Raw genomic sequence first — 56,601 nt, 5'->3', positions numbered from 1 at the left:
TACTCGAACTGGTGAATAGTCCCTCGTTCTCGCACACTCTGCCACCCTCCGGGCGGAAGCTGCCGTCATGGTGCAGGCAAAGACCGAACTGAAGGCCCGCGCACGGGAACTGCGACGAGCGGGCAGGACGTACGACGAGATCGTGGCCGAACTGGGAGTCTCGAAGAGCTCGGTGTCGCTGTGGGTGCGGGACCTGCCGACGCCGCGACGCTCCGTCGAGCGCGCGCGGAGAATGGCCGAGGCCAGATGGAGCCCGTTCCGGCAGGAGCGGGACCTGGCCCGCAGGCAGGCCATCGAGAGGGCAAGGCAGGATGTCGGGCCCCTGAGCGAGCGGGACCTGTTCCTGCTGGGCGTGGGCCTGTACTGGGCGGAGGGAACGAAGAGCAAGCCGTACCGGCTCAGCGAAGCCGTCACGTTCGTCAACAGCGACCCGGACATGATCAGGGTCTACCTGGCATGGCTGAAGCTGGTCGGGGTCGCACCCGAACGCCTGCGCTTCTCGGTGATGATCCATGAGTCGGCCGACGTCGAAGGGGCCGAGCGCTACTGGGCCGAACTCGTCGGCAGGGACATCACAGACCTCGGCAAGACCACCCTCAAGCGGCACAACCCGAAGACGGTGCGCAAGAATGTGGGAGCCGACTACCGGGGCTGCCTTGTGGTCCGGGTCCTTCAAGGCGCTGATCTGTATCGTCGCATCGAAGGCTGGTGGTCGGGCATAGTATGTGGAGTCCGAGACCCCCAAAGGGTGAATCGGGCATAAGTCAATCCCGGGTCGACTAAGGGCAAGTCCTTGGATTTTGGATCCAATGATGGGGGTTCGAATCCTCCCCCGGGAGCTCGAAGTTCGATTACCGGGCTCTGGCCGCTGCAAGGCCGGGGCCCGCTCTCGTGTCCGGATCCGGGCACCCTCGCAACCCACCGGTATCCTGCGGGTGTTCCCCCTGACCCCGTAGCCGAAGGGCACACCCGTGAGCGCCAACCGCCCGGCAGCCGTCGTCGTACTCGCAGCAGGTGAGGGCACCCGAATGAAGTCGGCGACGCCCAAGGTCCTGCACGAGATCTGCGGCCGCTCCCTTCTCGGCCATGTCGTCGCCGCCTCACGCAGCCTCTCCCCCGAGAACCTCGTCGTGGTGGTGGGCCACGCCCGTGAGCAGGTGACCGCGCATCTCGCCGAGACCGACTCCGAGGTGCGTACGGCGGTGCAGCACGAGCAGAACGGCACCGGTCACGCGGTGCGCATGGCCCTGGAGGAGCTGTCGCGCAGCGGCGTCGTCCTTGACGGCACGGTGGTCGTGACCTGCGGGGACACCCCGCTGCTGACGGGGGAGACGCTGCAGTCGCTGGCCGACACCCACTCCGCCGACGGCAACGCCGTCACCGTCCTGACGGCCGAGGTGCCGGATTCGACGGGCTACGGCCGCATCGTGCGCGATGCGGACAGCGGCGCCGTGACCGCGATCGTCGAGCACAAGGACGCGACGCCCGGGCAGCTGGCCATCACGGAGATCAACTCGGGTGTGTTCGCCTTCGACGCGCAGCTGCTGTCGGACGCACTCGGGAAGGTGCGTACGGACAACAGCCAGGGCGAGGAGTACCTGACGGATGTGCTCGGCATTCTGCGCAGTGCGGGGCATCGTGTGGGCGCGTCGGTGGCGGGCGACCATCAGGAGATCCTCGGGATCAACAACCGGGTGCAGCTTTCCGAGGCGCGCCGGCTGCTGAACGGCCGTCTGCTGGAGCGGGCGATGCTCGCGGGTGTGACGGTGGTGGATCCGGCGTCGACGTGGGTGGATGTGTCGGTGTCGTACGAGCAGGACGTGATGGTGCTGCCGGGTACGCAGTTGACGGGTTCGACGCACTTGGCGGCGGGTTGCGAGGTGGGGCCGAATTCCCAGTTGGCGGACACGTCGGTGGGTGCGGGTGCGTCGGTGAGCAACACGGTGGCGCAGGGTGCCCGGATCGGCGAGGGCGTGAAGGTGGGGCCGTTCGCGTATTTGCGTCCGGGTTCGAGCCTGGGTGTGAAGGCGAAGGTGGGGAGTTTCGTCGAGCTCAAGAACGCGGAGATCGGCGAGGGTTCGAAGGTGCCGCATCTTTCGTATGTCGGTGATGCTTCGGTGGGTGAGCACAGCAACATCGGGGCGGCGACGGTGTTCGTGAATTACGACGGTGAGAACAAGCACCGCACGGAGATCGGTTCGCACTGCAAGACGGGTGCGGACAACATGTTTGTGGCGCCTGTCACTGTCGGGGACGGTGCTTATACGGCGGCGGGTTCGGTGATCACGAAGGATGTGCCTCCGGGGTCGCTCGCTGTGGCGCGTGGCCAACAGCGCAATATCGCCGGGTGGGTGGCGCGCAAGAGGCCCGGGAGTGCGGCGGCCCGGGCGGCGGAGAGTGCCGCGCGGGGTGAGGCCGAGGGCTCGGCTGGTGCGGCGGGCGCGCAGGGCGGCGAGGGCCCGAAGGGTGGCTGACGAGCGCGGACGGCTCCTGTCGGGTACGCGGGGCCGTGGGCCGGGGCGTACGGTTAGGACGCACGCACGCCCCGCGGAACTCAAGGAGACGGTGCAGTGACCGGGATCAAAACGACCGGCGAGAAGAAGTTGATGCTCTTCTCCGGCCGCGCCCACCCCGAGCTTGCGGAGGAGGTCGCGGATCAGCTGGGTATCGCAGTGGTCCCGACCAAGACTTTCGACTTCGCAAACGGCGAGATCTATGTCCGCTTCCGGGAGTCCGCGCGTGGCGCCGACTGCTTTCTGATGCAGAGCCACACGGCCCCGATCAATAAGTCGATCATGGAGCAGCTGATCATGATCGATGCTTTGAAGCGTGCTTCGGCGCGCAGCATCACGGTCATTGTGCCGTTCTACGGCTATGCCCGTCAGGACAAGAAGCACCGTGGGCGGGAGCCCATTTCGGCGCGGTTGATGGCGGATCTGCTGCAGACCGCGGGGGCGGACCGGATTCTCACGGTGGATCTGCACACGGATCAGATTCAGGGTTTCTTCGACGGTCCGGTGGATCATCTCTTCGCGTTGCCGGTGCTCGCCGACTATGTGGGCGGGCAGGTGGACCGGAGCAAGCTGACGGTCGTATCCCCGGACGCGGGGCGTGTGCGGGTGGCGGACCGGTGGGCGGACCGGTTGGGTGCGCCGCTGGCGATCGTGCACAAGCGCCGTGACCCGGAGGTCGCGAATCAGGTGACGGTGCACGAGGTTGTCGGTGACGTCGAGGGCCGGGTGTGTGTCCTGGTGGACGACATGATCGACACGGGTGGCACGATCTGCGCCGCGGCGGACGCGCTGTTCGCGAACGGTGCGGAGGATGTCATCGTCACGGCGACGCACGGTGTGCTGTCGGGTCCCGCGTCGGACCGGCTGAAGAATTCGAAGGTCAGTGAGTTCGTCTTCACGAATACGCTGCCGACGCCTGGTGAGCAGGATCTGGACAAGATCACGGTGCTTTCGATGGCGCCGACGATCGCCCGTGCGGTGCGTGAGGTCTTCGAGGACGGCTCGGTGACCAGCCTTTTCGACGAGCAGGCGTGAGGGGGCGGGTCCGGGCGTAGTCCGCTCGGGCCCGCCGCTGCGGCCCCGGTCCGCTGCTGCGGGTCGTCCCGGTGGGCCGCTCCGGGCGTGCTCCGGAGGCGTCGCGTCGCTCCGGAGGCGTCCCGTCGTCCGCGGGTGCCCGGACCTGTGATCGTGATCGATTTCCGCACGGCCTTCCTCGCCGCGTAGACTCCCGATGTCGCTCGGCGAGGGAGGCCGTGTTCGTGCGCTGGTCGCACGGTCCGGCTCATCCGTTATCGACGCGCGCTCTTCGCCAGGGTTTCCACGGTGGTCTCTTCCGTGGCCGGCTCTGCGGCGTGGCCGGTCTGTCGTGGACGGACCGAGTGACACCACAGACGCGGTATCCGTTTCGAGTGCGAGGAGCGCAGCATGGCTGACGTCAAACTTTCCGCGAGCATCCGTTCCGAATTCGGCAAGGGCGCTGCTCGTCGTCTGCGCCGCGAGGAGAAGATTCCCGCGGTGATCTACGGCCACGGTGAGGACCCGGTCCACGTGGCGCTGCCCAGCTACGACATGATGATGGCGCTGAAGACGCCGAACGTCCTGATCAACCTGGATGTCGAGGGCAAGAAGCAGCTTGTGATCCCGAAGGCCGTGCAGCGTGAGGCGATCCGCGGCTTCCTGGTCCACGCGGACCTGCTGATCGTGCGCCGCGGCGAGAAGGTCAACGTCGACATCCCGATCCACGTCGAGGGTGAGCTGGCTCCGGGGCAGAACCTGCTGGAGCACGTGCTGAACGCGCTTCCGGTCGAGGCGGAGGCCACGCACATTCCGGAGTCGGTCACGGTGTCCGTCGAGGGTCTGGACGCGGGCGACTCGGTCACTGCCGGTCAGATCAAGCTGCCGAAGGGCACGTCGCTGGCCGTCGAGGAGGACGACGTCGTGATCCAGGTCCTGGCGGCTCAGGCCGAGGAGCCGGCTGCCGAGGAGGAGACCGAGGGCGAGGCGGAGGCCCCGAGCGAGGTCGCCCCTGAGTGATCCGGTCTTCCGGGTCTTTCTCCGACTGCCGCCGCGTTCCCTGGCTGCACGGCCGGGTGGAGCGCGGCGGCGGTCGTTCCGCTGCCGGGCTGCGGCGCCGGTTCGCGGTCCGCCGTTACTCGTTGCGGATTCACACCTCGCCGTTCTTCATCGCCGATTCGCCCTTACCGTTCCTCGTTCCTCGACTCTTGGAGGACCGCTCTCATGACGACTGTTGCCGGTACGGGTGGTGCGGGCGGAGCCGGTGGTTCCGGTGGCGCCGGTGGTTCGGGTGGCCCGTCGGGGCCGTGGCTGGTGGTGGGCCTGGGCAATCCGGGTCCGGGGTATGCCGGCAACCGGCACAACATCGGGTTCGCGGTCACGGATCTGCTGGCGTCCCGTATCGGGGGGAAGTTCAAGGCGCACAAGTCGCGTGCGCGGGTGCTGGAGGGCCGGTTCGGGGCTCCGGGGTCGGCGTCGGGCTGCCGTGTGGTGGTCGCTCAGCCGATGTCGTACATGAATCTCTCGGGGGGTCCGGTCACGGCGCTGCGGGATTTCTACAAGGTGCCGGTGGAGCGGATCGTGGTGGTCCACGACGAGCTGGACATCGGCTTCGGCATGCTCCGGCTGAAGAAGGGCGGCGGCGACAACGGCCACAACGGGCTGAAGTCGCTGACGAAGTCGCTGGGGCCGGGCTATTTCCGTGTGCGGTTCGGTGTCGGCCGGCCGCCCGGGCGGATGCCGGTCGCGGACTACGTGCTGAGGGATTTCTCCGCTGCGGAGCGCAAGGAGCTGGACTACTTCACGGACCGGGCCGCGGACGCGGTGGAGTCGCTGGTGCTGGACGGTCTGGAGCGGGCGCAGAGCACCTACAACTCGTAGGCAGTGCACGTGAGTTGCTCTCCGATCCCCCGGCCGTGGCCGTAATCGGCCCGGGTCCGGGGAGGAGTCGGACGCATCCGCCTTTTACTGCCCAAGCGGGATGCGGAGGTTGACCCTCCGGGCGGTTTGCCCAAGGATCTCGGCCATGTCCTCCTCGACGACCTCAGCGACGGGAACCGTCCGCGTCAAACGCAGCCGCACTCGCCGCGCCGGGGAGAGCATGTTCGGGATGCTGCTGCTGACGCGCAACATCGTCCTGATTCTGGGGTCGTTGCTGCTGCTCGTCGCCGGAGGCTGGACGTCGTGGGAGACGGCGGGGCCTGCGCTGACGGGCGACGTCAAGGGCACGGTGCGGATCGCGAAGTGCACCGAGGAGACGTGTGCCGGAACGTTCGTCCCCACCGCCGGGGGCAGTTCACAGGAGCGGAAGGTGACGGTCGACAAGACCGCGTCGGGCAAGGTCGGCGAGCGGCTCCAGGTGGCGTTGCGCCCAGGTACCGATGAGGCCGTGCGTACGGGGCCTGCGGGTGTTCTCTACGGTGCGGTGCCGTTCGGGGGTTCGCTGGTGCTGGCGGGGGTCGTCTTCGTGCTGGGCATGCGGATGAAGCGGACGGCGCTGGTGCTGGGGGCGCTCGGCGTCGCGCTGATGAGCGCGTCCTGGGCGTTGCTGACGTTCTGACGCACCTCGCGGGGCGCGCCCGTGTCGCCGGGTGCAGCGGATCCCGGGGCAGCGGAATCCAGGTGCAGCTCCGGCTTCGCAGGCCGGTGGTGAGCTCCCGTCCCACCCTCACATCTCACGTTTGTGGTGTGCGGCCTCTCACATCTCACGTCTGTGGTGTGCGGCCGTGCGGCGCCGCCGCGTCGGGTGAACTCCCCGTCGCGGCGGCGCCGTTCGCGTCACGTGTCCGCTGACGGCGCGGCGGTGCCGCGTCAGCCGGTGTTGCGCAGCCCCGCTGCTACGCCGTTGACGGTCAGCAGCAGTGCGCGGCTGAGCATCTGGTCGGGCTCTTCGCCGCGCTCCGCGGCGGCGCGCTGCCGGTGCAGCAGCGTCACCTGAAGGTAGGAGAGCGGGTCGAGGTAGGCGTCGCGGATGGCGAACGTCTGCTTCAGGACGGGGCTCGCGTCGAGCAGTTCGCGTTCCCCGGTGATGCGCAGAACTTCCCGCAGCGTCAGGTCGTGTTCGGCGCGGATGGTCTCGAAGACGTGCTTGAGCTCGTCGGGTACGAGGGTGTCGACGTAGTGCTGCGCGATGCGCAGGTCGGTCTTGGCGAGGGTCATCTCGACGTTGGCGAGGAAGTTCTGGAAGAAGTGCCAGTGCTCCTGTGCCTCTTGGAGCACACCGTCGAGTCCGGCCTCTCGTGCCGCCTTCAGTCCGGTGCCGACTCCGAACCAGCCGGGCACGATCTGCCGCGACTGGGTCCAGCCGAACACCCAGGGGATGGCCCGCAGTCCGTCGAGGCCTGCGCCGCTGTCGGGGCGCCGCGAGGGCCGTGAACCCAGGTGCAGTTCGGCGAGCTGGTCGACGGGGGTGGAGGCGAAGAAGTAGGCGGGCAGGTCCGGGTCGTCGACCAGCTTCCGGTAGGCGCCGTGCGCGGCGTCGGAGACGGTGTCCATGGCGGCGTCCCAGCGGGCGAGGGCCTCGTCGGACTGGCGGGGCGCGGTGTGCAGCGCGGACGCCTGGAGGGTCGCGGCGACGGTCAGTTCGAGGTTCTCCCTCGCCAGGGACGGCACGAGGTACTTGTCGGAGATGACTTCGCCCTGTTCCGTGACCTTGATCTCGCCGTCGAGGGTGCCCCAGGGCTGGGCGAGGATCGCGTCGTGGGTGGGGCCGCCGCCGCGGCCGACGGTTCCGCCGCGGCCGTGGAAGAGCCGCAGCCGCACGCCGTGCCGGTGCGCCACGTCGCGGAGCCTGCGCTGTGCGCGGTGGATCTCCCACTGCGAGGTGGTGATGCCGCCGAACTTGGAGGAGTCGGAGTAGCCGAGCATGACCTCCTGCAGGTCGCCGCGGAGCGAGACGAGCTTGCGGTAGGAGGGGTCGGAGAGCATCGCGTCGAGGAGTTCGTCGGCGATCTTCAGCTCGTCGGTGGTCTCCAGCAGCGGGACGATGCCGATGTGGGCCCAGCCGGCGTGCAGGTCGATCAGTCCGGCCTCGCGTGCGAGCACGGCGGCGGCGAAGACGTCGTCGGCTCCCTGGCACATGGAGATGATGTAGGACTCGATGACTTCGGGCCCGAAGGTCTCCAGCGCCTTGCGGACGGTGGTGAAGACGCCGAGGGTCTTCTCGCCCGCTGCGTCCAGGGGTGCCGGCGAGGGCGAGAGGGGACGGCGGGAGCGCAGCTCCTTGGCCAGGAGCCGCTGCCGGTAGTCGCGGGGCATGTCGATGTAGCGCCAGGATTCCTCGCCGAGCCGGTCGAAGAGCTGGCCGAGGGCGTGGTGGTGGGCGTCGGCGTGCTCCCGTACGTCCATGGTGGCCAGCTGCAGGCCGAACGCGGCGATGGTGCGCAGCACCCGGTCCAGGCGGCCGTCGGCGATGAGTTCGCCGCGGTGTGCGCGCAGGGACGTCTGCAGCAGCACCAGGTCGTCGACGAGTCCGGTGGTGCCGAGGTAGTCGCGCCCCTCTGCGTGGGGTGCGCCGGAGGCGAGCCGGTCGCGGGTGTTGAGGAGCTTCTGCCGGATGCAGGTGGCCTTGAGGCGGTAGGGCTCCTCGGCGTTGAGTCGCTTGTAGCGGGGGCTGATCTCGGGCAGCCGGTCCAGGTCGCGGCTGAGGGAGTCGAGGAGTTCCTTGGTGGCGCCGCTGTTGCGGATGGAGTTGGACAGGGCGCCGCGGAGGTCGTCGATGTGTTCGAGGGCGTCGGTGATGCCGTGTTCGTGCTGGAGGAGCAGCACTTCCCATGTCACGTCGGGGGTGACGTTGGGGTTGCCGTCGCGGTCCCCGCCGATCCAGGTGCCGAACGTCAGCGGGCGGGTACCGGCGGGCAGTGGGGCTCCGGCCCGCTCGAGTTCGTCGGCGAGGTCCTCCAGTACGTCCCCGACGGCGTCGCGGTGCAGTTCGTCCAGGTAGTAGACGGCGTTGCGGGCCTCGTCGGCCGGTTCGGGGCGGGCGACGCGCAGCTCGTCCGTCTGCCAGACGAGGTCGACGTTCTCGGCGAGGCGCCGGTCGGTGCGGCCGCTGCCGTCGTGATCGTGGTGTTCCAGCAGTTCGGCGATCTTGCGGAGCTTGGTGAGGACGGAGCGGCGCGCGGCCTCGGTGGGGTGCGCGGTGAAGACGGGCCGGACGCCGAGGTTGCGCACGGTCTGCGCGAGGTGGGCGGGGTCGGCGTCCTTGAGCATGTCGGCGGTGCGGGAGAGGTTGCCGCCTTCGGCGGCGCGGCGTTCGCGCAGTTCCCGGCCGCGGTGGACCTGCTCGGTGACGTTGGCCAGGTGGAAGTACGTGGAGAAGGCCCGCACGAGCTTGGTGGCGGTCTCCAGGTCGGTCCTGCCGAGCAGGGCGGCGGCGGCCTCTCCGTCGCTGCGCGTCAGGGCGCGTACGCGTTCGACGAGGTCGAGCAGTTCCGCTCCCTCCTGGCGCACGAGGGTCTCGCCCAGAAGGTCTCCCAGGCGGCGGATGTCGGCGCGCAGGGCGCTGTTCGCCTCGGTTTCGGCGGCTGTTCCGGAGACGGGTCCGTTGCCTTCCGCCGGCCCGTTTCCGCCCGGCCGGCGGGGGGTCTCGGCACGGCTCACTTCGGCACTGCTCACGTGTGAGGCTCCTTGCAGCATTTGCTTCGGGCAGGTCACGGACCGCGCTGTCCGACGCTCCCCAGGATATGCGGGGCGGTCTTCCGCCCCTCGTGCCGTCCGATGGGTGAGCAAGCTCTCGTCTCCCCCATGCCGCCACTTGCTACGCCTGTGAGGGCTGCCATACTTACGACGCCGTAGGTTACGGTTCCGTAGGACTTGCGTGGGCACAAGACGCAGAAGTGCACGACGCAGAAGCCCCTTACCGCTCTGACAAGGGACATCTATGACGACAAGCCCCCCGGACGTTCTCGACAGCTCCTCCGACACCCAGAAGAAGCCCGCCTCCGACGCCCCGGACTCCCCCGTCGCCCTCGCGACGCTGGGCGGCGAGAAGCGCCGCTCGGCGGAGCAGGTCGCCCTGCTGGCCTTCATCGTGGTCCCATTCCTGGCGCTGCTCGCAGCGGTGCCGCTGACGTGGGGCTGGGGCGTGAGCTGGCTGGATCTGGGGCTGATGACGGCCATGTACTTCATCGGCTGCCACGGCATCACCATCGGCTTCCACCGTTACTTCACGCACGGCTCGTTCAAGGCGAAGCGGCCGCTGCGCATCGCGCTCGCGGTCCTGGGTTCCCTGGCCGTGGAGGGCCCGGTGGTGCGGTGGGTCGCCGATCACCGCAAGCATCACAAGTTCTCCGACGCCGAGGGCGACCCGCATTCGCCGTGGCGTTACGGCGAGACGGTTCCGGCCCTGATGAAGGGCCTGTGGTGGGCTCACGTCGGCTGGATGTTCGACGAGGAGCAGACGTCGCAGCAGAAGTACGCACCCGATCTGGTCAAGGACCCGGCGATCCGCGCCATCTCGCGGCAGTTCGTGCTGTGGACGACGGTGTCGCTGCTGATCCCTGCCGTGATCGGCGGCCTGGTGACGATGTCCTGGCAGGGTGCGCTGACGGCGTTCTTCTGGGGCTCGCTGGTGCGTGTGGCGCTGCTGCACCACGTCACGTGGTCCATCAACTCCATCTGTCACGCGGTCGGCAAGCGGCCCTTCAAGTCCCGCGACAAGTCCGGCAACGTGTGGTGGCTGGCGATCCTCTCCTGCGGTGAGTCGTGGCACAACCTGCACCACGCGGACCCGACGAGCGCCAGGCACGGCGTGGAGAAGGGCCAGCTCGACTCGAGTGCGCGCATCATCCGCTGGCTGGAGCTGGCGGGTTGGGCGTACGACGTGCGCTGGCCGGCCCGGTCCCGTATCGACTCCCGCCGCAAGGAGCCGTCCCGTCAAGCGGCATGATGGGGCCCGTGCCGACCGATGACAGCTCCGCCAGTCCCGCAAAGGCGAACAGGGCAGCCAAGAAGGAGAAGCGCGCCGCCCGTCGCAGGATGAGCGGCAAGGAGCGCCGCGAGCAGCTCCTCGACATCGGACGTGCCCTCTTCGCCGAACGTGGCTTCGAGGGCACGTCCGTGGAGGAGATCGCCGCGAAGGCGGGTGTCTCCAAGCCCGTGGTGTACGAGCATTTCGGCGGCAAGGAAGGTCTCTACGCCGTCGTCATCGACCGCGAGATGCGGCAGCTCCTGGACATGGTGACGGGTGCCCTCACAGGGGGGCACCCGAGGGAGCTGCTGGAGCAGGCGGCGTTCGCCCTGCTCGACTACATCGACGTCTACACGGACGGTTTCCGCATCCTCGTCCGCGATTCGCCCGTCGCACAGTCGACGGGCAATTTCGCGTCGCTGATCAGCGACATCGCCACTCAGGTCGAGGACATCCTGGGCCGCGAGTTCAAGTCCCGCGGCTTCGATCCGAAGCTCTCGCCGCTGTACGCGCAGGCGCTGGTCGGGATGGTGGCGCTGACGGGGCAGTGGTGGCTGAACGTCCGCAGGCCGAAGAAGGCCGAGGTCGCCGCGCACCTGGTGAATCTGGCCTGGCACGGCTTGGACGGGCTGGAGGCGAAGCCGCGTCTGATAGGTCACAGGCGCAGCTGAAGGGGCTGGCCCGATCCGCTGCCCGGCTCGCGGCACCTGGGTATGCTGGCATACATGAAGCGAACCACCGTCAAGCTCGACGACGCCCTCGACGCCCGGATGCGGCACGAGGCCACTCGTCGCGGCCTCACGGTCTCCGAGTGGACGCGCGAAGCGATCGCGGAGCACCTGCCGAACGGGGGGCACCAGGGCCGGGCCCGTCGCCGCTTCCGGTCGGCCGGGTCCGGCGACAGCGGCCGCACGGACATCGCCGAACGCATGGAGGAGATCCTCGCCGGCCTCGCCGAGGGGACCGACATACTTGGTGAGGACGGAGACGAAGGGCGCGGCCACCGGCTGAGCGCATGAGTCCGCTCGTCGTCGATGCGGGCCCGCTCTATGCGCTGCTGGACCGGAGCGACTCCTGGCACAAGCCCTGCACCGAGCTTCTGGAAACGCACACGGGTCCGCTGGTCGTCCCCACGCTGGCGATAGCCGAGGTGGCGCACCTCGTGGAGAGACGGCTCGGCCCCCGGACGGAACTGCTGCTCGCTCAGGACTTCGCCGAAGGAGCTTTCAGCGCCGAACCCGTACGCCCGGAGGACTGGCTGCGGATGGCCGAACTGACGGCCCGGTACCTCGACTTCCCGCTCGGCATGGTGGACGCCTCCGTCGTCGCATGCGCCGAGCGCCTCGGAGCCGCCGAGGTCGCCACAGTCGACCGCAAGCACTTCGCCGCCGTGCGACCACGGCATGTGGCCGGCTTCACGCTGCTTCCCTGACCGCCGCGAAACGTGGCGCGGCAAAGTCAGTTCGCGGCGAACTCGTCGAGGGCGCTGCGGATCTCGCCGCTCATCGCGTCGCTGCCCAGATGGCCGGCGTCCTCCACGACGACGAGGCGGGAGCCGGGCCAGGCGCGTGTCAGTTCCCACGCGGTGCCCAGGGGCCCGCCCAGGTCGAAGCGGCCGTGGATGAGAATGCCGGGGATGCCGGCGAGGCGGCCCGCGTGCCGTATGAGCGCCCCCTCCTCCAGCCAGGCTCCGTGCGAGAAGTAGTGCGCGCAGATGCGTACCAGAGCGTGCCGGGCCTCGGGCGGCCGGTCACCGTACGTCCTGGGGGCGCCGCCCCGGGTTTCCATGGAGAGCACCGTGTCCTCCCAGCGGCACCATTCGCCGGCTGCCTCGTCCCGTACGGCGGGATCCGGGTCGGCCATGCGCCGCGCGTACGCCGCGAGGACGCCCGGCAGCCCCGCTTCGGGACCGCTTCCGGCACGTGCTCGCGGAAGCGGTGCCACTCCTCCGGGAAGAACCGGCCGGCACCGCGGTAGAGCCAGTCGATCTCGGAGCGCCGGGTGGTGGTGACGGCGGGAATGACGATCTGCGAGACGCGGTCCGGGTGCCGCTGTGCGTACGCGAGGATCAGCGTGGATCCCCAGGAGCCGCCGAAGAGCAACCACCGCCCGATGCCGAGGTGTTCGCGCAGCAGCTCCATGTCGGCGATCAGGTGCGCGGTGGTGTTGTGGCTCATGTCCGTGGCCGGGTCGGAGGCGTGCGGGGTGCTGCGTCCGCATCCGCGCTGGTCGAAGGCGACGACGCGGTACCGGTCCGGGTCGAAGCGGCGCCGGGCGAGGGTGCCGCAGCCCGAGCCGGGGCCTCCGTGGACGACGAGGGCGGGCTTGCCGTCCGGGTTTCCGCACACCTCCCAGTGGATGCGCTGGCCGTCGCCGACGTCGAGCATGCCTTGTCCGTACGGTTCGAGCGGCGGGTGGAGCGTGGGCACGGCCGGTCACCTCTCCGATGTCGGAAGGAGCCGCACGATGCCGTTTCGAGGAAGCCGCAGCAACTTGTATACGGACACGTATACTTGCGCCATGGCTGACTCGATGATCCGCGTGCCCTCCGAGGTGCGCGACCGGCTTGCCGAACTCGCGAAGGACCGCGGATCCTCCATCGGCGCCATAGTCGGCGAGTACGCCCGATCCACTCCGACCGAGCAGGAGATGGCCGCCAAGGCCGCCGAAGCCCGGCAGATCCTTTACGAACTGTCGGGATACAGGGCGAGCGAAGAAGAGGAGCGAGCCTCACTCGCCGAACTCGAACGACGGATCCAGTCTCTTCGGTGAGCCGGGAGCGATTCGTCTTCGATGCGTCCGCCCTGCTCGCGGCGGGCTCCGGCAACCAACTGGCGTCGACTCTGATTCATCAGGCCAACCTCAAACCCGAGTGGTCGTTGTACGTACCGCTGTGCGCGCTGGTGCAGGCCGAATGGGACCGGAAGGGCATCGCCGAGCACTTCGCCGCTCTGCCCGGCGTGGCATTCCTGGAGCTGGATCTGCCGGCAGCCCTGACCACGAGCAAGTCACCTCCTGAGACGTGGTCGGAGTCCCACGTGGTTCACGCCGCCACCCCCGGCCCGCTCTCCCCCGTCTCGCCCGACGGGGGGACGGTGGTGACGACCCGGCCCGAGCACTATCCGGGCCTGCGCACCCTGGACATCAGGCCGTGAGCGTGGGCTCCAGGAACTCCAGCCTGTTGCCCACGGGGTCCTCGGAGTAGATGCGGCGGTGGCCGGGCAGGTCGTCGTCCCGGACGACGGGCGCTCCGGCGTCGGCGAGGCGCGCGGCGAGGGCGTCGAGGCCGCGCACGCGGATGCCGGGATGGGCCTTCCGTGCGGGGCGGAAGTCCTCCTCGACGCCGAGGTGCAGCACGACGGAGCCGGCCGTGAACCAGCAGCCGCCCCGCGCGGCGAGCACCGGGGGCTTGGGGATCTCCGTCATCCCGAGCACGCCCGCGTAGTACGCGCGCAGAGCGTCCTCCGAGCCCGGTGGTGCGGCGAGCTGCACATGGTCCAGCGAGTCGATCGCGGGGGCCGCCGGGCCGGCTCCGGGCTCCCCGGCGGGGCCCGTCATCGCTTCACCGCGACGACGAAGATGCGGCGGAAGGGGAAGACGGTCCCCCGCGCGGGGTCGCCGCCCAGCGGCGGATAGGCCTCACGCAGCAGCTGCCCGTACTCGGCGAGGAACGCCGACTCGGCCTCGGGGTCGTCGGCGAGCAGCGTGAGGACGGGCCGCAGCGCCGTGCCCTTGACCCAGTCCAGGACGGGGTCCTCGCCGTGGAGGAGCTGCGCGTACGTGGTCTCCCACGCGTCGACGTCGCAGCCCAGCGGTTCGAGTTCGGCCAGGTGTTCCGCGGGGGAGCGGACGGAGCCGCCGCGGGCCCCGGCGCCCAGACGGGCCCTCCAGCGCGGCGAGTTGCGCAGTTCCAGCAGGAGGGTGTGGCTGGGGGCGTCGAAGTTGCCGGGGACCTGGAAGGCGAGGACGCCGCCGGCCGGCAGGACAGCGGTCCAGGTCCGGAAGAAGCCGGTGTCGGTGAGGGCACCGTCCTGGCCGGTGCCGCCGGGGGCGCCCCCGGGGCCGCCTTCTCCCGGGAGGCCTCGCCCCTCCTCCCCGACGGGGTGCACCCTGTTCTTCCCCGAACCGGCAAGCACCCATTGGAGCGCCGCGTTGGAGAAGATCAGGTCGAAGCGTTCGCCGCGTGCGGGGCGCCATGTGGCGAGGTCGAGGTGGGTGAATTCGAGGCTTCCGCCGGCGGGCGTCCTTCCGGCGTGGGCGCCGGCTTCGCGCAGCATCGCCGGGGAGTTGTCGTAGCCGGTGATGTGCGCGCGGGGCCAGCGGTCGGCGAGCATCGTGGACGGGCCACCGGGCCCGCAGCCCAGGTCGGCGATGCGGGGGGCCTCGTCGTGCGGCAGTGCGGGCACGCGGGCGAGCAGGTCGGTGATCGGTCGGTTGCGGTGTCCGGAGTGCCGTGCGTACTGATGCGGATCCCACACAGGTGACGTCATGGGGGCAGCCTCCATCCGAAGTATCTCGATGTCAAGAGACTTCATGTCGACACAACTACTACACTGATCACATGGAGGACGAGGTCGACCGACTGGTGGCAGCCTGGCGCCGAGAGCGCCCGGACCTCGACGTGGAACCGTTGGAGGTCCTGAGCAGGGTCAGCAGACTCGCACGGCACCTCGACCGTGCGCGCCGGATCGCCTTCTCCGAACACAACCTCGAGCCCTGGGAGTTCGACGTCCTGACCGCCCTGCGGCGAGCGGGCACGCCGTACCAGCTCTCGCCCGGTCAGCTCCTCACCCAGACCCTCGTGACCTCGGGGACGATGACGAACCGCATCGACCGGCTCGCCAAGAAGGGCCTCGTGGAGCGCCTGCCCGACCCCAGTGACCGGCGGGGCGTCCTGGTGCGGCTCACCGTGGACGGACGCGACCGCACCGACAGCGCACTGGCGGGCCTCCTCGACCAGGAGCGCGCGATCCTCGCCGAGCTGTCCTCCGCGCAGCGGGCCGAACTGGGTTCGCTGCTGCGCAGGTTGACCGCGCCCTTCGACAACATTCCCGGCTGACCGAGCGTCGCTTCGCTGCGAACTCACCGCGCTCGCAAGGCGGTTGGCGCCGGTGCCCCGCCGGGTGGCGGGTTCCCCCGCTGCGTCGCGCACCGCGCAGCCCGTAGCATCCGTGCATGGGCGGACGTCATTCGGATCGATTCGCGGGACGCACCGTCCTGGTCACCGGCGGTGGCGCAGGCATCGGAGCCGCGACGGCTCACAGGCTGGCCGACGAAGGTGCCGCGGTGGTCATCCTCGACCGCGACGAGGACGACGGCCACCGCACGGCACGCGAGATCACCGCCTCCGGGGCGCGCGCCGCGTTCGTGCTCGGCGACGTCACCGACGAACCCGCCTGGGCCAGGGCGCTGCGCACGGCGCACGAGGGCTTCGGCCCCGTCGACGGACTGGTCAGCAACGCCGGGCTGATGCTGCCGGGCCCGGCCGGTGAGCTCTCCCTCTCCGACTGGCAGTGGCAGTTGGGCGTCAACCTCACCGGAGCCTTCCTCGGATTGCGTGCCTGCCTCGACGACCTGCGCGCGCGGCGCGGAGCCGTCGTGCTGACCTCGTCCGTGCAGGCGCTCGTGGGTCTGCGGGAGCGGCCGGCGTACGCCGCAGCGAAGGCGGGGCTGACGGGGCTCGGACGGCAACTGGCCGTCGACTACGGGCCGGAGATCCGCGTCAACAGCGTGCTGCCCGGCCCGATCGTGACCGGCGCGTGGGAAGGCACGAGCGAGGAGGACGCCCTGCGGACGGCCGCGCAGACCGTCGCCGGCCGCTACGGGCACCCGGAAGAAGTGGCCGCCGTCATCGCCTTCCTGCTCTCCGACGACGCCTCGTACGTGACGGGCACGAGCCTCGTCGTGGACGGCGGGTGGAGCGTCTACAAGACCTCGCTGTGATCCGTGCGCGGCGGGCGGACCGCCCGGACGCGCCGGCAGCCTGGGCGCCCGCACCCCCGGGCGGGCTCAGCGCGCGGCGCTCGGCTCCACCTCGGCCGGGCCGACTCCCGCCCTGCGGGCCAGCGCGACCGCGGCGAGCGTCGAGTGGACACCGAGCTTCCCGAGGACGTTCTGCATGTGCGTACGGACGGTGTGAGGCGAGAGATACAGCCGCTCCGCCACGGCCTTGCGGCCGAGCCCGGCGACCATGCAGCGCAGGACCTCGCGCTCCCTCGGCGTCAGCGACTCCACGAGGCGCTCGCTCTCGGTGCGGTGCTTGCGCGAAGCCGTCAACTCCTTGAGTACGCCCGTCAGAAGCGCGGGCGGCAGATGCGTCTCGTCCTTCAGCACTCCGCGGATGACCTGGAGCAGCCGGGAGAGCGAACAGTCCTTGGCGACCCAGCCGCCTGCGCCGGCCTGAAGTGCGGAGGCCGCCTGCCCGGGGTCGTCCCGCTCGGCGAGCACGATGGTGCGCACCTCGGGGTGTTCGCTGCGCACTCGGCCGACGAGCGGTATGCCGCCGGGGCCCGCCTCGGAGGTCGCGGCCGTGCCGGCGGAGGGACGGGAACCGCCGCCGGGGCCCGAACCGCCCGCCGCGGCGTACCCGTTGGGGGCGCCGTCGCGCGGGACGACGGTGGGCGGGGAGCGGTCGGCGCCGTTCGCTGCGGCAGCCGCGGGGCCGGTGCCCGCGGCTGCGGTGCCGGCCGGTGCCGACAGGTCCGCGTCGACGAGCATCACGTCGAAGCGCCGTCCCTCGGCGGCGCCCCGTTCGAGATTGCGCATCGCGGCCTGGACGCTGCCGGCGGCGGCGACCTCCACATCCTGCTCGGCCGCGAGCGCAGCGGCCAGGGACTCAGCGAAGATCCGGTGGTCGTCGACCACCAGCACCCGTATACGTTGCATGTCGCCCCCTGGCAGTGCGGGTTCCGTCACCCCGTGGCGAAGGCAAGAGATGGGTGTTCTGGGGGAATCTCCTCGCCCCGCTGGGCCCCCTCCCACACCGCAGGCGTGGAGAGGGCACCGCCGCGCCCTTGCCTGCCAACCCGGCATCCCTGCCCGGCGTGGCCTGCCCGGCCGCCCGCCCCCTGACTGACACCGGCCCCCACCGGTGCGATGCGTACGACTCAGGGTAAGGCCGGTCGATGACGACGGAAACCGATTGGCGAAACTGGTTGGGCATGGCGTGATCTGACAGAGATGTTCCGTCTCGGGACACGCGCCGACGAGCGAAGACGCCGTCAGGTCCACGAAACCCTCAGCGGAACCGACTCCCGCAGAGCAGCGGTGGTGCGCGACCTGCGCGGAAGACCTTCGGATTCCGAAGTACCCGTCGAGGTCTACGCGTTCGGGCGCGGGCGCGTTCGCGGGCGGTCCCGCCGGCGACGCGTGGTCCCGCCGGCTGCGCACCGAACTGCTGTGGGTGGACCAGCGGTTGCGCGGTTCGGGCCCGGGCTCCGGCTCATCACCGCCGCCGAACCGCAGGGCCGCGACGAGCACGGCTGCGTCGGCTCACGCGTGGAGACCTTCGAGTTCCAGGCCCCCGGCTTCTGCACGAAGACGGGCTGCACCCTCGTCGGAACCGTCGAGGACTGCCCGCCCGGCTCGGCCGCACCTCTTTGTCGAACGCCCGTGACCGGCCGCCTCGTCAGACGTCCGCGAGCCGCCGCGCGCCGGGGCCCGGAACCGCCTCGAAGACCCGCGGCTCGCGGTGCCCGGCCGCCGCAAAGGCCTCAACCACGGCCTTGGATACGGAATCCGCATCCGCGGCCCGTACGAGCACGATCGCCGAACCGCCGAAGCCGCCGCCGGTCATGCGGGCGCCGAGTGCGCCGTTCGCGTTCGACGCCGCGACAACCAGGTCGAGTTCGGCGCAGGAGACCGCGAAGTCGTCGCGCAGCGAGGCGTGTCCGTCGGTCAGCACGGGCCCGACTGCGTGCGTCTCACCGGCGTCGAGGAGGCGGAGGGTGCGCTCGACGCGCTCGTTCTCGGTGACGACGTGCCGCACCAGCGGGCGCAGCGACTCGTCCTCGATGCGTTCGAGCGCGGACGGCAGATCCCCGTACGCGACGTCACGCAGACTTCCTACGCCCAGCGCCGCGGCACCCGCCTCGCAGCCGGCCCGCCGCTCGGCGTAGGCGCCGTCGCCCAGCGCGTGCTTGACGCGGGTGTCGACCACCAGCAGCCGCAGCCCCTGCGCGGCGAGGTCGAAGGGGACCTGCCGCCTGGTCAGATCACGGGTGTCCAGGTACATCGCGTGCCCGGACGTGCAGCAGGCGGACGCCATCTGGTCCATCACGCCGCACGGGACGCCGACGAAGTCGTTCTCCGCGTGGCGGCACAGCTCGGCCAGCCGGGGTGCCGGAAGCTCCACTCCGTACAGGTCGCTCAGGGCCAGGGCCGTGGCGACCTCGAGGGCGGCGGAAGAGGACAGCCCGGCCCCGGTGGGCACGCTGCTCTCGAAGTGCAGGTCCGCGCCGCCGACCCGGTGCCCGGCGGCGCGCAGCGCCCACACCACTCCCGCCGGGTAGGCTGCCCAGCCGCCGCGGTCGCCGCCCGTGGGGCCCTGCGGGGCGAGGCCGTCCACGTGCAGCTCGGTGACCCCGCCGGGTGCGTCGGCCGAGTGGAGCCGCAGGACGCCGTCGTCGCGGCGGGCGGCCTCCACGCGGCAGGTGTGCGGGAGGGCGAGCGGCATGACCAGGCCGTCGTTGTAGTCGGTGTGTTCGCCGATCAGGTTGACCCGGCCGGGCGCCGCCCACACGCCTTGGGGCGTCGCCCCGTACACCTCGCGGAAGCCGTCCGTCATGGAGTGCCCGCCTGCCCCTCTTGGCCGTCCGGCCCGTCCTGCCCGTCCTGCCGCTGGGTGAAGTCCCAGGCGTCCCGCACGATGTCGGCGAGATCCGTGCGTGAGGGGTGCCAGCCGAGGGTGTTCACGGCCCGCTCGGCGGATGCCACGAGCACCGCCGGGTCGCCCTCACGGCGCGGCGCGGCCTTCTCGGGCAGGGGGTGGCCGGTCACCTTGCGGACCGTCTCGATGACCTCGCGCACGGAGAACCCGTTGCCGTTGCCCAGGTTGCAGATCAGATGCGTCCCGGCGGGGACGTTCCCGGGCCCGGGCTCCCCGCCGCCCGCGGTCATCGCGGTCATGGCGAGGAGGTGCGCCTCGGCGAGGTCGGCGACGTGGATGTAGTCGCGGACGCAGGTTCCGTCGGGCGTCGGATAGTCCTCGCCGAACACGGAGACGGCTTCACGGCGGCCCTGGGCGACCTGGAGCACGATCGGGACGAGGTGCGACTCGGGGTCGTGGCGCTCGCCGTAACGCCCGTATGCGCCCGCGACGTTGAAGTAGCGCAGCGACACCGCGGCCAGGCCGTGCGCGCGGCATTCACCGCTGATCATGTGGTCGACGGCGAGCTTGGAGGCGCCGTAGGGATTCGTCGGGGCCTCGAAGGCGTCCTCGTGGATCGGCGTCCGCAGCGGTTCGCCGTAGGTGGCGGCCGTCGAGGAGAAGACGAGGCGGCGCACCCCCGCCTCGCGCATGGCGTCCAGCAGTTCGATGCTGCCGCCGACGTTGTTCCGCCAGTACTTGCCGGGGTCCTGCACGGACTCGCCGACCTGCGAGTGGGCCGCGAAGTGCAGCACACCGTCGTACGTGGCGTCGAGCACACGGCCGGCCTGCTGCACGCGCCCCTCGACGAACTCGGCGCCCTCCGGCACGGCCTCGCGGAAACCGGTGGAGAGGTCGTCGAGCACGGTGACGGAGTGCCCTGCCTCCAGCAGGTGCGCGGCGACGACGCTTCCGACGTATCCCGCGCCGCCTGTGACCAGGTACTTACCGGTGTGCTGTGCGGGGGTCGCTCCCCGTGGGCTGGCGGTCACTGGCTACCTCTCGCAGTCGTTCGGCCGCGCTCTCGGGCGGCACATCGTTGATGAACACGTTCATCCCGGATTCGGAACCCGCGAGGAACTTCAGTTTGCCGGAAGTCCGTCGGATGGTGAAAAGCTCAAGGTGGAGGGCGAAGTCCTCGCGGGCCACGGACGCCGCCGCACCGTCTCCCCCGCCGCCCTGCGGCCGCCCGCTCGCGGGCAGCGTGAACGGCGCCTGGTGCCAGCCGGCTATGTAGGGGGTGGGCGGCTCGTCCGGGCCGAAGAGACGGTCGAAGCGCCGCAGCACCTCCAGATACAGGGCCGGGAAGTCGGCCCTCGCCTCCTCGCTCAGCGCCAGCAGATCCGGTACCCGCTCCCTCGGGTACAGGTGCACCTCGTACGGCCAGTGGGCGGCGTGCGGCACGAACGCGACCCAGTGCGCGCTCTCGCACACCACGCGCCGGGCATCGGCCAGTTCGGCGGCGACCACGTCGTCGAAGAGGTTGCGTCCGCCGGTGCTGCCGGCGTGCCGGGCGAGGGAGCGGAGCATGCGCTCGGTGCGGGGGGTGGTGAAGGGGTAGGCGTAGATCTGGCCGTGCGGGTGCTGGAGCGTCACGCCGATCTCCGCACCCCGGTTCTCGAAGCAGAAGACCTGCTCGACACCGGGACGCTGGGAGAGCTCGGCGGTGCGGTCCGTCCACACCTCCAGCACCAGCCGCGCCTGTTCGTCGGTGAGGGACGCGAACGAGGCGTGGTGGTCGGGGGTGAAGCAGACGACCTCGCAGCGCCCGGCGCCGGGCCGCTGCGCCGCCAGTCCGTGCGGCCCGGCGGCGGTTCGGGGGCCGGGGCCTCCGGTGAAGGACGGGAACCGGTTCTCGAACACGGCGACGTCGTAGGCGGGTTCGGGGATCTCGCTGAGCCGTCCGTCGCGGCTCGGGCACAGCGGGCAGGCGTCCGCGGGCGGGTGGTACGTGCGTTCCTGCCGGTGTGCGGTGACTGCGGTCCACTCGGCGAGCAGCGGGTCGTAGCGGATCTCGGAAGCCGTCGACGTCGCTCCGAGCGGGCGCCGGTCCACGGCATCGCGCACCGCGTCGTCACGCAGGTCGTAGTAGATGATCTCCCGGCCGTCGGCGAGCCGGTTCGAGGTCTTCTTCAAGGGTCCGCTCCTCACCGTCCGGCCGCCCTCATCGCCAACATAATCGCACACAAGAAATCAGAGACCAACAGAGCTGAACCGCAACGGTCGTTCGGAATGTAGGCGCATACGGTACATATGCGGCATCGGCGATCGAGGTTCAGCACGCGCCGCCGCGATACCCGCGGTTCGCCCCGGCGCGCGGACGCCGGACTCCCCGGCGTGCAGACACGGTTCGCCCCGGTGTGCGGGCGCGGTTCGTTCAGTCGCGGGCAAGGAGCGGGCCGGTCACTCCTCGCCTGCGGCCGGCTCGTACGCCCGCTCCAGCAGACCCGTGCGGGCCGCCAGCGCCGCCGCTTCCAGCCGGGACCCGACGCCGAGCTTCATCAGCACCCGCTGCACGTGCGTACGTGCGGTGCTCGGCGCTATCCGCATACCCGTGGCGATCAGCCGGGTGTCCTCCCCCTCGGCCACCCGCATCAGCACCTCCACCTCGCGGCGCGTGAGGAGCTGCAGGAGCCGGGCGCCCTCGTCGTCGGGTTCCGGTGCCGGGTTGAGCAGGTCCGCGAAGGACTCCTGGAGCAGCTGCGGCGAGACCGCCACGTCCCCCGCCCGTGCCTTCATCATGGCGCGCTCGACGCCTTCGATGCGCTCGTCGTGGCGTACGTAGCCGGACGCCCCGGCGGCGAAGGCACTGGCCACCCCGCGCGGGCTGGGAACCGGGCCCAGCACCACCACCGCGATCTGCGGCTTCTCGCGCTTGATCCGCACCACCGGGTCGAAGACGCCGTGCTCCGCGGGCGCGGCCGTACCCAGCAGACAGACTTCCGGCGCCCTGCTCAGCACGAGGTCCGCCGCACCCGCGCTGGGAGCGGCGGCCGCCAGCACCCGGTGGCCGCGCAGTTTCAGCGCCGAGGCGAGCGCCTCGGCGAGCAGTCTGTGCTCGTCAACCACCATGAGCCGGACGCTCATGCGCAACAACCCCCCACGCAGCTCCCTGCGGGCGCCCCTCAGGGCCCCCTGGGGCCCGGGTGGCCCGGGGGCGCAAGGGAACGGCCCCTCCTGTGCTCCCGGAAGCTACACGTTCGTCCGCCGTTCCGGGCCGCTTCGGGGGGAGAAGTGGGAGGAACGGCGGACGAACTGTGATCAGTCCTCCGCGGCCTGCGTGCAGAAAACCGCCTTCACCCTGGTCGCCAGGGGCATCAGGGTCATTCGGCTCCGAAGCCGATTCCCAGGTACTTGCCGTAACTGGTGCTGCTCCGCTTCGAGATGAGGGTCTGGTGGATGAAGAAACGCCCGTTCTTGTAGATGGGGGGTTCCCGCATGGTGATGCCGGCGATGTTGTTCTCGTCCTCGGCGCTGTCGTCGGGGTTGCGCATGTACAGCTCCTGCTTGCCCTGCGCGCCCGGGTCGACCGCGACGACCTGTCCGCCCGCGTCGTAGGTCGGCTTCTTGTACGCGATCAGCTTGCCGTCCTGCATGCCGACGGGGACGATGGTGCGCCTCTCACCGGCGTCCGACTTCCACTTGGGGCTGCCGGTGTTGATGTCGAAGGCGATGATCTCGTTGGTGGAGGCCGAGTCGCCCTGGTGCCTCGCCGACGGGAGATAGACGTAGTCCTGGTCCACGACGACGGACGCGCACGACTCGACGCCTGTGCTGCACCCCGGCTCGTACTTGTTGTCGCCCAGGGAGATCTTGGCCTTGAGCTTCTCGTCCTCGCCGACCGTCATGACGTCGGTGGCCGAACTGGAGCCGGCTCCGACCGCGATGACGACGGGGTCGGCGGAGACGATCCGGGCGGTCTGCACGCCCTTGGGAACGTCGAACTCCCAATTCGCCTTGCCCGTCTTCGGATTGAGCTTCTGCACCTTCAGGTCCGGGTCGCCGTAGCTGCCGCACTGCACGACCGCCATCAGCTCCTTGCCACCCGCGAAGCCCTCGTGGTCGCAACCGCCGGTGCCTGTGGTGCCCTGGGTCTTCCACAGCGGGGCGCCGCCCGACAACTTGTACGCCACCGAGCCGCCGATCCACTTGGCCGCGACGACGTCCTTGCCGATGGACATACTCATGCCCAGCGAGGTGGCGGCCTCGCTGTTGGGCATCTTGTCCTGCCAGACCTTCTTGCCCTCGTTCAGGTCGACGACGGCCAGCTGATTGCACTTGGCGCGCGAGGACTTGGTCTCGGCGACGACCACCGCCGCCTTCCCGTCGTCCGTCGACTGCCGGGAGGCGGCGCAGATCTGGCCGTCGAGGGAGATCTTCCAGGCCTGCTTTCCGCTGGCCGCGTCCATGCCGATGATGCCGCCGAGGGTGCTCTTGGCGAAGATCTTGTCGGTGGCCCACGCACCGGGGACGCTCGCGGTGTCCTCCTCCGAGAGCTTCGGCGAGGGGATCTTGAACAGCTCCCTGCCCTCGGTGGATGCCGGCTTGCCGCCGCCCCCGTCGTTCGTGCCGGTCTTCTTCTCGCCCCCGGCCTCCGTGTTGTCGTCCTGGTTCAACAGGAAGATGCCGACGGTGACGACCGCGACGACCACAGCGACTGCGGCCGCGACGATGGCGATCACCTTGCCGTTGCCGCCGCCGCCCGGGGCTCCGGGGCCGCCGGGTCCGTAGGGCGCCGCCGTCGGGTACATGCCCGGACCCTGGCCGTAGGGCTGGCCGTAGGGCTGACCCGGCTGCTGCGGGTAGCCGTAGCCCGCGCCCTGCGGCGGCTGTTGCGGGTAGCCGTAACCCGCGCCCTGCGGGGGCTGCTGGGGGTAGGCGTAGCCGCCCCCGCCCCCGGGCGGTTGCTGCGGGTAGCCGTAACCGCCGGGGGGCTGCGACGGCGGAGCGCCGAATCCACCGGACGGCTGCTGCTGCTGCGGATAGCCGTAGCCGCCCGCCGGTGGCTGCGGCGGTGCGCCGAATCCGCCCGACGGAGGCTGTGCGGGCTGCTGGGGCGTCTCACCCTGGGAGGGGGACGACTGCCCGGCTCCGGAGTCCTTCTTCTCCAGACCGGGGGACTCCTCGGACTTCTCGGGGTCGGGTGAGTCCCCTCTGGGGGGCTGACCGGGGGGCGGAGGCGGCTGCGACATGAGCGATTCCCTCGTTGGACGATCAGACCGGACGTCCACCCCTCAAACCCCCGTAGGGCGGAGCGATTCGGACATCAGGTCCGCCTTCGGCTGGCTTGTGCGCGGATGTCTTTCTATCACCGGACACTGCGAAACGGCGGTCCGGTTCCCGCCCCGAAGCAGCGGAAGAGACGGCCCCGAAACGCTTACGTTGCGCGGCCGTTAGCGAACCCCGAGTACTTCCCGGTATGCGGAACGGACGGCTGCCGCCCCACGTCTCGCCGTGGCACGCACCGGTTGCCCGCCGGACGCAGCCCCGGCGCGGCGCACCGGGCCGCATCCCGGACGCACGTCGCCGGGACGGCGGTCGTGGCCCCCGCGCGACCGCCGCGTGTGAGCGCCTGCCTGCGCCTGAGCGCCGGTGCCTGCACCCGTCCGTGCCCGTCCATGCCCGTCCGGCACCAGTCCGACGCCCGTCCGGCGCCGCACGCGTCAGCCGTCCTCGGCCAGCTCCAGCCAGCGCGACTCCAACTCCTCACGCTGCGAGTCCAGTTCGCGCAGTTCGGCGTCGAGTCCGGCGACACGCTCGAAGTCCGTTGCGTGCTCGGCGAGCGCCTCGTGCAGCTCGGACTGCTTCTTCTCGACGCGCTCCAGCTGACGCTCGATGCGCTGCATCTCCTTCTGCCCGGCGCGCGCAACCGCCGCCGGCTTGCGCGCCTGTGCGCCCGCCGACGACGCGGACGAGGACGCGGGCCGGGACGAAGCCGCCGCTGACGGCGACGACTTGGCCGAAGACCGGGATGACGGGGATGACTGGGAGGACCTGCCCGAAGCGCCGGAGCGGGCAGGCGCGTTCACGCCCGGCTGCGCCGCCTCGCTCTGCCGTGCGCGCCGTTCCAGATACTCGTCGATGCCGCGCGGCAGCATCCGCAGGGCGCCGTCCCCCAGCAGCGCGTACACGCGGTCCGTCGTGCGCTCGATGAAGAACCTGTCGTGGGAGATGACCACCAGCGAACCCGGCCAGCCGTCCAGCAGGTCCTCCAGCTGCGAAAGGGTCTCGATGTCCAGGTCGTTGGTCGGCTCGTCCAGGAAGAGCACATTGGGCTCGTCCATCAGCAGACGCAGGATCTGCAGCCGGCGGCGCTCACCACCCGAGAGGTCTGCGACCGGCGTCCACTGCTTCTCCTTGACGAAGCCGAAGCGCTCGCACAGCTGCGACGCCGTCATCTCCCGGCCCTTGCCGAGGTCGACGCGCGAGCGGATCTGCTCGACGGCCTCCAGCACGCGGAGCTTGTCGTCCAACTCGGCGACCTCCTGCGAGAGATACGCCAGCTTCACCGTCCTGCCCACCTTGACGCGGCCGCCCGTCACCAGCTCCGACTGCTCCTCGCCGCCGCTGTGCGCCGCCGCCGAGAGAGCCTTCAGCAGCGACGTCTTGCCGGAGCCGTTGACGCCGACGAGGCCGATCCGGTCGCCGGGCCCCAGCTGCCACGTCTGATGCTTGAGCAGCACCTTGGGCCCCGCCTGCACGGTGACGCCCTCGAGGTCGAAGACGGTCTTGCCCAGGCGGGAATTGGCGAACCGCATCAGCTCCGCGTCGTTCCGCGGCGGCGGTTCGTCGGAGATGAGCGCGTTGGCGGCCTCGACGCGGAAGCGGGGCTTGCTGGTGCGGGCGGGTGCACCGCGGCGCAGCCAGGCGAGCTCCTTGCGCACCAGGTTCTTGCGCTTGGTCTCCTCCTGCGCCGCGATCCGTTCGCGCTCGGCGCGGGCGAAGACGTAGTCCGAGTAGCCCCCTTCGTACTCGTGCACCGAGCCGCGCTGCACGTCCCACATCCGGGTGCAGACCTGGTCGAGGAACCAGCGGTCGTGGGTCACGCACACCAGCGCGGAGCGGCGTGCGCGCAGATGGCGGGCGAGCCAGGCGATCCCTTCCACGTCCAGATGGTTGGTGGGCTCGTCCAGGACGATCAAGTCCTGCTCGGCGATGAGCAGTTGGGCGAGAGCGATGCGGCGCCGCTCGCCTCCGGAGAGCGGTCCGACGACGGTGTCGAGGCCCTGCGGGAAGCCGGGCAGACCCAGACCGCCGAACAGCCCGGTCAGCACGTCGCGGATCCGGGAGTCCCCGGCCCACTCGTGGTCGGCCATGTCACCGACGACCTCGTGCCGTACGGTCGCGGCCGGGTCGAGCGAGTCGTGCTGGGACAGCACGCCCAGACGCAGGCCGCCCGAGTGCGTCACGCGTCCGTCGTCGGCGGGCTCCAGTTTCGACAGCAGCCGGATCAGCGTGGTCTTGCCGTCCCCGTTCCTCCCCACGACGCCGATGCGGTCGCCCTCGCTCACACCGAGCGAGACGCCGTCGAGCAGCGTCCGGGTGCCGTAGACCTTGCCCACGGCTTCCAGATTGACGAGGTTTACGGCCATCTCACTCCTGTCTCTCCCCTGGCCTTCGGCATGGGGAACCCCACCTGGACTTCGGCGCGGGGGAACCCCACCCGGCCTTCGGCATGGGGAACCCCACCTGACCTCCGGCCTCGGGGACACCACCCGGCATTCGGAATGGGTCCCACCCTGGCTCCGGGCCGTCGGCCCGGCATCAGCCCTCCAGGGTACGCACGTGCCTGCGGCCGTCTGATCCCCGCGGGGCAGGGAGCCCGCCGGGCGGCCGGGACGCCGCCGCGGAGTGAGCTCGACGAGGGTGCTGCCGGCCTCAGCTTCCGTGCAGCATCAGGGCGATACCGCCCACCATCAGCGCGGACGCGGCCACGCGCGGAGCGCCGAAGCGCTCCTTGAAGAACAGCGCGCCTATGGCCGCGCCCGCGATGATCGAGGACTCGCGCAGGGCGGCGACCGGTGCGAGGGGTGCGCGGGTCTGCGCCCACAGCACGAGCCCGTAGGCCGCCAGCGACAGCACGCCGGCCGTGATGCCCCGCCACGCGAGGGGCCGCAGCTGGGCGAGGAGCAGGCCCCGGCGGCTGGCCGCGGCGTACGCGGGGATGACGAGGCTCTGGAGCATCATCAGCCAGGCCACGTATCCGAGCGCGGAGCCGGAGGCACGCACCCCGGCCCCGTCGACGACGGTGTAAGAGGCGATGGCCAGGCCGGTCGCGACGGCGGCGATCAGCGCGGGCAGCCGCGAGGAGGCGGAGGGCGAAGAAGCAGACGGCCCGGAGGAGGCCGGGCCCTCGGAGGGGCCAGGACGGGCCGCGGGCTCAGCGGAGCCGGAACAGGCCGCGGGCTCAGCGGAGCCGGTCGAAGCCGGGCCCTCGGACGAGCCGGAACAGGCCGCGGGCTCGACGCAGCCGGTCGAAGCCGGGCGCTCGACGGAGCCGGTCGAAGCCGGGCGTTGGGACGAGCCGGAACGGGCCACGGGCTCGGGGGACTTCCGCGGGGCCGAGGCTTCACGGCCGACGGCCCCCGCCCGGCCGCTCCTCCCCCGTATCCCCCACAGCGCGACGGCGAGCAGCCCCGCCGAGGCGACCGCCACTCCCGTCAACTGCCAGGCGTCCGGCAGCTCCTGGAGGAAGACGGCGGCGAGGACCGTGACGACGAGCGGGGCCGTGCCCCTCGCGACCGGGTACATCTGGCCGAAGTCGCCGAGCCGGAACGAGCGCATCAGCAGCAGCTGGTAGACGACGTGCAGCGCCGCGGAGAAGCCCAGAGCGGGCCATGCCTCCTTCGCCGGCACCGGCACGAAGAACGCGAGGGCGAGCCCGCACAGAGCTCCGCCGAAGCCGACGAGGGTGAACGCGAGCAGCTGGTCCTTGATGTTGTGGGCGAGCGCGTTCCAGGAGGCGTGTGTGACCGCGGCGACCAGCACCGCCCCGACGACGAGGGGCGTCACGGAACGCCGGCGGTCTGCTCGCGTACGTCCACGACCGATCCGCGGGCGTGCGCGATCAACTCCCCAGGGGCGAGGGCGAAGACGGTGTGCGGGGTGCCCGCGGCGGCCCAGACGGTCCCGTGCGCGAGCAGGCCCCGGTCGGCGAGCACCCGCATCCTGCTGACGTGGCCGAAGGGCGGCACGCCGCCGATCGCGTATCCGGTGGCCCTCCGCACGAGGTCCGCTCCGGCGCGGCTCACCGTCCGGGCATCCAACTCAACCCGTACGAGGGCGACATCGACGCGTGAGGCGCCGTCCATGAGGACGAGGACGGGTTCGCCGTCGGCCTCGAAGACCAGCGACTTGACGATCTGGCTCAACTCGCATCCGACGGCTTCGGCCGCCTGCGCCGCGGTGCGGGTGGCGTCCGGAAAGGCACGGATCTCGACGTCGTCCAGGCCGAGGGCGGACAGGGCCTCGGAGAAGCGGGGGTGGGCGGTCGGCGCCTTGCTCATGGGACGGACGCTACCCGTCGGGGCACGTCAGGCGCGAGGCGGTTTCCCGGGCCCTGCCGCTCTCGGCCCGGCCCCCGCAGGGCTCTCGCACCCTTAAGGCCCGCACACACACCGAGCGGTGCCCTCTGGGAAACCAGGAGGGCACCGCTCGCCGTTGCCGCGTATGTACCTGTTTGCCGGTGCGGGCGCCGGTGCCTGTGCCGGTGCCGGTGCACTGTCCGGGAGACGGATCGCCGCCGCCCGGACGGGATCAGCCCGCCGCGGCGTCCAGGATCTTGCGCACGACCGGGCCGGCGTTCTCGTTTCCGTGTCCGGACTCGGGAACTACGGCGGCCGCCGCGATGTCGCCGCTGTACGCGGTGAACCAGGCGTTCGGCTTCTTCTGCCCGTCGACCTCCGCCGAACCGGTCTTGGCGCCGACGTCACCGCCGAGCCCGGCCATCGGCTTGGCGGCGGTACCGCTGCTGGCCGTCAGCTTCATCAGGGCCTTCAGATCGCTTTGGACCTGCGGCTTCATGCTGCGCGCGGCCTTCGCGATCGTGCGGTCGTCCAGGCTCGGGGAGACGATCACCGGCTGCTTGAACGTGCCGCTCTGCACCGTCGCCGCCACGGACGCCATGTTGAGCGGGTTCATCCGCACTGCACCCTGACCGATCAGCGACGCGGCCATCTGCGCGTCGGACTGGACGGGCACGCTGCCGTCGAAAGTGCCGGTGCCCACCTGCCAGTTCTGGCCGATGCCGAAGACGTCGCGGGCCTCCTTGGTCAGGTCGTCGTCCTCGATCTCCTTGGCCTGGCTGATGAAGGCGGTGTTGCAGGAGCGGGCGAAGCTCTCGGCGAAAGTCCCGTTCTTGATCTCGAACTTGTCGTCGTTCTGGAACTTCCAGCCGCCGTACTCCATGTACTTGGGACACGGGTGCTGCTTGCCGGGCGAGGCGAGCCCCTTGTCGAGCAGCATCGCCGCGGTGACCACCTTCATGGTGGAGCCGGGCGCCAGGGAACCGCGAATGGCGTTGTTGTAGCTGTCCGCAGGGGAGTTGGCGACGGCGCGCACCTCACCGGTGCTCGGCTGGACCGCCACGGCAGCCGCCTTCGGCTTGCCCTTCACGGACTGCTCGGCCGCGACCTGCATGTCCTTGTCGAGCGTCGTCTTCAGCGTGCCGGGGGTTCCCTTGGACAGGACGCGCAGGGTGGTGCCCGTGTCCTCGCCCTTGGCGTCGACGATGCGGGTCTCGACACCGGGCTTGCCGTCGGTCTTGTCGCCGTACCGCCTGCGCAGATCGTCGAGGATGCTCCCCAGCATGGGGTGCTCCTGCTTGGTGAGGGCGGCACCGTTGCGGTCGACGGCCTTGATCGGCGGGGTGCCCGCCTTGCCGGTCTTTATGGACTGGCCCTTCTTCAGCTTGGGGTTCAGCACCGACGGCTTCCACTCGACGACCGGGTCGCCGGACTTCTTGTCCCGCACGACCTCCAGCGAGGAGGCGTAGGACCACGTGGAGCTCTGCTGCATGTAGGAGATCTGCGCCGTCACGTCGAACGGCACCTTCGTGCCGGAAGCGGAACCCGGCGACATCTTGACCTTGCCGATGTGGGCGCCTTCCTGGAAGCCCTTCAGGGCCTGGGCCGCCTCCGCCTTGTCGTCGGTGAGCCCGGCCGCGGTCTTCGCGTCGCCGGAGGACCAGGCGGTGAGGAAGCGCTTCGCGGTCGTACGGACCTCGGCGGCGCTCGGCGGGCCCTTCTCGGCCTTGTCCTCGTTGCCGCCATCGGACGAGGCGACACTTCCGCCGCCTTCCCTGCCGTCACCTCCGACGAGTGCGTAGACGCCGAAGCCGGTCGCGGCGACGACGACTGCCGCGGCGCCTCCGATCAGCGCCATCTTGTGAGTGTCACGCATCTGAGAATCTGCCCCTCCACCCCGCCTCAGCCATGCGGCCGAGGACCTGTCCGAGGCACCCTAGAGCACGCGCGCAACATCACGTGCCCCCGGTATCCGAGTTCGGGAGCATATGGACGGGATGCGGTTTCGAATAATCACCGGATCAGGGGGCGGGAACCGTAACGGAACCTTACGGGAGCCGCTGCCGTGTCCAATCCGCCTCAACGTACCTTCACTTGGCTTCACCCACGATTCACGCGGGTTTCTTCGAGGGGTCATCCTCAGGCCCGGCCGAGGGCCCGCTCCGGAACCCCTCGTATTCAGGTCCCGAGCAGGGCCCGGTCCGGGCTTCTCCTCCCCGCCAGCCGCCGCACGGCGGGGTTGCGGGCCGGGACGGGTGAGGACAGGCGAGCGGCCCGGTGACCCGCCTCGCATCGCAGTTGACGGCCGGGTAACTGCTGTCCGGCGGACACCGGTGCCCACGCCGGTGTGCCTATGGGGAGCCGCACTGGAGGGTGTGGGTTGATCAGCGGGCGCGGCCCCGACAGGGGTCGGAGCAACCCACGTCCGTGGCCTGTCCCGCGGCCACGCCCTCTGACCGAGGAGGCCCCCGATCATGAGACCGACCCTGCGCACTGCAGTACTCCCACCACGTGATCACAGCGCCGCCGATGCACGCAGGCGGCGCCCGGCCCGACGAGCCGCCACCCTGCTCGCCACAGCAGCCCTGCCCGCGGCGCTGCTGGTGCTCCCGGCGGCCACGCCCGCATCGGCGGCGGCGCCGACGACCGTCACCTTCGGCCCCGGCGCCAACCAGCCCTTCACCGTCCCGGCGGGCGTGACCGAGCTGACCATCACCGCCACCGGCGCCGACGGCGAGGACGGGCCCTTCGGCGGGCAGGGCGGGGACGCCGCCACCGTCACCAGCACTGTCCCCGCGACGGCCGGCTCGACCCTCTACGTCAACGTCGACACGGGTGGCGGCGACGGCGGCGGTCCGCTGCCGAGCGGTGGCGGCGGCGACGGCGGCGGTTCCAGCGACGTCAGCACCTGCAGTTCGGCCAGCGTCGGCTGTGTCCTGACCGGCGTCCCGGCCACCGACCCCCGCCTCATCGTCGCGGGCGGCGGCGGAGGAGGCGGCGCCGGCTTCAGCTCCCTCATCACCAATCCCGAGGCCACCGGCGGGGACGCCGGAAACACCGGGGATGACGGCGGCGACAGAGCGCTCAGCGGGCAGGGCGGTGGCGGCGGCACCCAGGCAGCCGGCGGCACGGGCGGAGCCGCATGCGCCGCCGGCGGTACGGCCGGAACCGCGGGCACTGGCGGTGACGGCGGCGACGGCGGGGGCTTGATCGGGGCCGGCGGCGGGGGCGGTGGCTGGTTCGGCGGCGGCGGAGGAGGCGGCTGCAACGGGATCGGTGTCAGCACCCAGGGCCCCGGTGGTGGCGGTGGCGGATCGAACCTCGTGCCGTCGGGCGGCAGCTCCGGACCTGCCACCGGTCCGGCCCAGGTGAAGATCACCTACGAGTCCGGAGGGACGACGGCCTGCGCGACCGCGACGCCCACCATCACCGGCACCAACGGCCCCGACATCCTCAACGGCACCCCGGGCAATGACGTGATCTTCGCTTTCGCCGGTAACGACGTGGTCGACGGCCGCGGCGGCAACGACCTCATCTGCGGCGCCGCCGGCAACGACGCCCTCAACGGCGGAAGCGGCGACGACCGGATCGAGGGCGGAGACGGCAGGGACGTCCTCACCGGCGGAAACGGCAACGACATGCTGTTCGGCGAAGGTGGCAACGACGCCCTCGACGGGGGCGCCGGCACCAACACCAACGACGGCGGGCCCGGCCGCAACGCCTGCAGCAACCCCCTCACCGGCCCCGGCTGCAACTGAGCCACCGGACGGCCACCGCTGATCGCTGACCAGTAGTCCGTGACCAGCGATCAGCGATCACGGAAACGGGCCCCGGTGCCTCTACCGACCTGGCGTCGGGAGAGGTGCCGCGGCCCGCTTCAACACGTCGCACCCCCGTCAGGGCTCGGCCTCGACGGCCCCCGGCCGCGCCTCCGCCCCCGCGTCCGTCAGATCCAGGTCTCGAACCACATGCGGTCGCGCCAGGCGTCCATGGGGATCGTCTGGCCCGTGTAGATCGGCCAGAAGTACACGAAGTTCCACACGATGAGCAGGACGAGCACGCCCGAGGCGACGATGCCGCCGGTGCGTCTGCGCTCGCTCACGCCCGGCGGGCCCGCGAGTGCGCCGATCATCATGGACAGCGCCAGACAGAGGAACGGCACGAAGACGACCGCGTAGAAGAGGAAGATCGTCCGCTCCTGGTACATGAACCACGGCAGGTAGCCCGCGGCGATGCCGCACAGTACGGCGCCCGCGCGCCAGTCGCGCCGCAGCAGCCAGCGGTAGACCGCGTACAGCACCGCGAAACAGGCCGCCCACCACAGCAACGGCGTGCCCAGCGCGAGCACTTCGCGGGCGCAGCCCTCGCCCTGGTCGGTGCAGCCGTCGCGGCCCGCCTTCGGCGACTCGTAGAAGTACGAGACGGGACGGCCGAGGATCAGCCAGCTCCAGGGATTCGACTCGTACGTGTGGCCGGAGGTCAGGCCGACGTGGAAGTCGTAGACCTCCGACTCGTAGTGCCACAGGCTCCGCAGCGGCCCGGGCAGCCACCCCCACGGGCCTCCGGCGCCGTCCTTCTCCGCCCAGTCGCGGAAGTAGCCGCCGGAGGTGGCGAACCAGCCCGCCCAGGACGCGACGTAGGTGACGAACGCGACGGCGACCGTGGAGGCGAACGCCGGGAGCGCGTCCCGGCGGAGCACCGCGAGGAAGGGCCGCGGGGCTCCTGCCGTGCGGCGGGCGCCCATGTCCCACAGGACGGTGAGGAGCCCGAACGCCGCAAGGATGTACAGCCCGTTCCACTTGGTGGCGAAGCCGAGGCCGAGGCAGAGCCCGGCGGCCAGCCGCCAGGGACGCAGACCGAAGCGAAGCCGCGCACCGGTTTCCGGGTCGGGGCGCACGTCGGGGCCTTCGGCGTACGGGGGTGCCGCCGCCGCGGAGCCCGCGTGGCCGTTTCCGGGCCGGGCTCCCACGGGCGCGTCCGCGGACGCCGCCGGCGGCAGGGCGTCCGCGAGCTTCGTCCGGGTTCTGTCCCGGTCCAGCAGCAGGCAGCCGAACGCGGCCAGCACCCAGAACATCAGCACCAGGTCGAGCAGAGCCGTGCGGCTCATCACGAAGTGCAGGCCGTCCACGGCCATCAGCGCGCCGGCGAGGCAGCCCAGTGCGGTGGAGCGGAACAGGCGCCTGCCGATGCGGCACAGCATCAGCACCGACAGCGTGCCGAGCACCGCCGTCATGAAACGCCACCCGAAGGGGTTCAGCTGGAACATCGCCTCGCCGAGCGCGATGACCCACTTCCCGGCGGGCGGGTGCACGACGTAGGCGCCCTCGGGCGAGAGCGGAATGTTCTGGTCCGGCGCGAGGATCTTGTCGTTGGCCTTGTCCGGCCAGCTGCCCTCGTAGCCGTACTGGAGAAGGGACCAGGCGTCCTTCGCGTAGTACGTCTCGTCGAATATGACGGCGTGCGGCGAGCCCAGCTGCCAGAAGCGCAGCACCCCGGCGACGAGCGCGACCAGGAGGGGCGCACCCCAGGCGGACCAGCGCGCGAGGCGGGCGGCGGCGAGCGGCGAGAGCCCGAAGACGGCGCCGAAGCGCAGGTCCGGCTTCGGGAACGGCTGCACCAGGCGCTCGCGGGTGCCGACCCGGGGACGTGCCGAGTAGCCGAAGCGGCGCAGGCGGGCCTGCCACGTGGGCTGAGCATCCTGGGGCTGCGCGGGCCGGCTCTCCGCGGCGGTCTCGCTGGTCGTCACCGGGCCATCGTAGGGAACCGGCAGGTGCGTGAGTGCCGCCACGCGAACTCCGCGCAACCGCCGAGAGCCCCGTGGCGCCGGTGTGTACCGCTGTGCACCACTGTGCCGGGAGCGTTCCGCGGGGCGGCTGAGGCGGCGGGGGCAGCGAAGGCGACGGAGGCAGCGGGGCGGCGGGGGCGGCGGCCGTGGGGAGCCGGGCCGGGGATCCCGTTGCTTCCGTCGCCCCTGCGAGGATGGGGCGGTGACAGGGACGCTCGTACTGGCCGGAACACCCATCGGGGACGTCGCGGACGCACCGCCGCGCCTCGCACGCGAACTCGAGGCGGCCGACGTCGTCGCCGCCGAGGACACCCGGCGGCTGCGGCGCCTCACGCAGGCGCTGGAGGTCACTCCGCGAGGACGGATCGTGTCGTACTTCGAGGGCAACGAGGCCGCCCGCACGGCCGAGTTGGCGGAGGCGCTGGAGACCGGATCGCGTGTGCTGCTGGTGACGGACGCGGGCATGCCGTCCGTGTCCGACCCGGGCTACCGGCTGGTGGCGGCCGCGGTGGAGCGGGGCGTGGGCGTCACGGCGGTGCCGGGGCCGTCCGCCGTGCTGACGGCGCTGGCGGTCTCCGGGCTTCCCGTCGACAGGTTCTGCTTCGAGGGTTTCCTGCCGCGCAAGGCGGGCGAGAGACGGACCCGGCTGCGCGAGGCCGCGGACGAACGCCGCACCCTCGTGTACTTCGAGTCGCCGCGACGGCTGGAGGAGACGCTGCGGGTCATGGCGGAGACCTTCGGCGGCGAGCGGCCCGCCGCGGTGTGCCGCGAGCTGACCAAGACGTACGAGGAGGTCAGGCGCGGCCCGCTGGACGAGTTGGCCGACTGGGCGTCCGAGGGCGTACGGGGCGAGATCACCGTCGTTGTCGGCGGTGCGTCCGAGGGCTCCGGCGAGGAGCTGGACGCCGCGGAACTGGCCCGCAGGGTCGCGGTGCGCGAGGAGGCCGGGGAGCGCCGCAAGGAGGCGATCGCGGCGGTGGCGCAGCAGGTGAACGTGCCCAAGCGCGAGGTCTTCGACGCGGTGGTGGCGGCGAAGAACGCGGAGCGCGCGTGACCGCGCGGCCGGGGCCGCGGCGGCGGGGGCGGGTGACCGCCGGGCGCCGACCGGCCGGGGCCGGGGACCGGCGGCCAGAGGCCAGTGGTCGGCAGGCAGGCAGGCAGGCAAGCAAGCAAGTGCGCCGACCCGGGGCCTGAAACCGCAGTTCCGGTCACCGCCGGGCACGCCCGGCCCTCGGACCCGCGCCCGCCGGGGCCCGCGCCGTACGACCTAGGATCGCGCCATGCCGACTTCCACGCAGCAGCAGAAGCCGCAGCCGGCGCCGCCGCTGCCCGAACCGCTCCGCGTGCCGGTGGCCGATTCGCACACGCATCTCGACATGCAGGAGCCCTCCGTGGAGGAGGCGGTGGCCGCCGCGGCGTCGGTCGGGGTCGCAACGCTCGTCCAGGTCGGGTGCGATCTGGAGCGTTCCCGCTGGGCGGCGGAGACCGCCGCCGCGCACCCCGCGGTGCACGCGGCCGTCGCTCTGCATCCCAACGAGGCGCCCCGCGCCGCCGGGCGCGGCGAACTGGACTCGTCCCTCGGGGAGATCGAGAAGCTGGCGGCGCTGCCGCAGGTACTCGCCGTCGGCGAGACCGGGCTGGACTATTTCCGCACGGGCGAGGAGGGGATCTCCTCGCAGCAGTACTCGTTCCGCGAGCACATCGCCATCGCCAAGCGGCAGGAGCGTGCGCTGGTCATCCACGACCGGGACGCCCACGCCGACGTGCTGCGCATCCTCGACGAGGAGGGCGCGCCCGAACGCACCGTCTTCCACTGCTTCTCCGGCGACGCGGACATGGCCCGGCACTGCGCCGCGCGGGGCTGGTTCATGTCGTTCGCGGGGAACGTCACGTTCAAGAACGCCCGGCCGCTGCGGGACGCGCTCGCCGTCGCGCCTCCCGAGCTGGTCCTCGTGGAGACCGACGCGCCCTTCCTCACACCGGCCCCGTACCGCGGAAGGCCGAACGCGCCGTACCTCGTTCCGGTCACGCTGCGCGCGATGGCCGAGACGAAGGGGATGCCGGAAGACTCGCTGGCAGAGCACGTGGCCGCCAACACCGCGCGCGCCTTCGGCTACTGAGAAGCGGCCCCGGCGGAGCCCCGGCACCCTTCTCAACCACTCTTTGTAGTCAACCGACTTTGGAGAGTGACCAGTTCTCCGGTTACAGTCCGCGCGACATCCCGCCGGACTTTGGAGCGCTTGTTGAGCCAGACGCAGGGAAGTCATCGCGCGGTGCGCCGTGGGGGGCGAAGTGCGCGTGGGGAGCAGGGGAAGCCGCCGTCGCCGCGTGTGCCGGAGCAGAAGTACGAGGAATACCGGGGCCTGATGGTCCGTCCCGGTCTGCCCACCGCGTACGTGCCGCCGGTGTACGCACCCGCCCCGCCCTCCGGACGGCACCGGGCGCCCGGCCAGCCGCACAGCAGCCCGGCCCCGCAGTACCCGCAGCAGTCCCCGTACGCGCAGCCCCCGCAGCGCTCCCTCTACACGCAGCCCGTGCAGCCCCCGCAGCGCTCCACGTACCCGCCGCGCGTCCCCCGCCCGGCGCCCCGGAAACCGGACGGGCAGCCCGGACCGACGTCCCGCCGGCCGCCCGCCCAGGCACCGGCCGCACGGCACGCCGCACCGGCCGCACCGGCCGCACCGGCACCAACCGGCCCGGCACCGGCCGCCCCGGCACCGACCGGCCGGCACGCCGCGCCGGCCGCATCGCCGTCACGTCAGGGCCGCGTCCCCGACGACACCCGCCGGTCCGGCACCCGCCGGCCCGACACCCACCAGTCCGACGTCCATCCGCCCGACACGTACCCGCCCGACACCTACCGGCCTTCCTACGAACAATACGAACAGGCTGCCTCCGCGCGGCCCGAGGGCGGGCGCGCCGCCCTGCGCCGTGCGGCTCGCGAGCGCAAGGCCGCCCAACGCCCCGAGACTCTGCGCCGGTTGGTGCCGCAGGCACTCGTCGTGGCGTTCCTGGCGGGCGGCACCTCGGCATTCGTCGCACACGACAAGGAGGTGCGGCTGAGTGTCGACGGCACGCCCCGCACGCTGCACACCTTCGCCGACGACGTCGGTGAACTCCTCGCCGACGAAGGCGTGGAGCTGGGCGAACACGACAGCGTGGGCCCGTCCCCGGACCGGCCGCTGGCCGACGGGGACGAGGTCGCCTTCAGCCACGGCCGCCCCCTGGATCTCACTCTCGACGGCACGCGCCACCGCGTGTGGACCACCTCCCGCACGGTCGACGACGCGCTGCGGCGCATGGGCGTACGGACCCGGGGTGCGGCCCTGTCGCTCGCTCCGAGCGCCGAAATCCCCAGGAGCGGCCTGCGGCTGGAGGTGTTCACGGAGCGCACCGTCACCTTCCTCGCCGACGGCCACGAGAAGTCCGTGCGCACGAACGCCGGCACGGTCCTCGAAGCGCTCACGGAGGCAGGCATCGAGCTGGACGGTCTCGACACCGCGTCCGCGCCGTTGGACAGCCTCCCGCGCGACGGGCAGACCATCACCGTGATGAGGATCATCGGCAGCGAGAAGGTCAAGGAGGAGCGGATCCCCTTCAAGACCCTGCGGCAGGCGGATCCTCGACTGCCGCAGGGCACCGAGGTCGTGGCACGGGAGGGCAGACAGGGTCTCCGCCGCGTCACCTACCGGCTGCGCACCGTCAACGGCGTACGGAAGAAGCCGCGCCGCATCGCCGTCGAGGTGTTGCGGCATCCGCGCAACCAGATCATCCGCGTCGGCACCCTTCCGCTGCCGCAGTCCGTGCCGGGCGCAGACCACCTCAACTGGGGGGCGCTGGCGCAGTGCGAGTCGGGCGGACGCCCGGGCGCCGTGGACGCCTCCGGACACCACGGCGGGCTCTACCAGTTCGACACCTCCACCTGGCACGCACTGGGGGGCAGTGGCCGCCCGCAGCACGCCCCGGAGCACGAGCAGACCTACCGCGCGAAGAAGCTGTACGTCTCGCAGGGGGCGAGTCCGTGGCCGTACTGCGGCCGTAAACTGTCGCAGTGACCGCAGCCCACGACCCTGATCATCACCCTGATCACGACCCCGGTCAGGGGCCCGACCACGACCACGACCCGGACGCCGAGCACGACCCGGACGCCGAGCCGCAGCCGGACGCCGCGCACGAGCCCGATGCCGAGCGCGAGCCGGAGCAGGAGCACGGCCCGGGCCACCCGGGCCCCCTCATGGGCGCCGCGGACATCCGCGAACTGGCGGGCGCGCTGGGTGTGCGCCCGACGAAGCAGCGCGGTCAGAACTTCGTCATCGACGCGAACACGGTGCGCAGGATCGTGCGCACGGCCGGCATCCACTCCGACGACGTGGTGCTCGAAGTCGGGCCCGGCCTGGGCTCGCTGACCCTGGCGCTCCTGCAGAGCGCGGACCGCGTCGTCGCCGTCGAGGTGGACGACGCGCTCGCGGCCGGCCTGCCGGCCACGGTCGAGTCCCGACTGCCGCACCGCGCCGGGCACTTCACGCTCGTGCACGCGGACGCGATGGAGGTGACGAGGCTGCCGGGGCCGCCGCCGACCGCGCTGGTCGCCAACCTCCCCTACAACGTGGCCGTTCCGGTGCTGCTGAACATGCTGGCGTCCTTCCCGACGCTGCGGCGCTGCCTGGTCATGGTCCAGTCGGAGGTCGCCGACAGGCTTGCGGCGGCGCCCGGTTCGCGGGTCTACGGCGTGCCGTCGGTGAAGGCCGCCTGGTACTGCGAGGTGAAGCGGGCGGGCGCGATCGGCCGGAACGTCTTCTGGCCCGCCCCGAACGTGGACTCCGGGCTGGTCTCGCTCGTACGGCGTGATCCGCCGCGCACGCGTGCCACGCGTGAGGAGGTGTTCACCGTGGTGGACGCGGCGTTCGCGCAGCGCCGCAAGACGCTGCGGTCGGCGCTCGCGCGCTGGGCCGGTTCCGCCGCGGCGGCCGAGGAGGCGCTGACGGGCGCGGGTGTCTCGCCGCGTGCGCGCGGGGAGCAGCTGACGGTCGAGGAGTTCGCTGCGATCGCGGAGCAGGGCACGAAGCACAAGGAGAAAGCCGCGTGAGAGACGAGAGAGGCACCGGACCGCAAGGCGCTGCCGACGGGTTGACGGTGCGGGTCCCCGCGAAGGTCAACGTCCAGCTTGCGGTGGGCGGTCTGCGCCCCGACGGCTTCCACGGACTGGCCAACGTCTTCCTCGCCGTCGGCCTCCACGACGAGGTCACCGCGAGCCCGTACGAGGGGTTCCGGCTCACCGTCTCGGGCACGGACGCGGAGCACGTACCGCTGGACGAGAGCAACCTGGCGACGCGGGCGGCCCGGCTGCTGGCCGCGCACCACGGGCGGGAGCCGCACGTGCGGCTGCACATCGCGAAGGACATCCCCGTCGCGGGCGGCATGGCGGGCGGCAGCGCCGACGCCGCGGGCGCCTTGCTGGCGTGCGACGCGCTGTGGGGTACGAGGACGTCACGGGACGAACTGCTCGCGCTTTGCGCGGAGTTGGGGTCCGACGTGCCGTTCGCGCTCGTCGGCGGCGCCGCGCTCGGTCAGGGACGTGGCGAGCTGCTGACGCCCCTGGAGACCGGCGGCACCTTCCACTGGGTTTTCGCCCTCGCAGACGGCGGGCTGTCGACACCGGAGGTCTACCGGGAGTGCGACAGGCTGCGCGAGGCCTCCGGCACAGGCGCGGGCATCGACTCCGTTCCGGAGCCGCGGCCTTCGGAGCGGCTGCTCGACGCGCTGCGCACGGGCGACGCGGCGGAGCTTGCCGCGTCCGTCTCCAACGACCTTCAGGCGGCGGCGCTTTCGCTGCGCCCGTCGCTGGCCGACACCCTCAAGACGGGCACTGCTGCGGGCGCATCGGCCGCCCTGGTCTCCGGCTCGGGCCCGACGTGCGCGTTCCTGGCTGCGGACGCAGCATCGGCCGCCGCGATCGCCTCCGCGCTGGAGGAGTCCGGCCACTGCCGGGCCGCCCGCACCACGACCGCCCCGGCGCCGGGCGCGACGCTGACCGGGAAGTGAGCACGGAGACCCGGCTGGACGCGGCGCCCTGTTCCGTACGGCTCCGTCGGCCGGCCGGACGAAACGACGAGACCTTCTCCGAGGGGAACCCATGGAAGAGGAAGAGTGGACATGCGGTAAGGGCTTGGCGGCGAACGCGGCCCTGCCTCGGACGATCGGCAGGGTGCTGGCCGGGTTGGCGAACGTGCTGGACAACCACATGCAGGCCCTGGTGTTGACCAGCGACGAGAGCCGGGCGGAGTACGGCGCCTACGAAAGGCTGGTGGGCGAGCACCGCGCCCTCGCGTCGCAACTGGCCGCCACCGCTGACGCGATGGAGGGGTATCGCAATCTGCCCGACGGCGTCCACGACGACGCGGCGATGGCAGAACCGGCGGCACGCGAGGCCTTCGAGAGTCTTGTACGCGCGGAGGAAGAACTGCTCGGGCTCTTGCAGCAGAGCTCGACCGAGCATCGCGCGATGCTCAGCGAGTGGAGCTAGGACTCGCGGGGCTGCCGGGCTCGCAAAACTCCGGGACCACGCCTCGGTCCCCGCGGCCTCGGATCACGCGTTGGCGAAGGACACAAGGGTGCGAGTCTTCCTGACGGAGCCGTCAGGCATCACTGGGCGGAGTCGCCCCGCCCGACTCGTCGCTCGTGTCCCTCATCGCCTGCTGGAAGCCGGAGTTGACCGCGGTGATGCCGCCGTCGACGGGAAGCGTGACGCCCGTGATCCACTCCGCGTCGGAGGAGGCGAGGAAGGCGACGGCCGCGGCGATGTCGTCCGGGCGGCCGACCCGGCCCAGCGGGTAGAGCGTCGCGGCGCGTTCCAGGGCCGCGTCGCGTCCCGCCCAGGCGCCGGTGTGCACCGTGCCGGGCGCGACGAGGTTGACGCGTACGCCGCGCGGCCCGCCGTCCCCGGCGAGCGTGCGGGTGAGGGAGATCAGGCCGGCCTTGGCGGCGCTGTAGGCGTGGTTGCCGAAGTCCTGAATGCCGTTGACGGAACCGATGTTGACGATCGCGCCGCGCCCTCCGGCCGCCGCGAGGTGCGGCATCGCCGCGCGGGCGCAGCGGAAGGCGCCGGTGAGGGTGATGCCCAGGTCGGCTTCCCAGACCTCGTCGGGCTCGTCCTCCAGCAACTCCGCGTCCGGGTGGCAGGAGTAGGCGTTGTTGACGAGGACGTCGAGACGGCCGAAGGTGCGGACGGCCTCCGTCACGGCCGCCTCGACCGCCGCCCGGTCCCCCACGTCGCACGTCGACGCCGTTGCCTCACCGCCTGCTTCGCGGATCTGCTCGGCGGTACGGGCGGCACGCGCGCCGTCCAGGTCGGTCACCGCCACCCGCGCGCCCTCGTCGGCCAGCCGCCGGGAGACGGCGGCGCCGATCCCCTGGCCCGCGCCGGTGACCAGCGCCGCGTACCCCTCGAACCGCCGCATGGGGAGCGGGAGTTACGCGTGTGCGTCGTGGGACGCGGCGTAGGAGACGAAGGCCGTCCAGGCGCCGGGGGCGAGGGCGAGCTGGGGGCCTTCGGTGTCCTTGGAGTCCCGTACGTGGACGGTGCCGGGGCAGGCGGCGACCTCGACGCAGTTGTCGCCCTCGGTGCCGCTGTAGCTGGACTTGCTCCAGGAGAGGGCGACTTCGACGCAGCTGTCGCCCGAAGTGCCGCTGTAGCTCGACTTGAACCAGGTCGGTCCGGTGCTCATAGCGCTCCTCGCATCCGCTGAAGCAGGCTCGTCGACTCGGTGTGGGAGAGAGCCTGCGAGCGCATCTTGGCATACCGCATCTGGAGCACGCTGACCTCTTTCGGGTCAGAGACCAACCGTCCGTTCTTCTGGCCCTCGCTGTAGCCCAGCCAGCGGTGCTGCGGAGTCTCCAGCAGTGCGACGGGTCCATCGAGACACGCGTGCTCCTCCCGGTCTGCGGGCACGACCTGGATCTCCACGTTCCGCAACTGCCCGCTCTCCAGCAGGTGTTCGAGCTGTTCTTGGGTGACCTCCCTGCCGCCCAGCCGCCGCATCAGCACGGACTCCTCGACAATGAAGCTGAACGGCGTCCCGGGATGCTCTGTCAGCAGCCGCTGCCGCTCCGCCCGCGCGGCGACCTGGGATTCGAGCTGGGAGTCCGTCAGCGGCGGCAGCCTGTTGTCGAAGACGGCGCGGGCATACGTCTCGCTCTGGAGCAGCCCCGGCACCAGGCGGCACTCGTACGTGCACAGATTGACGGCCTCCTTCTCCAGCCGCGCCCACTCCCGGAACCACGTCGCGAGCCCCGGCTGCCGCCCCACGTGCTGCGCCGCCGCACGCAGCACCCCGAAGGCGTCCAGCGCCTCCTCGGCCTTCTCGACGAAGTCGGGCGGCGGCAGCCGGCGGCCCTGCTCGATCGAGGAGATCATCGGGTGCGAGTACGACACCAGCGCGGCCAGCGCCTCCTGAGTGAGCCCCGCGCGTTCGCGGAAGACCTTCACGATCGCACCGAAGGCCTTGAGGCTGTCCGACGTGTCCGGCTCGCTCGCCCAAGACCTGCCCGCGCTCTGTGCCATTTCCGGCCCCCTCCGGTACCGCCCGCCCTGACCTGCTGCATCTCCACAATGGTCACAGACAGTGAACGAGCGTGTCCACGGAGTCGTACTGGTACGCAGGTGCCGCGTACCAGGCACCGCGCACCGGGCCCCGCGCACCGGGCGCGGCCGGTTCACGCGAACGGGCCGCCGCTCAGGCGGCGTCGTGAACCATCCGTTCCCGGCCGACCACCGGCGCCCACTCGCGGACGCCGAGCACCTCGACCCCGGGCGTGCGGTAGTACGGATCGGTTTCGAGCAGGCGGTCCAGCTCCCCGCGCTCCGTGTCGAAGACGAGCAGCGCACCCGTGTCGTCCGCCCACGGGCCGGCGGCGACGAGAGAGCCCTCCTCATGCAGGCGCTGGAGGAGCACACGATGCGCGGGACGTGCCGCCAGGCGCTCCGGGGTGGCTGTGAAAGCGAGTTCGACGATCAGCATGCGCCCGAAGGTAGGTTCTGAGGATGCCGGGGTCTGTATCAGCTGATACCGAAGCGCAGTGGCGCTCACTGAGCGGGATTCCGCTGCTGGCCGGGCTGCCGGACGACCAGTTGCGCACCCTCTGGACGGACTCGCTCGCACGCGACTGGCCGGCCGGAGACGCGCTGCGCAATGCGGGCGACCCGGCGTCGCATCTAGTGCTGCTGCTGCGTGGCCGGGTGGCTGCCACCGCCGCCACGCGCTCGGGCCGCGTCGTCCGCTTCGGCGAGTGGAGCGGCCCCTGCGCGCTCGACAAGGTCGCCGTGATCGACGGTCACGGCCACACCGCCACCTTCACCGCGCTCACGCCGTGTTCGATACGGACCCTGCCGCGTGACCGTTTCCTGGCCGCGATCGACGATGTGCCTTCCGTGCGCGGGCACGTCCTGCGCGTTCTTGCCGGCCAGGCCCGGAGTCAGCAGGAAAAGCTCACTGCGACGGCGACGATGCCCGCGGAGGCCAGGCTGGCGGCCTGGCTGCTGAACGAGGCCGCGTCGGACGCCGGGGGAAGCGTCCGCCTGCCGGGTACGCAGCAGGTCCTGGCCGACCTGCTGGGCGTCACCAGAGTGACGGTCAATCGTGCACTCTCCCGGCTCCGCCGGGACGGCCTGATCGAGTTCGACCGCCGCACGGTCACCGTCCTCGCCCCGGAGCTCCTCGCACTGCGGACCCACGGCTGAGGACGCCCGGCGGGAACCGCCGGCTGCCCGCCCCGCCCGCACGGATGCCACACCCGAGCGGACGGAAGGTGCTGAGGAAGAAGTCGCGCAGAGTGCATGTGCGACTACCACGTGTTGAACTGGTCGGGGTGCCGCCTGTGGCGGGAGCCGGTACGGCACCGGACGCACCTGGGCGGTCGCCAGGCGTGACAGCGAGGAAGCGGAGGCAGCCCGTGGCGGAGCCGCGAGACGACGAGCAGCTCAACGGGCGCCTCGTGGCCGTGGCAGCGCTGGGGATCGTGCTGTTCGTCCCGCCGCTGCTTGCGCAGTTCGACCGCGGCGACCGGATCTTCGGCGTACCGGTGATCTGGGTCTACATCTACGTCGCCTGGGCGGTTGTGGTCGCTCTGGTCGCGGTCATCTGCGGCAGATCGAGGTAGCGCCGTGCTGCTTCAGACCTGGGTCATCGTCACCGTTTCGCTGGTGTATGTCGGGCTCCTCTTCGCCGTGGCCTTCTGGGCGGACCGGCGGGCGGACACCGGCCGGAGCGTGATCAAGAGCGCGACGGTCTACGCGCTGTCCCTCGCGGTGTACGAGACCGCATGGGCCTTCTACGGCAACGTCGGCACGGCGGCCGAGGACGGTATCGGCTTCCTGTCCGTCTATCTGGGCCCGACGATCCTGTTCGCGCTGGGCTGGCTGGTGCTGCGCAGAATCATCCGGATCAGCCGCCGGCAGCGCATCACATCGCTGGCCGACTTCGTCTCCGCCCGCTACGGCAAGAGCGCCGCGCTGGGCGGCCTGGTGACGATCATCGCCGTGATCGGGATCGTTCCCTACATCGCGCTCCAGCTCAAGGCGCTCTCCAACGCCTTCGAGATCCTCCGGCGGCATCCTCAGATCACTTCCACCGCGGAGCTGGGCCACATCTCGCCGCTCCAGGACTCGGCGTTCTACTTGGCGCTGCTGCTGGCCGCCTTCACCATCCTCTTCGGCACCCGCCACCTGGACACCACCGAGCGCCACGAGGGCGTCGTCGCCGCGATCGCGTTCGAATCGGCCGTCAAGCTCATGATGTTCCTGCTGGTCGGCATCTTCGTGGTGTTCTGGTTGTTCGGGGGATTCGGTGACCTGTTCTCCCGTGCGGCGGACGCCGACTTCTCGCAGCTCTTCTCGCTGGGGGAGCAGACGAGTTACGGCACCTGGATCTGGCTGAACCTGCTGGCCGTGTTCGCGATCGTGCTGCTGCCCAGGCAGTGGCAGATGATCGTCGTCGAGAACGTCGACGAGCGGCACCTCAAACGGGCGATGTGGCTCTTCCCGCTGTACCTGCTCGCGTTCACCTTCTTCGTGCTTCCGATCGCGGCCGGCGGGCTGCTGACGTTCGGAAAGTCCGTCGACGCCGACACCTACATGCTGACCCTGCCGATGGCCGAGGGCCCCCAGGTGCTCGCCCTGCTGGTCTTCATCGGCGGCATGAGCGCGGGCACCAGCATGATCATCGTCGAGGCGGTGGCGCTCAGCACCATGGTGTCGAACTCGCTGGTGATGCCGCTGCTGCTGCACGCGAGGTCCCGTCTGGTGCAGCGGGACGACCTCGCGGGGCTGATGCTGGGCATCCGCCGGGCGACCATCGTGCTGCTCCTGCTGCTCGGGTACGCCTACTTCCGGCTGGCCGGCGAAGGGCCGACGCTGGGGGCGATCGGCACCGTGTCGTTCGCGGCGGTGGCCCAGTTCGCGCCCGCCGTCCTGGGCGGCCTGTTCTGGAAGGGCGGCACCCGCCGGGGCGCGCTGACCGGCCTCCTCGCAGGGTTCGCCGTGTGGGCGTACACCCTGCTGCTGCCGAACTTCGCCGCTGCAGGGCTGCTGCCCGACTCGTTCCTGCGCGAGGGCCCGTTCGGCATCGGGTGGCTCCGGCCACAGCAGCTGTTCGGCCTGACAGGGCTGGAGCCGATCAGCCATGCGATGTTCTGGAGTGCACTGCTGAACCTCGGCCTCTACGTCCTGGTCTCGCTCTCCGACCGTCCGAGCGCCGGGGAACGGGCCCAGGCGGTGCAGTTCGTGGACATCCTCGCGGAGCCCGCCGGGGAGCCGCGCTGGCACGCCCGTACCACCGTCGGCGAACTGCGGACCCTGCTGGAGCGCTTCCTCGGGAAGAACCGCGCCGAACGGGTCCTGCACGCCTACCCGGGAGACCTGCCCGGCTCACCGGCCGCCGAAGCAACCCCCGACCTGATCCATCACGCGGAAACCCAGCTCGCCGGCTCCGTCGGCGCCGCGTCCGCACGCCTCGCCGTCGACACGGTGACGCGGGAGCAGCAGCTCGGCCGCGCCGAGATCATCGAAATGATCGGCGAGGCGTCACAGAGGGTCGAGGTGGTCCGCCGGCGGTTGAGGCTGCTCTACGACGCGACCGGCCGCGTCGGCACGACCCTCGATGTGACGCACACCGCCGAGGAGCTGGCACAGGTCGCCGTCCCGCGTCTCGCCGACTACATCACCGTCGACCTTGCCGAGCCCGTGCTGCACGGCGAGGAACCGGGAGTGGACGGCGCCGGTATCACCACGAGCGGCGGCGGCACGAGGATGCGGCGCACGGCATTCAGCGGCATCCACGACGACGCTCCCCTCTTCGCCGTCGGGGACCTGATCACTTTCGTGCCGTCGTCACCGCAGGCACGCAGCTTCGCGACCGGGCGGGCAGTCCTGGTGCCTTCCCTGGCCGACGCCCCGGGATGGCAGGCGGTGGACCCCGAGCGGGCCGCCCAGGTCGTCGACTACGGCATCCACTCGCTGATCGCGGCGCCCCTGGCCGCCCGCGGCGTGCTGCTGGGCGTCGTCAACTTCTGGCGCTCCGAGAAGCCCGGGCCCTTCGAGGACGACGACCTCACCCTCGCCTCCGAACTGGCTGCCCGCGCCGCCGTCTCCCTCGACAACGCGCGCCGCTACACCCGCGAGCACAGCATGGCGGTGGCGCTGCAACGGAGCCTGCTGCCGCGCGCCCTGCCCGAGCCGGACGCCGTGGAGGTGGCCTCGCGTTATCTGCCCGCGCAGGAGGGCGTGGGCGGCGACTGGTTCGACGTCATCCCGCTGCCGGGGATCCGCGTCGCGCTGATCATGGGAGACGTCGTCGGGCACGGACTGCATGCCGCGGCCACGATGGGACGGCTGCGCACGGCCGTGCACAACTTCTCCTCCCTCGACCTGCCGCCCGACGAAATCCTCAGCCATCTGGACGAGTTGGTCACCCGCATCGACCAGGACGCACTCGACGCGGGCGACGACGCCACGATCAGTGGCGCCACCTGCCTGTACGCGATCTACGACCCCGTCTCCCGGAACTGCGCCGTCGCCAGGGCCGGTCACCCGTCCCCGGCGCTGGCGTATCCCGACGGCAGGGTCGAGTTCCCCGAGGTGCCCGCCGGCCTTCCCCTCGGCATCGGCGGACTGCCCTTCGAGACCGCCGAGTTGGAGCTTCCGGAGGGTGTTCGCCTCGTCCTCTACACCGACGGCCTCGTCGAGCGCCGCGGCGAGGACATCGACACCGGGCTGGACCTGCTCCGCGAGGCCCTGGCGCACGCGCCCCTGCCACCCGAGGAGACCTGCGACGCGGTCCTCGGCGCCATGCTGCCGGAACCCCAGAGGGACGACATCGCGCTGCTCGTCGCCCGCACGCGGGTGGTGGAGAGCGGGCAGGTCGCCGAATGGGACATCGAGGCCGATCCCGAGCAGGTCGTGCGTCTGCGCGGGGCCGTTCCCGCGCAGCTCGCGGAGTGGGGGCTGGAGGAGCTGGTGGAGACCACGGAGCTGATCGTCAGCGAACTGACCACGAACGCCATGCAACACGGCATCGGGCCGATCAAGGTGCGGCTGCTGCGCGACCGTTCGCTCATCTGCGAGGTCTCCGACCGCAGCAGCACCTCGCCGCACCTGCGCTACGCGGCCACCACCGACGAAGGCGGACGCGGTCTCTTCCTCGTCGCCCAGCTGACCGACCGCTGGGGCACCCGCTACACCAAGGACGGCAAGGTCATCTGGGCCGAGCAGACGATCCCGGTGAGCGGCTCAGCGGAGCCGTCCGCAGCGCCGGCCGTCTGACCCTGCCGGGCCCGGGGCGGTGCCAGGGCCGGGGCGGGACCGGGGTCGGCCGGGGTCGGTCCGTCGTCCGGCATCGACGAGGTGCCGGTCCCGGTGCCGGTGCCGGTCCCGGTGTCAGTCGTCCGCCCGGTCGCCGGAGGCGTCGTCTCCGGTGGAGCCGCCGGCGCCGCGAGCCCGCAACAGCGGGATCACCGGGGCGAGTCGGGCGGCGTCCTCCTCGCGGCCCGTCCCGGACGGGCACGCGCCGCCGTCGGCGAGCGGAGCCTCGGGCCCCGTCGACGGCCCGCCGGGCTCCTTTCCGTACCGGCCGGCGCCCATGAAGACGGACAGCACGTGCGAGAGGGACTCCCCCGTGGTGCGGGCGCGCACGCGCGCCATCGCCAGCTGGTGCTCGGTCGGCCTCGGGGCGCCGCCACGCCCCGAGGGCTCTCCGGGAGAGGCGCTCACGGCTTCCTCCCGACCCCCGCATAGAGCGCGGCGCTGCGGAGCAACTCGGGGTCCTCGCCGCTGACTTCGGAGGGATCCCCGGGACGCCACTCGTGGGCGACCGTCACTCCGGGGTCGATCACATCCAGTCCGTCGAAGAAGCGTCCGAACTCCTGCTTGTCGCGCAGCGCCACGGTCGTGCCGCCCGCGTCGTAGACCTTCTTCACGCCCTGCCAGGCCGCGGCGTCGAAGTCGGCCGTGACGTGGCTGAGCACCAGGAAGCTGCCGGACGCGAGCTGGTCGAGCAGGCCCCGGACGATCTCGTACGGCTTGCGGTCGTCGGGTACGAAGTGGAGGAGCGCGACGAGCGACAGAGCGACCGGCTTGTCCAGATCGATGACCTCGCGCAGCTGCGGCGAGCCGAGGATGTCGTCGTCGCGTACGTCGGCGTTGATGTAGGCGGTGCGGCCCTCGGGGGTGCTGCGCATCAGCACGTGCGCGTACTCCAGCACGGTGGCGTCGTGGTCCGCGTAGACGACGCAGGACTCGGGCGCCACCTCCTGGGCTATCTGGTGGAGATTCGGGGGGGTCGGAATGCCCGTGCCGATGTCGACGAACTGCCGGACCCCGTACTCGGCGGCGAGAGTCCGCGTCGCCCGGTGCATGAACGAGCGGTTGGTCTCGGCGGTGAGACGGATCTGCGGGCAGGCCTGGAGGACCTTCTCCGCCGCCTGCTCATCGACGGGATACCAGTCCTTGCCGCCCAGGTAGTAGTCGTACATCCGGGCCGAGTGGGGCCGGCTGGTGTCGATCTCCGGCTTGCCGGACGTGGTCATCGGTCATCCCATTTCTGCCGTACGGGCCGGCGGGGAAGTCACACGGCGAAGTGCTTCCTCCGTCGGCCGCCCGGCGGTGGTCGGTTCCAACTGTGGAGACTGTGCTGGGGGTTGTGCGGGGTGCTGGGGGGTTGTGCGGGGTGTGCCGGTCGGTGCTGCGCTGGTGCTCGGTGAGCCGGACGCCGGGCCCCGAGGCCATATGGGCGGGTCGGGTCGGTCCGGTCCGGTCGGTGGGGTCGGTCGGGTCGGTCCCGGGGGGTCGGGTCGGTCCCGGGGGGTCGGGTCGGTCCCGGGGGCTCGGGTCGGCCGTGTCGAGAGTGTTCAGCTGTTCTCAAGGGTCATTTGTCGAACTCCTTACGCAGATTGGCCAGATACGTACGGGGGTCCGGCACATGGTCCGCGGCCAGCAGCGAGACGCGGGTGAGCGCCTCCAGATGCGTGACCACGTCGGGCCGCTGGTCCAGATAGACCGCGCTGGTCAGCCCGACTTCGGTGTAGACGATGTCCTGCAACTCCCGCTCTCCGAAACGGAAGTACGTCACGTGACCGCCGGTCCCCGGGTGCGGGCCCGCAGCGAGCGGCACGATCCGCAGCGTGATGTTCGGCATCTCGGCCGCCTCGGCCAGCCGGTCCAGCTGTTCCCTCATGACCTGCGGACCGCCGACCTCGCGGCGCAGAGCCGCCTCCTCCAGTACGACCCACAACGTCGGCGCGTCGGTCCGCTCCAGCAACTCCTGGCGTCTCAACCGCAGTTCGACGCGGTGCTCCAGCGACTCCGGGGCCTCGTTGGGGAATCCGGCGCTGATGACGGCACGGGCGTACTCCCGTGTCTGCAACAGCCCCGTCACGTAGTGGGGTTCGTAGACCCGGATGACCTCGGCGTCCGTCTCGAGGCTCACGTAGCCGCGGAACCAGTCGGGCAGGGCGTCGCGGAAGGGATACCACCAGCCGGGAGCGTTGGCCCGCTCGGCCATGGCGCCGAACTCGTCGATCTCGGCATCGGCCACGCCGTAGAGCCTCAACAGCTCCTTTACGTAAGGGACTTTGAGACCGACCTGCGCGTTCTCCATGCGCCTGATCGTCAGGTGGTTCACGCCCAGCACCTTGGCCGCGGCGTCGAGCTTGATCCCCTGGCGCTCGCGGAGCTCCCTGAGCCGCTTCCCGAGGATGATGCGCAGCACCGTCGGAGCGCTCGATCCGCTCGGCAGTGCATCGGTCACGCCCTCACCTCCCGAGGTCGCGCGGCGGGCCGGCCAGCGCTGAGCAGGACCGTACAGTACGGCCGCAACCGATCGGGAGACGCACCAAAATGCGCCAACTCAAGCCGCTTGATTGCGCCTTCAGTCTGAAATTATCAGAAGGAAGCTTGCGAGTTGAAGACCGCAGCGCCCATAGTGAGCTCGTGCTCCCCTTGAGCGTGCCCCCCACGCACCACCGCCCACCGCGCCCCCCGACCGGCCCCGGTACGGATTCACACGCGCTCCGGCTCCCGGCCGAGGACGTCAGCGTCCCCCGGGCCCGGCACTCGCTGGACCGCTGGCTCACGCGCCGAGGCGCCTCCCCCGATTTACGCGAGCAAGCCGCCCTGGTGCTCACGGAGTTGATCACCAACGCGGTCACGCACACCGACAGCGTGTGGATCGTGTGCGCCACGTCCTACTCCCCCTACCACGGGGTGCGCGTGGAGGTGCACGACGACGACACCAGCAGCCGCGCACCGCAGCCGGCCGCGCCGACGGCCGAGAAGGAGTCGGGGCGCGGGCTGTACATCGTCGAATCGCTGGCCGAGTGCTGGGGCGTTGCGGTCTCCCCGGTCACGCGCGGCAGCGCCGTCTGGGCGCAGCTGCTGGGTTGAAAGCCGTGCGCGGTCCGGCCCGGTCCGGGTGAAGCGGCCCGACCGCGCGCGGCTTTCAACCGGCCGCCGGACGCGTGGCGTTCGGCGGACGCCGGGGCGGGCGCCGGAGCGTATGGCCGCCGGACGCCGGGGCGGACGTCCGGCGGTCGTCGTTCAGGGCTGCGTGTGAGGGGCCACGCACGCGCCCCTGAAATGCCCTCAGGCCCCCTCACGACGCCACTCACCGTCCCTCAGGGTCCGTCAGAGGCAGGCGCGCAGCGCTGCCACGAGGGCGTGGGCACGCGGGTCCGAGGTGACCGAGCGTTGCATGGCGGCGGTCACGTACGCGAAGGCGGTGCCGGACTCGGGATCGGCGAAGGCCAGGGAACCGCCGCGGCCCGGGTGGCCGAACGAGCCCTGCGCGAGCATCGGCGCCCCCGGCCCGTGGAGCATGAACCCCAGCCCGAAACGGGAGTTGACCACCAGCACACGGTCCGGCCCGCTCGACTCCTGGGAGCGCGCCTGCGTCAGGGTCGCCGGCGTGAACAGCCGGCCGCCCGCGACGCCGGTGCCCCGCCCGTAGGGCCGGCCGCCCACGGCCCGGCCCGCCGCCCCGTGCGCACCGGGCACGGACCGCGCCTCGACCGGGCCGATCAGCGCCGCGTAGAAGCGCGAGAGGGATCGGGCCGTGGCGACGCTGCCGGAGCCGGGGAGCCCGGCCGCGAGCCACGCCGGATCGCTTTCGTCGGGGCGCGGGGCGACCGCGTCGAACGCCCGCCTCGTCAGCGAGGCCGGGTCGCCGTAGGCCCGGGTCACCGACGCCTTCGGACGTGTGCGAAGTCCCGTGGCGGCTCGCTGTTCCGGGGTGGGCACCTCGGCCAGGAGCGCCAAGTCCACGCCTCCGTCCGGGACTTCCTCGGTCGCGGGAAGTCCGAACCACATGCGCAGCCCGAGCGGGTTCGCGACCTCCTCCGCGAACCAGCGTCCCAGGGTGCGTCCCGTCGCCCGCTGCACGAGCTCGCCGATGAGCCAGCCGTAGGTGTGCGGGTGGTAGCCGTGGTCGGTGCCCGGCTCCCACAGCGTGGCCTGCGCGGCGAGCGCGGACGGGCCGCTCACGCCGTCGACGGCCTGCCCGGGCGTGAGCGGGGAGTCGAGAGTGGGCAGACCGGCACGGTGGGCGAGCACGTGCCGCACCAGCAGACGTTCCTTGCCGTTCGACTTGAACTCCGGCCAGTACGTGGCGACAGGCGCGTCCAGGTCCAACTGGCCCCGCTGGTGGAGCATGTGGAGCACCGCGGCGGCCGGGCCCTTCGAGGCGGAGCGGATGACGGCGGCGGTCTCCTCCTGCCACAGGGCATCGTCGTCCTGTCCGGGCCGGGCGTTCTTGCGCCCTCCCCACAGGTCGGCGACGACTTGTCCGTCCCGGTGCACGGTCAGGGCCGCTCCGGTCTCGCCGCGGTCGGCGAAGTTGGCCGCGAACGCCTCCCTCAGGGGCTCGTAGCCCTCCGCCACGGTGCCGTGGACGTCCACCGCGTTCTCAGCGTCTTGAGCCTTCACGCCACTGTCCGTCCCACTCGAGCCGTCGTCCGTGCACCGTCCATGGTGCTATCGCTGCGGGACTCTCACCGAGCCGGGGTCGAAGCCGAACGGCAGTTCCAGGCGGTGCGCGGCCAACAGCTCCTCGTCACACAGGAGTTCCTGCGTCGCGCCGTCCGCGACGATCACGCCGTCGCTCAGCACCACCGATCGCGGGCACAGTTGGAGCGCGTACGGCAGGTCGTGCGTGACCATCAGCACCGTCACGTCCAGCCGCCGGAGGATGTCCGCCAGTTCGCGGCGCGAGGCCGGGTCGAGGTTCGAGGACGGCTCGTCCAGAACCAGGATCTCCGGCTGCATGGCCAGCACGGTGGCCACCGCGACACGGCGGCGCTGCCCGAAGGAGAGGTGGTGCGGAGGACGGTCGGCGTGCGCCTCCATCCCGACCTGGGCGAGTGCGTCGTGCACGCGCGAGGCGAGCTCCGCGCCGCGCAGCCCGGCGGTGGCCGGACCGAAAGCGACATCCTCGCGCACGGTCGGCATGAACAGCTGGTCGTCGGGGTCCTGGAAGACGATGCCGACCCGCCGCCGGATCTCCGCGAGGTTCCCCGGCGCCACGGGCAGCCCCGCGACCGTCACGGAACCCGCGCCGGCGGTGAGGATGCCGTTGAGGTGCAGCACCAGAGTCGTCTTGCCCGCCCCGTTCGGGCCGAGCAGCGCGACCCGCTCGCCGCGCGGGACGGTGAGGTCGACGCCGAACAGGGCCTGGTGGCCGTCGGGGTAGGCGTAGGCGACCCCCGCCACGTCCAGGGAAGGCGGCGGCACCGCACCCGCCGCCGCACGGCCCGCGGCGTCGCCGGTGCCCTCCGCGGGGCCGGTGCCCTCCGCGGGGCCGGTGCCCTCCGCGGGGCCGGTGCCCTCCGCGGGGCCGGTGCCCTCCGCGGGGCCGGTGCCCTCCGCGGGGCCGGTGCTCTGCGCGGGGCTTCCCGGGCGTCCGGGGCTTCCGCCATCGATGTCGTGCGTGGTCTCGCTCCTGCTGTCGCCGGTCACAGCGCCCATCCCATCAGGCAGACCGCCAGCGCCGCGAGCGGGAGGGCCGCGGCGCCCGTCCACTGCGTGCGGGTCGCGTTCACCTCGTCGATGACGGGCATCGTGCCGGTGTAACCACGGCTGACCATGGCCAGATGGACGCGCTCGCCGCGCTCGTAGGAGCGGATGAACAGCGCACCCGCCGACTTGGCCAGCACACCCCACTGCCGCACGCCGCGCGCACGGAAGCCGCGGGACAGACGCGCGATCCGCATCCGGCGCATCTCGTCCGTGACGACGTCGCCGTAGCGGATCATGAAGGACGCGATCTGCACGAGCAGCGGCGGCAGCCTCAACCGCTGCAGCCCCAGCAGGAGTTCACGCAGCTCCGTCGTCGAGGCGAGCAGCACCGAGGCGGCGACACCGAGCGTGCCCTTGGCGAGGACGTTCCAGGCGCCCCACAGCCCGGACGACGACAACTGCACGCCCAGCACGTCGACGTACGGACCCCGCGCGACGAATGGCATCAGCACCGCGAACGCCACGAACGGCACTTCGATGACCATCCGCTTCAGCAGATGCCCGTAGGGCACGCGCCCTGCGCGGGCCACCGCGGCGAGCAGCACCGCGTACAGCGCGAACGCCCACATCGCTTCGCGCGGGGTCGACACGACCACCAGCACGAAGCAGAAGACCGCGGCGAGTTTGCAGTGGGGCGGCAGCGCATGCACGGGTGACCGCCCGTGCAGATAGAGCTTGTGGGCGTGGCCCGCACCCATCTCAGGCCGTCTCGTTCCCGCTCCGGCCGGAGCTCCCGCCCTGCGAAGTCGCGGCGCCGACGGCCTCCGGCTGCCCCGGCCGTCCCTCACGGCGGCGGCGCACGGCGACGAAGACGCTGCTGCCAACGGCGAGGGTCGCACCCGCGCCGATGACGCCCGCGAGCCCGCCGGAGAGGCGGGGGTCGGCGATGCCCCCGACGCCGTAGTCGGCGAGCGGGGAGTCCTTCACCGCATGGTCCTCGGCCTGCTTGTCGATGCCGTTGTCGGCGGCGACCTTCTCCAGGCCGTCGGGGCTGGCGGACGCGTAGAAGCTGACGACTCCCGCGCAGATCACGGTCGCCGCCAGGCCCCCGATCCACAGGCCGCGGTTGGTGCGGGCCGGGCGGGCCGGCACGGTGTGGGCGGTGACGGGCTCGACCTCGGAACCGGACCCGGGCCCGGACGCGGACTCGGACCCGGGCCCGGCCTCGGCCCCCGGCTCGCGCTCGGGCGAAGTCGTGCTGCCGTTGGGGGAGTCGGTGGCGGAGGAGTCGGTGGCGGAGGCTGCAACGGAGCCGCCCGCAGCGTCCGCGGCGGAGCCGGCGGCGGGACGGGCACGCGGTGGCACCGTGCCGCCGCCCGGAGCCGCCACCGCAGCCGTACGCAGCTCCAGCGGCCGCGAGGCGAAGTCCCGTGCCCCGTGGACGAGATCGGGCCGCACCGCTACGACGGCGCCGACCGTGGCGGCGGTGATCGCCGCCTCGCCGATGCCGATCAGCACATGCACGCCCGTCATGGCCGCGAAGACCCTGCCGAGCGCGACGTCCGCGGTGCCTCCGACGGCGTAGATCCCCGTGAAGGCGATCGCCGCCGCGGGCACCGAGACGAGCGCCGCCGCGAACGAGGCGACCGTGACGCCTCCCCGGCCGCGCGGCAGCAGCCGCACCAGAACCCGGAAGATCCCGTAGGCGACGAGGACCGTCACCACGCCCATGACCACGATGTTCACGCCGAGAGCGGTCAGACCGCCGTCGGCGAACAGCACACCCTGCATGAGAAGGACGACGGAGACGCAGAGCACACCGGTGTACGGGCCGACGAGTATCGCCGCCAGCGCTCCGCCCAGCAGATGGCCGCTGGTGCCCGCCGCCACGGGGAAGTTGAGCATCTGCACGGCGAAGATGAACGCCGCGACGAGCCCCGCCAGCGGCGCGGTGCGGTCACCGGCCGCCGCCGCGTCCGCGGCCGGGTTTCCTGACCCGTCTCCCGCGGAACGGCCTGCCACCGCGCCCAGTTCGCGCCGCGCGCCGCGCAGCGAGACCGCGACCGCGCCCGCCGCGACCGCACCCGCGGCGACGGACACGGGGGCGTTGATGAATCCGTCCGGCACATGCATGACGCCACTCCGCTTCTAGGTCGGCCCGCTCCCGCGGCCAGTACACATCCGTTCGATGATAGGGCCTTCCTGCAAATGGATTGCAAGAGCGGGTCCATTGCTCGAAATACCCGGGGGTGCATCGGGTGTTCACAGAAGACCGGTTGTGGGCAGCCTGTGGCACACCTCACCCGCTTTTTCCGGTGACTCCCGCCCATCCCGTGCGTCTCTCATGGGGATAGGGCTACACGGGAGGGACGGCCGGGGCCGCCCCGACGACATAGGAGCAGAGGATGTCCGCAGTCTTCGACCACGCCGTGCAGGCCCGTCTCATCGCCGATCCGCACACCAGCAGGGACCTGCGAGCCGCACTCCGATACGA

The 56,601-nt window shown here is 71.4% G+C and carries 50 protein-coding genes, 1 tRNA gene and 2 pseudogenes (1 of these 53 only partly in view); 27 read left to right on the top strand and 26 right to left on the bottom strand.

All coding sequences use genetic code 11. The annotated features are described in order from the left end of the window. The first annotated feature begins 67 nt into the window (after nt 1-67). The 7 genes from H180DRAFT_RS02910 to H180DRAFT_RS02880 all read left to right on the top strand — a co-directional run bounded on the left by H180DRAFT_RS02910 (nt 68) and on the right by H180DRAFT_RS02880 (nt 6,087). Nucleotides 68-763, top strand: coding sequence for a glycine--tRNA ligase (locus H180DRAFT_RS02910; protein WP_055484310.1), 696 nt, complete (start codon nt 68-70; stop codon nt 761-763). Between the two features lie 5 nt (nt 764-768). Then, nucleotides 769-839 (top strand) — tRNA-Gln (locus H180DRAFT_RS02905). Between the two features lie 132 nt (nt 840-971). After that, nucleotides 972-2,474 carry a bifunctional UDP-N-acetylglucosamine diphosphorylase/glucosamine-1-phosphate N-acetyltransferase GlmU gene (glmU, locus tag H180DRAFT_RS02900; RefSeq protein ID WP_074466572.1) on the top strand — a complete coding sequence of 501 codons (1,503 nt, stop codon included), beginning with the start codon at nt 972-974 and terminating at the stop codon, nt 2,472-2,474. 96 nt (nt 2,475-2,570) lie between these two features. Further along, on the top strand, nt 2,571-3,548 hold the full coding sequence (locus tag H180DRAFT_RS02895; RefSeq protein ID WP_055484308.1) for a ribose-phosphate diphosphokinase: 978 nt from the start codon (nt 2,571-2,573) through the stop codon (nt 3,546-3,548). Between the two features lie 390 nt (nt 3,549-3,938). Beyond that, complete coding sequence (locus tag H180DRAFT_RS02890) at nt 3,939-4,547, top strand: 50S ribosomal protein L25/general stress protein Ctc (RefSeq protein WP_055484307.1); 609 nt, start codon at nt 3,939-3,941, stop codon at nt 4,545-4,547. A 204-nt stretch (nt 4,548-4,751) separates the two neighbouring features. Then, complete coding sequence (gene pth / locus H180DRAFT_RS02885; RefSeq protein WP_079099780.1) at nt 4,752-5,408, top strand: aminoacyl-tRNA hydrolase; 657 nt, start codon at nt 4,752-4,754, stop codon at nt 5,406-5,408. A 145-nt stretch (nt 5,409-5,553) separates the two neighbouring features. Next, entirely contained in the window at nt 5,554-6,087 is a 534-nt protein-coding gene (locus tag H180DRAFT_RS02880) for a hypothetical protein (protein ID WP_055484306.1), read from the top strand. Between the two features lie 251 nt (nt 6,088-6,338). Here the strand turns inward: H180DRAFT_RS02880 and ppc are convergent, their stop codons facing one another. After that, entirely contained in the window at nt 6,339-9,026 is a 2,688-nt protein-coding gene (gene ppc, locus H180DRAFT_RS02875; protein ID WP_055484498.1) for a phosphoenolpyruvate carboxylase, read from the bottom strand. A 382-nt stretch (nt 9,027-9,408) separates the two neighbouring features. Here ppc and H180DRAFT_RS02870 point away from each other — a divergent pair, with 382 nt between their 5' ends. Genes H180DRAFT_RS02870 through H180DRAFT_RS02855 form a run of 4 tightly spaced genes read left to right on the top strand, consistent with a single transcriptional unit; the run spans nt 9,409 to nt 11,869 of the window. Continuing rightward, nucleotides 9,409-10,416: an acyl-CoA desaturase gene (locus tag H180DRAFT_RS02870; protein WP_055484305.1), complete on the top strand. Its 1,008-nt coding sequence runs from the start codon at nt 9,409-9,411 to the stop codon at nt 10,414-10,416. Then, nucleotides 10,413-11,108, top strand: coding sequence for a TetR/AcrR family transcriptional regulator (locus H180DRAFT_RS02865; protein ID WP_055484304.1), 696 nt, complete (start codon nt 10,413-10,415; stop codon nt 11,106-11,108). Before H180DRAFT_RS02870 ends, H180DRAFT_RS02865 begins: the two co-directional genes overlap by 4 nt. Before the next feature lie 54 nt (nt 11,109-11,162). After that, nucleotides 11,163-11,456: a ribbon-helix-helix domain-containing protein gene (locus H180DRAFT_RS02860; protein ID WP_107097567.1), complete on the top strand. Its 294-nt coding sequence runs from the start codon at nt 11,163-11,165 to the stop codon at nt 11,454-11,456. Then, complete coding sequence (locus H180DRAFT_RS02855; protein ID WP_055484302.1) at nt 11,453-11,869, top strand: type II toxin-antitoxin system VapC family toxin; 417 nt, start codon at nt 11,453-11,455, stop codon at nt 11,867-11,869. Before H180DRAFT_RS02860 ends, H180DRAFT_RS02855 begins: the two co-directional genes overlap by 4 nt. Before the next feature lie 26 nt (nt 11,870-11,895). Here H180DRAFT_RS02855 and pip read toward each other — a convergent pair. Beyond that, a pseudogene (gene pip / locus H180DRAFT_RS02850) lies at nt 11,896-12,824 on the bottom strand (prolyl aminopeptidase). Between the two features lie 133 nt (nt 12,825-12,957). Here pip and H180DRAFT_RS02845 point away from each other — a divergent pair. Then, the gene (locus tag H180DRAFT_RS02845; protein ID WP_055484301.1) at nt 12,958-13,209 is read left to right on the top strand and encodes a hypothetical protein; all 252 of its coding nucleotides are present in this window, start codon (nt 12,958-12,960) and stop codon (nt 13,207-13,209) included. Further along, nucleotides 13,206-13,592 (top strand): PIN domain-containing protein, encoded by a 387-nt coding sequence (locus H180DRAFT_RS02840; RefSeq protein ID WP_055484300.1) that lies wholly within the window; start codon nt 13,206-13,208, stop codon nt 13,590-13,592. The genes H180DRAFT_RS02845 and H180DRAFT_RS02840 overlap by 4 nt, the downstream gene beginning before the upstream one ends. Here H180DRAFT_RS02840 and H180DRAFT_RS02835 read toward each other — a convergent pair. After that, entirely contained in the window at nt 13,582-13,995 is a 414-nt protein-coding gene (locus H180DRAFT_RS02835) for a VOC family protein (protein ID WP_055484299.1), read from the bottom strand. The genes H180DRAFT_RS02840 and H180DRAFT_RS02835 overlap by 11 nt on opposite strands. Beyond that, the gene (locus H180DRAFT_RS30225) at nt 13,992-14,927 is read right to left on the bottom strand and encodes a methyltransferase domain-containing protein (protein ID WP_254665834.1); all 936 of its coding nucleotides are present in this window, start codon (nt 14,925-14,927) and stop codon (nt 13,992-13,994) included. Before H180DRAFT_RS30225 ends, H180DRAFT_RS02835 begins: the two co-directional genes overlap by 4 nt. A 71-nt stretch (nt 14,928-14,998) precedes the next feature. On the opposite strand from H180DRAFT_RS30225, the gene H180DRAFT_RS02825 reads away from it, so the two are divergent. Both H180DRAFT_RS02825 and H180DRAFT_RS02820 read left to right on the top strand, forming a co-directional pair. After that, nucleotides 14,999-15,496, top strand: coding sequence for a MarR family winged helix-turn-helix transcriptional regulator (locus H180DRAFT_RS02825; protein WP_055484297.1), 498 nt, complete (start codon nt 14,999-15,001; stop codon nt 15,494-15,496). Between the two features lie 116 nt (nt 15,497-15,612). Then, nucleotides 15,613-16,380 (top strand): SDR family NAD(P)-dependent oxidoreductase, encoded by a 768-nt coding sequence (locus H180DRAFT_RS02820; RefSeq protein WP_055484296.1) that lies wholly within the window; start codon nt 15,613-15,615, stop codon nt 16,378-16,380. Between the two features lie 66 nt (nt 16,381-16,446). On the opposite strand, the gene H180DRAFT_RS02815 is transcribed toward H180DRAFT_RS02820, so the two are convergent. From H180DRAFT_RS02815 to H180DRAFT_RS02765, 10 genes are all read right to left on the bottom strand, one after another. Continuing rightward, on the bottom strand, nt 16,447-17,322 hold the full coding sequence (locus tag H180DRAFT_RS02815; protein ID WP_055484295.1) for a LuxR C-terminal-related transcriptional regulator: 876 nt from the start codon (nt 17,320-17,322) through the stop codon (nt 16,447-16,449). 742 nt (nt 17,323-18,064) lie between these two features. Further along, the gene (gene galK, locus H180DRAFT_RS02810; RefSeq protein ID WP_055484294.1) at nt 18,065-19,222 is read right to left on the bottom strand and encodes a galactokinase; all 1,158 of its coding nucleotides are present in this window, start codon (nt 19,220-19,222) and stop codon (nt 18,065-18,067) included. Beyond that, entirely contained in the window at nt 19,219-20,295 is a 1,077-nt protein-coding gene (gene galE, locus H180DRAFT_RS02805) for a UDP-glucose 4-epimerase GalE (RefSeq protein ID WP_055484293.1), read from the bottom strand. Before galE ends, galK begins: the two co-directional genes overlap by 4 nt. Next, nucleotides 20,249-21,439, bottom strand: coding sequence for a galactose-1-phosphate uridylyltransferase (gene galT / locus H180DRAFT_RS02800; RefSeq protein WP_055484292.1), 1,191 nt, complete (start codon nt 21,437-21,439; stop codon nt 20,249-20,251). Before galT ends, galE begins: the two co-directional genes overlap by 47 nt. Before the next feature lie 267 nt (nt 21,440-21,706). Continuing rightward, nucleotides 21,707-22,390, bottom strand: coding sequence for a response regulator transcription factor (locus tag H180DRAFT_RS02795; RefSeq protein ID WP_055484291.1), 684 nt, complete (start codon nt 22,388-22,390; stop codon nt 21,707-21,709). A 236-nt stretch (nt 22,391-22,626) separates the two neighbouring features. After that, nucleotides 22,627-24,495 (bottom strand): outer membrane protein assembly factor BamB family protein, encoded by a 1,869-nt coding sequence (locus tag H180DRAFT_RS30740; RefSeq protein WP_055484290.1) that lies wholly within the window; start codon nt 24,493-24,495, stop codon nt 22,627-22,629. Between the two features lie 471 nt (nt 24,496-24,966). After that, entirely contained in the window at nt 24,967-26,895 is a 1,929-nt protein-coding gene (locus tag H180DRAFT_RS02785; RefSeq protein WP_055484289.1) for an ABC-F family ATP-binding cassette domain-containing protein, read from the bottom strand. A gap of 286 nt (nt 26,896-27,181) precedes the next feature. Beyond that, entirely contained in the window at nt 27,182-28,315 is a 1,134-nt protein-coding gene (locus H180DRAFT_RS30210) for a DMT family transporter (RefSeq protein ID WP_055484288.1), read from the bottom strand. After that, nucleotides 28,312-28,809, bottom strand: a complete 498-nt coding sequence (locus H180DRAFT_RS02770) for a YbaK/EbsC family protein (protein ID WP_055484287.1) — start codon at nt 28,807-28,809, stop codon at nt 28,312-28,314. Before H180DRAFT_RS02770 ends, H180DRAFT_RS30210 begins: the two co-directional genes overlap by 4 nt. Before the next feature lie 250 nt (nt 28,810-29,059). After that, nucleotides 29,060-30,703, bottom strand: a complete 1,644-nt coding sequence (locus H180DRAFT_RS02765) for a penicillin-binding transpeptidase domain-containing protein (RefSeq protein WP_175437707.1) — start codon at nt 30,701-30,703, stop codon at nt 29,060-29,062. Between the two features lie 598 nt (nt 30,704-31,301). Between H180DRAFT_RS02765 and H180DRAFT_RS30735 the strand changes: the two genes are divergently transcribed. After that, on the top strand, nt 31,302-32,585 hold the full coding sequence (locus H180DRAFT_RS30735; RefSeq protein ID WP_139151350.1) for a calcium-binding protein: 1,284 nt from the start codon (nt 31,302-31,304) through the stop codon (nt 32,583-32,585). 188 nt (nt 32,586-32,773) lie between these two features. Here H180DRAFT_RS30735 and H180DRAFT_RS02755 read toward each other — a convergent pair whose 3' ends face one another. Then, entirely contained in the window at nt 32,774-34,573 is a 1,800-nt protein-coding gene (locus tag H180DRAFT_RS02755; RefSeq protein ID WP_055484496.1) for a dolichyl-phosphate-mannose--protein mannosyltransferase, read from the bottom strand. A gap of 241 nt (nt 34,574-34,814) precedes the next feature. On the opposite strand from H180DRAFT_RS02755, the gene rsmI reads away from it, so the two are divergent. The 6 genes from rsmI (at nt 34,815) to H180DRAFT_RS02725 (ending at nt 41,135) form a co-directional block, all read left to right on the top strand. Continuing rightward, entirely contained in the window at nt 34,815-35,666 is an 852-nt protein-coding gene (gene rsmI, locus H180DRAFT_RS02750; protein ID WP_055484285.1) for a 16S rRNA (cytidine(1402)-2'-O)-methyltransferase, read from the top strand. A 226-nt stretch (nt 35,667-35,892) separates the two neighbouring features. Then, entirely contained in the window at nt 35,893-36,732 is an 840-nt protein-coding gene (locus H180DRAFT_RS02745; RefSeq protein WP_055484284.1) for a TatD family hydrolase, read from the top strand. 210 nt (nt 36,733-36,942) lie between these two features. Next, nucleotides 36,943-38,667, top strand: a complete 1,725-nt coding sequence (locus H180DRAFT_RS02740; RefSeq protein WP_254665831.1) for a resuscitation-promoting factor — start codon at nt 36,943-36,945, stop codon at nt 38,665-38,667. A 179-nt stretch (nt 38,668-38,846) separates the two neighbouring features. Then, entirely contained in the window at nt 38,847-39,698 is an 852-nt protein-coding gene (gene rsmA / locus H180DRAFT_RS02735; protein WP_055484495.1) for a 16S rRNA (adenine(1518)-N(6)/adenine(1519)-N(6))-dimethyltransferase RsmA, read from the top strand. Further along, the gene (locus H180DRAFT_RS02730; protein WP_254665830.1) at nt 39,695-40,654 is read left to right on the top strand and encodes a 4-(cytidine 5'-diphospho)-2-C-methyl-D-erythritol kinase; all 960 of its coding nucleotides are present in this window, start codon (nt 39,695-39,697) and stop codon (nt 40,652-40,654) included. Before rsmA ends, H180DRAFT_RS02730 begins: the two co-directional genes overlap by 4 nt. 91 nt (nt 40,655-40,745) lie before the next feature. Continuing rightward, nucleotides 40,746-41,135 carry a hypothetical protein gene (locus H180DRAFT_RS02725; protein ID WP_055484283.1) on the top strand — a complete coding sequence of 130 codons (390 nt, stop codon included), beginning with the start codon at nt 40,746-40,748 and terminating at the stop codon, nt 41,133-41,135. 112 nt (nt 41,136-41,247) lie between these two features. Here H180DRAFT_RS02725 and H180DRAFT_RS02720 read toward each other — a convergent pair whose 3' ends face one another. The 4 genes from H180DRAFT_RS02720 to H180DRAFT_RS02705 form a co-directional block, all read right to left on the bottom strand. Continuing rightward, on the bottom strand, nt 41,248-42,069 hold the full coding sequence (locus tag H180DRAFT_RS02720; protein ID WP_055484282.1) for an SDR family NAD(P)-dependent oxidoreductase: 822 nt from the start codon (nt 42,067-42,069) through the stop codon (nt 41,248-41,250). A 12-nt stretch (nt 42,070-42,081) separates the two neighbouring features. After that, nucleotides 42,082-42,336, bottom strand: coding sequence for a DUF397 domain-containing protein (locus H180DRAFT_RS02715; protein ID WP_055484281.1), 255 nt, complete (start codon nt 42,334-42,336; stop codon nt 42,082-42,084). Further along, nucleotides 42,333-43,172 carry a helix-turn-helix domain-containing protein gene (locus tag H180DRAFT_RS02710; RefSeq protein ID WP_055484280.1) on the bottom strand — a complete coding sequence of 280 codons (840 nt, stop codon included), beginning with the start codon at nt 43,170-43,172 and terminating at the stop codon, nt 42,333-42,335. The genes H180DRAFT_RS02715 and H180DRAFT_RS02710 overlap by 4 nt, the downstream gene beginning before the upstream one ends. A gap of 172 nt (nt 43,173-43,344) precedes the next feature. Further along, entirely contained in the window at nt 43,345-43,629 is a 285-nt protein-coding gene (locus tag H180DRAFT_RS02705) for a YciI family protein (RefSeq protein ID WP_055484279.1), read from the bottom strand. Between the two features lie 23 nt (nt 43,630-43,652). On the opposite strand from H180DRAFT_RS02705, the gene H180DRAFT_RS02700 reads away from it, so the two are divergent. The 3 genes and pseudogenes from H180DRAFT_RS02700 to H180DRAFT_RS02690 all read left to right on the top strand — a co-directional run. Further along, nucleotides 43,653-44,348, top strand: a complete 696-nt coding sequence (locus H180DRAFT_RS02700; RefSeq protein WP_079099777.1) for a Crp/Fnr family transcriptional regulator — start codon at nt 43,653-43,655, stop codon at nt 44,346-44,348. 212 nt (nt 44,349-44,560) lie between these two features. Further along, nucleotides 44,561-44,767, top strand: a complete 207-nt coding sequence (locus H180DRAFT_RS02695) for a hypothetical protein (RefSeq protein WP_055484278.1) — start codon at nt 44,561-44,563, stop codon at nt 44,765-44,767. 1,927 nt (nt 44,768-46,694) lie between these two features. Further along, nucleotides 46,695-48,425 (top strand): annotated as a pseudogene (locus tag H180DRAFT_RS02690) (SpoIIE family protein phosphatase); the annotation flags it as partial. 114 nt (nt 48,426-48,539) lie between these two features. Here the strand turns inward: H180DRAFT_RS02690 and H180DRAFT_RS02685 are convergent. From H180DRAFT_RS02685 to H180DRAFT_RS02675, 3 genes are all read right to left on the bottom strand, one after another. Then, on the bottom strand, nt 48,540-48,872 hold the full coding sequence (locus tag H180DRAFT_RS02685) for a hypothetical protein (protein ID WP_055484276.1): 333 nt from the start codon (nt 48,870-48,872) through the stop codon (nt 48,540-48,542). Then, nucleotides 48,869-49,687: an SAM-dependent methyltransferase gene (locus H180DRAFT_RS02680; RefSeq protein ID WP_055484275.1), complete on the bottom strand. Its 819-nt coding sequence runs from the start codon at nt 49,685-49,687 to the stop codon at nt 48,869-48,871. Before H180DRAFT_RS02680 ends, H180DRAFT_RS02685 begins: the two co-directional genes overlap by 4 nt. 338 nt (nt 49,688-50,025) lie before the next feature. Continuing rightward, nucleotides 50,026-50,907 carry a helix-turn-helix domain-containing protein gene (locus tag H180DRAFT_RS02675; RefSeq protein ID WP_055484274.1) on the bottom strand — a complete coding sequence of 294 codons (882 nt, stop codon included), beginning with the start codon at nt 50,905-50,907 and terminating at the stop codon, nt 50,026-50,028. Nucleotides 50,908-50,996: 89 nt separating this feature from the next. On the opposite strand from H180DRAFT_RS02675, the gene H180DRAFT_RS02670 reads away from it, so the two are divergent. Further along, a complete protein-coding gene (locus H180DRAFT_RS02670) occupies nt 50,997-51,542 on the top strand; it encodes an ATP-binding protein (protein ID WP_079099776.1) in 546 nt (181 codons plus the stop codon). 240 nt (nt 51,543-51,782) lie between these two features. On the opposite strand, the gene H180DRAFT_RS02665 is transcribed toward H180DRAFT_RS02670, so the two are convergent. The 4 genes from H180DRAFT_RS02665 to H180DRAFT_RS02650 form a co-directional block, all read right to left on the bottom strand. Beyond that, on the bottom strand, nt 51,783-53,078 hold the full coding sequence (locus H180DRAFT_RS02665) for a serine hydrolase domain-containing protein (protein WP_254665829.1): 1,296 nt from the start codon (nt 53,076-53,078) through the stop codon (nt 51,783-51,785). Between the two features lie 48 nt (nt 53,079-53,126). After that, nucleotides 53,127-53,882 carry an energy-coupling factor ABC transporter ATP-binding protein gene (locus tag H180DRAFT_RS02660; RefSeq protein WP_055484492.1) on the bottom strand — a complete coding sequence of 252 codons (756 nt, stop codon included), beginning with the start codon at nt 53,880-53,882 and terminating at the stop codon, nt 53,127-53,129. Between the two features lie 221 nt (nt 53,883-54,103). After that, nucleotides 54,104-54,865: a cobalt ECF transporter T component CbiQ gene (gene cbiQ / locus H180DRAFT_RS02655; RefSeq protein ID WP_055484271.1), complete on the bottom strand. Its 762-nt coding sequence runs from the start codon at nt 54,863-54,865 to the stop codon at nt 54,104-54,106. A 1-nt stretch (nt 54,866) separates the two neighbouring features. Beyond that, the gene (locus tag H180DRAFT_RS02650; protein WP_055484270.1) at nt 54,867-56,240 is read right to left on the bottom strand and encodes an energy-coupling factor ABC transporter permease; all 1,374 of its coding nucleotides are present in this window, start codon (nt 56,238-56,240) and stop codon (nt 54,867-54,869) included. Between the two features lie 272 nt (nt 56,241-56,512). On the opposite strand from H180DRAFT_RS02650, the gene H180DRAFT_RS02645 reads away from it, so the two are divergent. Continuing rightward, nucleotides 56,513-56,601, top strand: the 5' end (the start) of a protein-coding gene (locus H180DRAFT_RS02645) for an SsgA family sporulation/cell division regulator (protein WP_055484269.1). 325 nt of this gene lie beyond the right edge of the window; only the first 89 of its 414 coding nucleotides appear in the window; it begins with the start codon at nt 56,513-56,515; its stop codon lies off the right edge, out of view.

It is taken from the genome of Streptomyces sp. WMMB 322 (genome assembly GCF_900090145.1).
GTDB lineage: Bacteria > Actinomycetota > Actinomycetes > Streptomycetales > Streptomycetaceae > Streptomyces.
Note: the sequence above shows the minus strand (reverse complement) of the source record. Positions and strands in the feature narration are given on the sequence as shown.

Coding starts and splice junctions, on each gene's coding strand:
- H180DRAFT_RS02865 (WP_055484304.1), top strand. CDS start 10,413: ATGATGGGGCCCGTGCCGACCGATGACAGCTCCGCCAGTCCCGCAAAG.
- H180DRAFT_RS02860 (WP_107097567.1), top strand. CDS start 11,163: ATGAAGCGAACCACCGTCAAGCTCGACGACGCCCTCGACGCCCGGATG.
- H180DRAFT_RS02815 (WP_055484295.1), bottom strand. CDS start 17,322: ATGCAACGTATACGGGTGCTGGTGGTCGACGACCACCGGATCTTCGCT.
- H180DRAFT_RS02795 (WP_055484291.1), bottom strand. CDS start 22,390: ATGAGCGTCCGGCTCATGGTGGTTGACGAGCACAGACTGCTCGCCGAG.
- cbiQ (WP_055484271.1), bottom strand. CDS start 54,865: ATGGGTGCGGGCCACGCCCACAAGCTCTATCTGCACGGGCGGTCACCC.
- H180DRAFT_RS02715 (WP_055484281.1), bottom strand. CDS start 42,336: ATGAGCACCGGACCGACCTGGTTCAAGTCGAGCTACAGCGGCACTTCG.
- H180DRAFT_RS30735 (WP_139151350.1), top strand. CDS start 31,302: ATGAGACCGACCCTGCGCACTGCAGTACTCCCACCACGTGATCACAGC.
- H180DRAFT_RS30740 (WP_055484290.1), bottom strand. CDS start 24,495: ATGTCGCAGCCGCCTCCGCCCCCCGGTCAGCCCCCCAGAGGGGACTCA.
- H180DRAFT_RS02720 (WP_055484282.1), bottom strand. CDS start 42,069: ATGCGGCGGTTCGAGGGGTACGCGGCGCTGGTCACCGGCGCGGGCCAG.
- H180DRAFT_RS02825 (WP_055484297.1), top strand. CDS start 14,999: ATGGAGGACGAGGTCGACCGACTGGTGGCAGCCTGGCGCCGAGAGCGC.
- H180DRAFT_RS02845 (WP_055484301.1), top strand. CDS start 12,958: ATGGCTGACTCGATGATCCGCGTGCCCTCCGAGGTGCGCGACCGGCTT.
- H180DRAFT_RS02785 (WP_055484289.1), bottom strand. CDS start 26,895: ATGGCCGTAAACCTCGTCAATCTGGAAGCCGTGGGCAAGGTCTACGGC.
- H180DRAFT_RS02835 (WP_055484299.1), bottom strand. CDS start 13,995: ATGACGGGCCCCGCCGGGGAGCCCGGAGCCGGCCCGGCGGCCCCCGCG.
- H180DRAFT_RS02820 (WP_055484296.1), top strand. CDS start 15,613: ATGGGCGGACGTCATTCGGATCGATTCGCGGGACGCACCGTCCTGGTC.
- H180DRAFT_RS02770 (WP_055484287.1), bottom strand. CDS start 28,809: ATGAGCAAGGCGCCGACCGCCCACCCCCGCTTCTCCGAGGCCCTGTCC.
- H180DRAFT_RS02880 (WP_055484306.1), top strand. CDS start 5,554: ATGTCCTCCTCGACGACCTCAGCGACGGGAACCGTCCGCGTCAAACGC.
- pth (WP_079099780.1), top strand. CDS start 4,752: ATGACGACTGTTGCCGGTACGGGTGGTGCGGGCGGAGCCGGTGGTTCC.
- H180DRAFT_RS02745 (WP_055484284.1), top strand. CDS start 35,893: ATGCCGACTTCCACGCAGCAGCAGAAGCCGCAGCCGGCGCCGCCGCTG.
- H180DRAFT_RS02725 (WP_055484283.1), top strand. CDS start 40,746: ATGGAAGAGGAAGAGTGGACATGCGGTAAGGGCTTGGCGGCGAACGCG.
- H180DRAFT_RS02910 (WP_055484310.1), top strand. CDS start 68: ATGGTGCAGGCAAAGACCGAACTGAAGGCCCGCGCACGGGAACTGCGA.
- H180DRAFT_RS02855 (WP_055484302.1), top strand. CDS start 11,453: ATGAGTCCGCTCGTCGTCGATGCGGGCCCGCTCTATGCGCTGCTGGAC.
- H180DRAFT_RS02890 (WP_055484307.1), top strand. CDS start 3,939: ATGGCTGACGTCAAACTTTCCGCGAGCATCCGTTCCGAATTCGGCAAG.
- H180DRAFT_RS02705 (WP_055484279.1), bottom strand. CDS start 43,629: ATGCTGATCGTCGAACTCGCTTTCACAGCCACCCCGGAGCGCCTGGCG.
- H180DRAFT_RS02870 (WP_055484305.1), top strand. CDS start 9,409: ATGACGACAAGCCCCCCGGACGTTCTCGACAGCTCCTCCGACACCCAG.
- H180DRAFT_RS30225 (WP_254665834.1), bottom strand. CDS start 14,927: ATGACGTCACCTGTGTGGGATCCGCATCAGTACGCACGGCACTCCGGA.
- H180DRAFT_RS02765 (WP_175437707.1), bottom strand. CDS start 30,703: ATGCGTGACACTCACAAGATGGCGCTGATCGGAGGCGCCGCGGCAGTC.
- rsmA (WP_055484495.1), top strand. CDS start 38,847: ATGGGCGCCGCGGACATCCGCGAACTGGCGGGCGCGCTGGGTGTGCGC.
- H180DRAFT_RS02680 (WP_055484275.1), bottom strand. CDS start 49,687: ATGACCACGTCCGGCAAGCCGGAGATCGACACCAGCCGGCCCCACTCG.
- H180DRAFT_RS02700 (WP_079099777.1), top strand. CDS start 43,653: ATGCCGGGGTCTGTATCAGCTGATACCGAAGCGCAGTGGCGCTCACTG.
- galK (WP_055484294.1), bottom strand. CDS start 19,222: ATGACGGACGGCTTCCGCGAGGTGTACGGGGCGACGCCCCAAGGCGTG.
- H180DRAFT_RS02670 (WP_079099776.1), top strand. CDS start 50,997: ATGCGCCAACTCAAGCCGCTTGATTGCGCCTTCAGTCTGAAATTATCA.
- H180DRAFT_RS02710 (WP_055484280.1), bottom strand. CDS start 43,172: ATGGCACAGAGCGCGGGCAGGTCTTGGGCGAGCGAGCCGGACACGTCG.
- H180DRAFT_RS02650 (WP_055484270.1), bottom strand. CDS start 56,240: ATGCATGTGCCGGACGGATTCATCAACGCCCCCGTGTCCGTCGCCGCG.